Annotated in this window: 46 protein-coding genes, 1 pseudogene and 1 riboswitch (1 of these 48 running past the window's edge); of the genes and pseudogenes, 25 read left to right on the top strand and 22 right to left on the bottom strand. The window is 60.3% G+C overall.

The features are described from left to right. Positions 1-1,888, bottom strand: the start of a protein-coding gene (locus BLS41_RS29655; protein ID WP_171910346.1) for an autotransporter-associated beta strand repeat-containing protein. The gene continues 8,189 nt to the left of window position 1, outside the view; only the first 1,888 of its 10,077 coding nucleotides appear in the window; it begins with the start codon at positions 1,886-1,888; the stop codon falls past the left edge of the window. A 691-nt stretch (positions 1,889-2,579) separates the two neighbouring features. Continuing rightward, positions 2,580-2,663: riboswitch (ZMP/ZTP riboswitch) on the top strand. A 21-nt stretch (positions 2,664-2,684) separates the two neighbouring features. On the opposite strand from BLS41_RS29655, the gene BLS41_RS29650 reads away from it, so the two are divergent. Further along, on the top strand, positions 2,685-3,317 hold the full coding sequence (locus BLS41_RS29650) for a LysE family translocator (RefSeq protein ID WP_074771291.1): 633 nt from the start codon (positions 2,685-2,687) through the stop codon (positions 3,315-3,317). Positions 3,318-3,455: 138 nt separating this feature from the next. Here the strand turns inward: BLS41_RS29650 and BLS41_RS29645 are convergent, their stop codons facing one another. Both BLS41_RS29645 and BLS41_RS29640 read right to left on the bottom strand, forming a co-directional pair. Then, entirely contained in the window at positions 3,456-5,057 is a 1,602-nt protein-coding gene (locus BLS41_RS29645; RefSeq protein ID WP_074771290.1) for an FAD-dependent monooxygenase, read from the bottom strand. A 257-nt stretch (positions 5,058-5,314) separates the two neighbouring features. After that, positions 5,315-6,040: a GntR family transcriptional regulator gene (locus tag BLS41_RS29640; RefSeq protein ID WP_216350632.1), complete on the bottom strand. Its 726-nt coding sequence runs from the start codon at positions 6,038-6,040 to the stop codon at positions 5,315-5,317. 410 nt (positions 6,041-6,450) lie between these two features. On the opposite strand from BLS41_RS29640, the gene BLS41_RS29635 reads away from it, so the two are divergent. The 6 genes from BLS41_RS29635 (at position 6,451) to BLS41_RS29610 (ending at position 13,562) form a co-directional block, all read left to right on the top strand. Next, positions 6,451-7,803 (top strand): GntT/GntP/DsdX family permease, encoded by a 1,353-nt coding sequence (locus tag BLS41_RS29635; RefSeq protein WP_074771289.1) that lies wholly within the window; start codon positions 6,451-6,453, stop codon positions 7,801-7,803. Positions 7,804-7,859: 56 nt separating this feature from the next. Beyond that, positions 7,860-9,227: an NAD(P)H-dependent oxidoreductase gene (locus BLS41_RS29630; RefSeq protein ID WP_074771288.1), complete on the top strand. Its 1,368-nt coding sequence runs from the start codon at positions 7,860-7,862 to the stop codon at positions 9,225-9,227. A 10-nt stretch (positions 9,228-9,237) separates the two neighbouring features. Next, positions 9,238-10,509, top strand: a complete 1,272-nt coding sequence (gene otnK / locus BLS41_RS29625) for a 3-oxo-tetronate kinase (RefSeq protein WP_074771287.1) — start codon at positions 9,238-9,240, stop codon at positions 10,507-10,509. A 12-nt stretch (positions 10,510-10,521) separates the two neighbouring features. Beyond that, positions 10,522-11,169, top strand: coding sequence for a 3-oxo-tetronate 4-phosphate decarboxylase (gene otnC / locus BLS41_RS29620; protein ID WP_074771286.1), 648 nt, complete (start codon positions 10,522-10,524; stop codon positions 11,167-11,169). A gap of 130 nt (positions 11,170-11,299) precedes the next feature. After that, complete coding sequence (locus BLS41_RS29615; protein ID WP_143026420.1) at positions 11,300-12,229, top strand: amidohydrolase family protein; 930 nt, start codon at positions 11,300-11,302, stop codon at positions 12,227-12,229. Between the two features lie 43 nt (positions 12,230-12,272). Further along, positions 12,273-13,562: an MFS transporter gene (locus BLS41_RS29610; protein ID WP_074771284.1), complete on the top strand. Its 1,290-nt coding sequence runs from the start codon at positions 12,273-12,275 to the stop codon at positions 13,560-13,562. Positions 13,563-13,607: 45 nt separating this feature from the next. On the opposite strand, the gene BLS41_RS29605 is transcribed toward BLS41_RS29610, so the two are convergent. Both BLS41_RS29605 and BLS41_RS29600 read right to left on the bottom strand, forming a co-directional pair. Further along, positions 13,608-14,537: a LysR family transcriptional regulator gene (locus tag BLS41_RS29605; protein ID WP_074771283.1), complete on the bottom strand. Its 930-nt coding sequence runs from the start codon at positions 14,535-14,537 to the stop codon at positions 13,608-13,610. 330 nt (positions 14,538-14,867) lie between these two features. Further along, positions 14,868-15,872, bottom strand: a complete 1,005-nt coding sequence (locus tag BLS41_RS29600; protein WP_074771282.1) for an aldo/keto reductase — start codon at positions 15,870-15,872, stop codon at positions 14,868-14,870. Between the two features lie 298 nt (positions 15,873-16,170). On the opposite strand from BLS41_RS29600, the gene BLS41_RS29595 reads away from it, so the two are divergent. From BLS41_RS29595 to BLS41_RS29545, 11 genes are all read left to right on the top strand, one after another. Then, positions 16,171-16,554, top strand: coding sequence for a Rid family hydrolase (locus BLS41_RS29595; protein WP_074771281.1), 384 nt, complete (start codon positions 16,171-16,173; stop codon positions 16,552-16,554). 84 nt (positions 16,555-16,638) lie between these two features. Beyond that, positions 16,639-17,436 carry an alpha/beta fold hydrolase gene (locus BLS41_RS29590; protein ID WP_074771280.1) on the top strand — a complete coding sequence of 266 codons (798 nt, stop codon included), beginning with the start codon at positions 16,639-16,641 and terminating at the stop codon, positions 17,434-17,436. A 34-nt stretch (positions 17,437-17,470) separates the two neighbouring features. Then, positions 17,471-18,466 carry a helix-turn-helix domain-containing protein gene (locus BLS41_RS29585; protein ID WP_074771279.1) on the top strand — a complete coding sequence of 332 codons (996 nt, stop codon included), beginning with the start codon at positions 17,471-17,473 and terminating at the stop codon, positions 18,464-18,466. A 15-nt stretch (positions 18,467-18,481) separates the two neighbouring features. After that, positions 18,482-19,030 carry a flavin reductase family protein gene (locus BLS41_RS29580; protein WP_171910345.1) on the top strand — a complete coding sequence of 183 codons (549 nt, stop codon included), beginning with the start codon at positions 18,482-18,484 and terminating at the stop codon, positions 19,028-19,030. Positions 19,031-19,112: 82 nt separating this feature from the next. Beyond that, positions 19,113-20,135 carry an ABC transporter substrate-binding protein gene (locus BLS41_RS29575; RefSeq protein ID WP_216350631.1) on the top strand — a complete coding sequence of 341 codons (1,023 nt, stop codon included), beginning with the start codon at positions 19,113-19,115 and terminating at the stop codon, positions 20,133-20,135. Positions 20,136-20,241: 106 nt separating this feature from the next. Then, positions 20,242-21,072, top strand: coding sequence for an ABC transporter permease (locus BLS41_RS29570; RefSeq protein WP_216350630.1), 831 nt, complete (start codon positions 20,242-20,244; stop codon positions 21,070-21,072). 22 nt (positions 21,073-21,094) lie between these two features. Then, on the top strand, positions 21,095-21,901 hold the full coding sequence (locus BLS41_RS29565; RefSeq protein WP_074771277.1) for an ABC transporter ATP-binding protein: 807 nt from the start codon (positions 21,095-21,097) through the stop codon (positions 21,899-21,901). Between the two features lie 34 nt (positions 21,902-21,935). Continuing rightward, positions 21,936-23,051 (top strand): LLM class flavin-dependent oxidoreductase, encoded by a 1,116-nt coding sequence (locus BLS41_RS29560; RefSeq protein ID WP_074771276.1) that lies wholly within the window; start codon positions 21,936-21,938, stop codon positions 23,049-23,051. Beyond that, on the top strand, positions 23,048-23,455 hold the full coding sequence (locus BLS41_RS29555) for a RidA family protein (RefSeq protein WP_074771275.1): 408 nt from the start codon (positions 23,048-23,050) through the stop codon (positions 23,453-23,455). The genes BLS41_RS29560 and BLS41_RS29555 overlap by 4 nt, the downstream gene beginning before the upstream one ends. 71 nt (positions 23,456-23,526) lie before the next feature. Next, positions 23,527-24,114 (top strand): nitroreductase family protein, encoded by a 588-nt coding sequence (locus BLS41_RS29550; protein WP_074771274.1) that lies wholly within the window; start codon positions 23,527-23,529, stop codon positions 24,112-24,114. A gap of 381 nt (positions 24,115-24,495) precedes the next feature. Next, complete coding sequence (locus BLS41_RS29545) at positions 24,496-26,526, top strand: FUSC family protein (RefSeq protein ID WP_074771273.1); 2,031 nt, start codon at positions 24,496-24,498, stop codon at positions 26,524-26,526. A 392-nt stretch (positions 26,527-26,918) separates the two neighbouring features. Here BLS41_RS29545 and BLS41_RS29540 read toward each other — a convergent pair whose 3' ends face one another. Together BLS41_RS29540 and BLS41_RS40165 are read right to left on the bottom strand one after the other, a co-directional pair. Further along, complete coding sequence (locus BLS41_RS29540; protein ID WP_074771272.1) at positions 26,919-27,887, bottom strand: DUF5655 domain-containing protein; 969 nt, start codon at positions 27,885-27,887, stop codon at positions 26,919-26,921. Positions 27,888-28,702: 815 nt separating this feature from the next. Further along, the gene (locus BLS41_RS40165; RefSeq protein ID WP_074771271.1) at positions 28,703-29,041 is read right to left on the bottom strand and encodes a TonB family protein; all 339 of its coding nucleotides are present in this window, start codon (positions 29,039-29,041) and stop codon (positions 28,703-28,705) included. A gap of 1,344 nt (positions 29,042-30,385) precedes the next feature. On the opposite strand from BLS41_RS40165, the pseudogene BLS41_RS40160 reads away from it, so the two are divergent. The 6 genes and pseudogenes from BLS41_RS40160 to BLS41_RS29510 all read left to right on the top strand — a co-directional run. After that, positions 30,386-31,980 (top strand): annotated as a pseudogene (locus BLS41_RS40160) (type VI secretion system Vgr family protein); the annotation flags it as partial. A gap of 33 nt (positions 31,981-32,013) precedes the next feature. Then, positions 32,014-33,117, top strand: a complete 1,104-nt coding sequence (locus BLS41_RS40155; protein WP_366487153.1) for a DUF2345 domain-containing protein — start codon at positions 32,014-32,016, stop codon at positions 33,115-33,117. A 38-nt stretch (positions 33,118-33,155) separates the two neighbouring features. Next, complete coding sequence (locus BLS41_RS29525; protein WP_074771270.1) at positions 33,156-35,207, top strand: phospholipase D-like domain-containing protein; 2,052 nt, start codon at positions 33,156-33,158, stop codon at positions 35,205-35,207. A 122-nt stretch (positions 35,208-35,329) separates the two neighbouring features. Beyond that, positions 35,330-36,868 carry an SEL1-like repeat protein gene (locus tag BLS41_RS29520; RefSeq protein WP_074773053.1) on the top strand — a complete coding sequence of 513 codons (1,539 nt, stop codon included), beginning with the start codon at positions 35,330-35,332 and terminating at the stop codon, positions 36,866-36,868. A gap of 293 nt (positions 36,869-37,161) precedes the next feature. Then, positions 37,162-37,425, top strand: a complete 264-nt coding sequence (locus BLS41_RS29515; protein ID WP_074771269.1) for a PAAR domain-containing protein — start codon at positions 37,162-37,164, stop codon at positions 37,423-37,425. A 464-nt stretch (positions 37,426-37,889) separates the two neighbouring features. Further along, positions 37,890-38,624, top strand: coding sequence for a uracil-DNA glycosylase family protein (locus tag BLS41_RS29510; protein ID WP_074771268.1), 735 nt, complete (start codon positions 37,890-37,892; stop codon positions 38,622-38,624). Between the two features lie 788 nt (positions 38,625-39,412). Here BLS41_RS29510 and BLS41_RS29505 read toward each other — a convergent pair. After that, positions 39,413-39,718 carry a putative quinol monooxygenase gene (locus tag BLS41_RS29505; RefSeq protein WP_074771267.1) on the bottom strand — a complete coding sequence of 102 codons (306 nt, stop codon included), beginning with the start codon at positions 39,716-39,718 and terminating at the stop codon, positions 39,413-39,415. A gap of 148 nt (positions 39,719-39,866) precedes the next feature. Beyond that, on the bottom strand, positions 39,867-40,943 hold the full coding sequence (locus BLS41_RS29500) for a linear amide C-N hydrolase (protein ID WP_074771266.1): 1,077 nt from the start codon (positions 40,941-40,943) through the stop codon (positions 39,867-39,869). 504 nt (positions 40,944-41,447) lie between these two features. Here BLS41_RS29500 and BLS41_RS29495 point away from each other — a divergent pair. Further along, entirely contained in the window at positions 41,448-42,791 is a 1,344-nt protein-coding gene (locus BLS41_RS29495; RefSeq protein ID WP_074771265.1) for a hypothetical protein, read from the top strand. Between the two features lie 133 nt (positions 42,792-42,924). Here BLS41_RS29495 and BLS41_RS29490 read toward each other — a convergent pair whose 3' ends face one another. From BLS41_RS29490 to BLS41_RS29430, 13 genes are all read right to left on the bottom strand, one after another. Continuing rightward, positions 42,925-44,100, bottom strand: coding sequence for a fumarylacetoacetate hydrolase family protein (locus tag BLS41_RS29490; protein WP_074771264.1), 1,176 nt, complete (start codon positions 44,098-44,100; stop codon positions 42,925-42,927). A 64-nt stretch (positions 44,101-44,164) separates the two neighbouring features. Then, complete coding sequence (locus BLS41_RS29485; RefSeq protein ID WP_083380148.1) at positions 44,165-45,148, bottom strand: substrate-binding domain-containing protein; 984 nt, start codon at positions 45,146-45,148, stop codon at positions 44,165-44,167. Positions 45,149-45,184: 36 nt separating this feature from the next. After that, positions 45,185-46,186 carry an ABC transporter permease gene (locus tag BLS41_RS29480; RefSeq protein ID WP_074771263.1) on the bottom strand — a complete coding sequence of 334 codons (1,002 nt, stop codon included), beginning with the start codon at positions 46,184-46,186 and terminating at the stop codon, positions 45,185-45,187. Continuing rightward, entirely contained in the window at positions 46,179-48,089 is a 1,911-nt protein-coding gene (locus tag BLS41_RS29475; RefSeq protein WP_074771262.1) for a sugar ABC transporter ATP-binding protein, read from the bottom strand. Before BLS41_RS29475 ends, BLS41_RS29480 begins: the two co-directional genes overlap by 8 nt. A 20-nt stretch (positions 48,090-48,109) precedes the next feature. Next, positions 48,110-48,985 carry an amidohydrolase family protein gene (locus BLS41_RS29470; protein WP_074771261.1) on the bottom strand — a complete coding sequence of 292 codons (876 nt, stop codon included), beginning with the start codon at positions 48,983-48,985 and terminating at the stop codon, positions 48,110-48,112. Positions 48,986-49,045: 60 nt separating this feature from the next. Beyond that, positions 49,046-49,492: a MaoC family dehydratase gene (locus BLS41_RS29465; protein WP_074771260.1), complete on the bottom strand. Its 447-nt coding sequence runs from the start codon at positions 49,490-49,492 to the stop codon at positions 49,046-49,048. A 28-nt stretch (positions 49,493-49,520) separates the two neighbouring features. Beyond that, the gene (locus BLS41_RS29460) at positions 49,521-50,894 is read right to left on the bottom strand and encodes an MFS transporter (protein WP_074771259.1); all 1,374 of its coding nucleotides are present in this window, start codon (positions 50,892-50,894) and stop codon (positions 49,521-49,523) included. 105 nt (positions 50,895-50,999) lie between these two features. After that, a complete protein-coding gene (locus tag BLS41_RS29455) occupies positions 51,000-52,139 on the bottom strand; it encodes a hypothetical protein (RefSeq protein WP_074771258.1) in 1,140 nt (379 codons plus the stop codon). Continuing rightward, positions 52,140-53,351, bottom strand: coding sequence for a CaiB/BaiF CoA transferase family protein (locus tag BLS41_RS29450; RefSeq protein WP_074771257.1), 1,212 nt, complete (start codon positions 53,349-53,351; stop codon positions 52,140-52,142). It abuts the gene before it with no gap. A gap of 246 nt (positions 53,352-53,597) precedes the next feature. Continuing rightward, on the bottom strand, positions 53,598-54,632 hold the full coding sequence (locus BLS41_RS29445) for a LacI family DNA-binding transcriptional regulator (RefSeq protein ID WP_074771256.1): 1,035 nt from the start codon (positions 54,630-54,632) through the stop codon (positions 53,598-53,600). Positions 54,633-54,658: 26 nt separating this feature from the next. Further along, positions 54,659-55,723, bottom strand: a complete 1,065-nt coding sequence (locus BLS41_RS29440) for a Gfo/Idh/MocA family protein (RefSeq protein ID WP_074771255.1) — start codon at positions 55,721-55,723, stop codon at positions 54,659-54,661. Next, positions 55,716-56,207 (bottom strand): D-ribose pyranase, encoded by a 492-nt coding sequence (gene rbsD / locus BLS41_RS29435; protein ID WP_074771254.1) that lies wholly within the window; start codon positions 56,205-56,207, stop codon positions 55,716-55,718. The genes BLS41_RS29440 and rbsD overlap by 8 nt, the downstream gene beginning before the upstream one ends. Next, the coding region (locus BLS41_RS29430) for a sugar ABC transporter ATP-binding protein (RefSeq protein WP_074771253.1) at positions 56,204-57,671 on the bottom strand (1,468 nt) is incomplete at its 5' end. The genes BLS41_RS29430 and rbsD, both read right to left, overlap by 4 nt.

The raw sequence follows: 57,671 nt of genomic DNA, 5'->3' as shown, positions 1-57,671 counted from the left end.
CCGCCAGGTTCACCGCGCCGCTGCCCGCCAACGCACCATTGCCGGACAGCGCGAGCGTACCCGCGTTGATCGTGGTGCCGCCCGAGTAGGTGTTCACGCCGCTCAGCGTTTGGGTGCCGCTGCCCTGCTTGACGATGCGCCCCGTTCCGCCGATGACGCCGCTCAACGCCAGATTGTTCGCATCGCCGAACGTTAGGGTGTTTGCACCTAACGCGACATTGCCGCTGCCGGAGAGTTCGGCAAGCGTCTGGCTGGCCGACGCCGCGCTGATGTCGAGCACCGTTCCCGCTGCATTCAATAGCACCGCGCTGCTGGGCGACAGCGTGCCTGCTCCGCCGAGCGCGAGCGTGCCGGCGTTGATTGTCGCCGGACCGGTGAAGCTGTTCACGCCGGTCAGGGTGACCGTGGCTGCGCCGTTTTTTGTCAGCGCGCCCGCGCCGCTGATCGGACCGCCGAGCGTCAACGCATTGCTGCCGCCCAGCGTCAGCACATTACCAGCGCCGAGCGCGATCTGATTTGCCAGTGTCAGCCCTGCAGCGCTCGTATCGAGCGTGCCCGAACCCGTCACGGTGAGCGCGCCCGTGCCGAGAGCGCTGCTGTTGCCGGCGACGAGCCCTCCGCCGTTCAGCGTCGTCCCGCCTGAATAGGTATTGGCACCGCCGAGCGTCAAAGTGCCGGCACCGGATTTCGTCAAGCCGCCCGTTCCGCTTGCCACGCCCGATAGCGTCGTCGCATTGGCGCCCTGCACGGTCAGCCCGCCGGTTCCGAACGCGAGTGTGTTGCCGAGGTTGAGCCCCGCCACCGCCGCCTGCACCGCCCCGCCGTTCGACGTGATCAGACCGGTGCCGAAACCGGCCGCGTTGTCGATGATTGACACCGAGCCGCTGCCGAGTGTCGCATCGCTCGCGGTGGACGCGCCGCTCAATGTCCACGTGCCGCTGTCGACCGCGAGATGCTGGAAGTTGATGTAGTTCGGGTTGCTTAGCGATCCCGTTGCGGGGCCTCCGCTTGCCTGTTGCAGGTGCAGCGTATTGTTGCCGCCCGCGCCGCCGTCGACGACGCCGGCCGCTGCGAATCCCACCGACAATCCCACGATGCCGAGCAGATTGCCGCTCGCGCCAACGCCCGCCGATACCGACGAGCCCGTGCGGGCCGTGAACGAGTTGGTGCTCCCCGCGCCCAGCGACACGCTGCCGATAATCGTGCCTGCATTGACGAATGAATTGCCCGCACCCGGAGTGCCGGACGCCTGGAACGCAACTCGCCCGTTGATCACACCCGTGCTGCTGTTGGTGAAGGCAATCTGGCCGCCGCCATACGCGACGATCGCCGCCATATCGCCCGGTGCGACCGTCAGGCCAAGCAGCGTCGCCACCCCCATCGTGCCGCTATTCGTGATCGTAGTGACGCCACCCGTGCCGTTCTGCACCGCGAGTGCGAGGCCGGTCAGATTGGCGAGATTGACTCCCAGCAAGCCGGTCGTCCCTTTGATCGTGCCGCTGTTGGTCACGTTGATCGTGTTCGCCGACGAATTGCCAATCGACGCGCCGCTCGACAGCAGGCTCGCCACGCCCAGCAACGATGGATCGATGACGCCCGCATTATTCAGCGTCACGTTGCTGCCGGTGAGCGTCAGCGCAGTTCCGCCGACTCCAAGCAGTACGCCGAGAGTCCCGGTCGAGCCGATGTTGACCGTCTGATTGCTGATCGAACTCGATAAGCTCGGCGCAAGCGGATTGGCCGCGCCAGTGCAGGTGACGATCGCGCCGGCCGTGGTACAGGTTGCGTCCGCTTCGCCTGTGCCAACTATGCTGAATACCAGAAACGCGCTGGCAGCAAACGCGGTTTTTTGCAGACTGAATCTATTAAAATCAACGACGCCTTTCACGATCACCCCCAAAGCCAATTCGCACATTAATAGGGTTAGTCACCGCCCATTTCAGAATGGCGAGCAATATCCGCCGAATCGAAAATCGACAGGCAAAAAATTGCATTAACCTAAATTTTTGGTTGCGTGCGCTACCTACGCGCAATGCCCTCAGGGCTGACGCCTGATCATGTGACGCACATATCAGAACCCTCGATTGATCGTCTCTCGTTAATGCATTATTAGATTCGGAATGTCTTTCATCAGCTTATACAAAACGCCCCCGTTCGCAAGTGCCGTTAATTAATATCTCGAAAGAAAATTGTATTGCATAAGATAGTCGGAAAATATGTCCGCGACTCAGTTAATCAGTATTATTGACGCAATTCCAGAGCAATTGAATTAGGCTTGACGACCCCAGACAAGTGGAAACGGATAGAAGACTAACTACACAGTGACTCACTTCAGCGTTTCATATGGGAATGCACTCCGCTTCCAAACGTTCTTGAGCGATCTGCCGTGCATCGGCGGTTTCGGGGTAGAGAGCGTACGTTCCGAAGAGGGCTCCGCCTGTCTCGGGTGCAGTGCGATATCTGCCCGGATTCTCCGTGGACCGCGAACGACGCTTAAACGGTCAGGGCGCAGGACGGAAGCCGAAACACTGCAGTCACCCGTCCCTTCTTTTCTGTGTATTTTGTCTATGCAATAATCTTCGCACTCATGTGACTGGCGCATACAGATAGAGTCCTATCGGGGAGCGTGAGGTTATTCGCCGCCGCGCGCCTGGGCATTACCTACTATCTCTGGAGAAGGGGTTATGCCTGATTTCGCAAATCTGCTCATGTTCGGCCTCGTAGCGTTGGGAATGGTTTTAACGCCGGGACCGAACATGATCTATCTGATTTCCCGCTCAATTTGCCAAGGTAGACGCGCAGGCCTTATTTCGTTAAGCGGCGTTGCTCTGGGTTTTGTGTTTTACATGCTCTGCGCAGCATTCGGGATTACGGCTTTCGTATTTGCGATACCTTACGCTTATGACACGCTTCGTTTCGGCGGGGCTTTGTACCTTCTATTTCTTGCGTGGCAAGCGGTTAAGCCCGGTGGGCGGTCCGCGTTCACAGTGCGCAATCTGCCGGTAGATACCCCGAGCAAGCTGTTCAGTATGGGATTCATCACTAACCTGGCGAATCCGAAAATCGCCGTTATGTATCTATCCCTGCTTCCTCAGTTCATTACGCCGGGGCATGGCAGTGTGCTCACCCAATCACTGGCGCTCGGCACCGTTCAGATTTCAATCAGCCTTGCCGTGAACGCTCTTATCGCCGTGACGGCCGGATCGATATCTACCTTCCTGTCCGGACGCCCGGTGTGGCTATTGGTACAGCGTTGGCTGATGGGAACCGTTCTGACAGGTCTGGCCGTACGCATGGCATATGAATCCAGAAAATAGCCATGCTTTATCCGTCCGGTGATTGTTGGCGATCTATGAGGTGATGCTGAACGGCTGCTACAGGCCGATCTGAGTCCGACAGCGACCGGCCAAGATCGCCCGTCGAGTCTCTCCGGACCGCCCGTTCGCCGCCGTCCCCTATCCGATCGATTTATAGCCCAGGCGTCTTAGCCAGTTTCCCATGTCATCAATCGAGCAACGGCCGCTGCGCCATCCGATATGACCATCTGGCCTCACGATCCATACAGCGCCATTGGCCGGATGGTATGCGGTCGCGAATTCACCCGCTGCATCCGTCAGTGTCGTCATCAGTTCTGAGTGCGGCATGTCGCAGCCCTGTGCCGTGACGAGAACCGCCGCCCCAACGTCGCCTGACCACGTAGCGAACGCTCGACAGAGTTCACGGAAGGCGTCAAATTGCTGGTCCATCGCGTCGACGTAGCCAACAAGCGTATACCGGCCACGGCCGACAAACTCGTGCAGCCGCCTTGCATGTCCGACGAAACGTTGCGACAAGCCACCGGCATCCGGAAGCCGGTCGCCCGATGCGGGTGACACAGGGTCTGCGTCGGACCAATCATCGGTGACGATCGGGCTTCCGCGATATGTGATGAGCAGTTGCGTTTCGCGCATTGCCGGATTGCCGGCCTGCTGCGCGAGCACGGCATTGAGTGCCGCGCTCGTTGATTTGACGACATCGACGCCGACCGGATGTCGTTCCGCCGAATAGCTATCGAGCAAGTCAGCGCCGGCGAGACCCTTCGCCACATGGGCGAGCTTCCATGAAAGATTGTGCACATCCTGGAGGCCCGTGTTCATGCCCTGACCGCCTACGGGAGGATGAATGTGTGCGGCGTCGCCTGCAATCAATACCCGGCCGCGCCCATAAGCCGATGCGATGCGGTGGCTCACCCGATAGACCGACGACCATCGCATTGAAGACAGTTGCACGCCGTCTGGCAGTGACGGCAACAGCAGACCGCACATCGTGTCGAAGTCGGGTGCGCCAATGGCCGCGAGCGATGACGCCCGGTCTTCGGGCACGATCATCGAGAGCCGGTAGCGTCGCGTCGAGCCGCGAATGGGCACTGCGACCGCACTCGTCTTCGCGTGCTCGGAACCGGTCCTTTCGAACCGGTACATGGGCCCGCGCGGTAGTGTCCAATCCACGTCCACGTCGGCGAGCGCGAAGGTCTGCGGGTACTGCTCGCCTTCGAACGACAAACCGAGTGCGGAGCGCACCTTGCTGTGAGCCCCATCGCAGCCCACCAGCCACTTGCAGCGCACCACGTGTTCTTCGCCTTGTGCGTCGGCCAGATACACCTTGACGCAATCCGTATCGACCTCGAACCGGTCCAGCATCAAACCGTAGTTCACCTGACCGCCGTGTTCGGCGAATGCGGACTCGAGTAAGCGCTCCGTCTCGTACTGCGGGAGCGAGAGCGATCCGTAAGGCAGGCCGTGCTCCGGCAAACGCATGCTGCGCCCCGGCACCATCGTGCCATCGACCCACGTCTCGACGCCGGTCAGCCATACTCCTGCCTCGATCGCGCGATCCACGATACCGAGATCGTCGAAAATCTCGAGCGTTCGTGGCGTAATGCCCAGTGCTTTGCAGAAAAACCCTCTGGAGGGCATCTTGTCGATCACGCTTACGACGACACCCGCGCGCTGCAATTCGGCGCCGAGCAGCAGCCCGACCGGTCCTGCACCGATGACCAGCACATCCACGTCTTCCATGCGTTCCTCCTGACGGGTCCGCCGCACAGCTTTTGAAGATGCAGAAAAGCCTAGCCCGGCACTGTGCGTGTTCGTACAAAAGAACACGAAATGTCAGCCGCTGAGTTGTACGCGAAGCTTCAGACGTGGAGGCCGGCTGCTCACTTGCATTGAGTCACGCCTCGGCGAAGCGAGGCATGCCCTTGTCGGGCGGAGATGTTTCCTTTGGAAATGCTTCAGTCGGCTGCTGGCCACGAGTCGTGCTGAACCCGCACTCTTCAAGCCTCAGTCAGCCTGTCGGCCTTGGGTGCCCGTTCGCCGCCCTCACCCGGGGTCAACTGCTCCCATGTGCTGTGGACGTGGCGTTGCAGGAACTCGCCCAGTTCCTTTCCGCGTCGTGCAGATAGCAGCCTGATTATCACTTCGTGTTCGTCGATGGCCGTGTGCCACGTTTCCGACGTGACGCTGCCTTGAAACCGGTAGCGGTACAACTGCCGGTTAAGACGCTCGTGCATCTGATGCAACGTCTCGTTCTTCGCCGCCGCAATGATGCTCTTGTGAATCGCCTGATTCAGATTGAAGTAGCTGATCCGGTCGCGCCGCTCGTAAGCGGCATGCATCTCATGATGCAACGCGCGGATTTCGGCCAGTTCGCCGTCCGTCGCAAGACGGCAGGCCTGCTCGCCGCCGAACGATTCGATCATGCCGAGTACGTCCAGCTTTTCGCTGATCTGCTGCGCGCCGAGATCCGCGACCACCGCGCCGCGCTTGGGCAGCACCACGACAAGGCCGTCGCCGGCCAACTCTTTCAGCGCTTCACGCAGCGGCGTGCGCGACACCTGCAACCTGTCTGCGAGCGTGCGCTCCCGTAGACGCTCGCCCGGCTTGAGTTCGTCGGTTGCGATGAGCGTGCGCAAACGCTGGGCAATCTGCTGCGACAGCAGCTCGTCGACCGGATCGATTGCGTTGGGGAGGTCGTGGTCGTCTTCCTGGTCCGGCGTCATGTTTCTACCTGATGCAGTGTCTCGTGAGCACATCGTAAGCGGCCCGTGAGCACGAGTGGTTCAAGCCGTCATTTTAGCAGCGCATCCCTTCGACATCCCCTCGCAAGAGAAAAACGGCACGCCCATGGCGGAGACAATTTTTTTGGAATACCAATTCGGCGAAGATTAGGTTGCCCAGCGCACCATGCTCAACTCAGACCATCGAAATTCCCATAGAATCGCTACAATTTGCATTAACTAGCAAATATATAAAGCTATTTTAGGCACTTTTAAAGAAATTTGCCGATTCACACAGCATGATAACGGCACGCAATCTCTAGGGTAATTACCACCTTATTTGGTATACCAAAATTGCGTTACTCTTGGCACTGTCATCGTTACCGTGGGCTTTTCGCCCTATCGAGCTTTCCATGCAGTCGCTGCTTCATCCTCTCATTGCACCCGCCTTTGCGCTGGTGTTGCTGGTCGTACTGATCACCCGCGTGAAGCTTCCCCCCTTTCTCGCACTGATCCTGACATCGGCGTTTCTCGGCGTCTCGGCGGGACTCGCACCCACGGCGGTCATCAAAAGCTTTGAAAAAGGTTTTGGCTCGATCCTGAGTTCGGTCGGACTGGTGGTCGGGCTCGGCACGATGCTCGGAGGTCTGCTGCTCGAATCCGGCGGGGCCAACCGCATCGCCGATACGTTTATCGGGCTGGGCTCGAAGCGGTGGATTCCGGCTGCGATCTGTGCGGCGTCGCTGCTGATCGGGCTGCCCCATCTGTTCGATGTCAGCTTCGTGATGCTGGTGCCGCTCGTCTATGCGATCGCGAACCGCACCCAAAGCCCGCTGCTCGCGGTGGGTATTCCGATGGCGGCGGGTCTCTATGTCTCACACGGCCTGTTGCCGCCTCATCCTTCACCGACGCTCGCGCTCGCCGCGCTGCACGCCGACGCCGGCCGCACGATTTTCTATGGCCTGCTCATCGCGGTGCCGATGGCCATCCTGTCCGGCCCGCTCTTCACGGCATTCGCGCTGCGCTTTCTCCCCGTTACGCCCGGCGAAGCCATGTTCAAACCGGCACCGGCCGATGCCGCCCATGCCGCGCGTCCGGTGCCCCCGTTCGGTCTCGTGCTGATCACGGTGCTGCTTCCGCCGGTGCTGATGATGATCCGCACATTCGGCCGTGACTACCTGCCCACTGGCGGCTTCTCGCGCGAACTGCTGGAGACGATTGGCGACCCCATCGTGTCGTTACTGATCGCGGTGCTGTTTGCGATCTGGTCGCTGGGTATTCGCAGCGGACTCAACCTTGGCCAGATCCAGACACTGCTCGGCAAGAGCGTCGCGCCCGGAGCCGGCGTGATCCTGATTCTCGGTGCAGGCGGCGGCCTCAAGGAAATGCTGATAGCGACGCATCTGAGCGACGCCATCGCCCACGCGGCAACCCAGTGGTCGCTGTCGCCACTGGTGCTCGGCTGGTGCGTCGCCGCCGTGATCCGCATCGCGATCGGCTCGGCGACCGTTGCAACCGCGACAGCCGCCGGCATCGTCGCGCCGATTGCCGCCGCGACGCCTGGCGTGAATCTCGAATTGCTGGTGCTGGCGGTCAGTTCCGGCGGCCTGATGCTGTCACATCTGAACGATTCGGGCTTCTGGCTGTTCAAGGAATATTTCCGCCTGAGCGTCAGCGACACGCTCAAGACGTGGACGCTGCTGGTCTCGTTCCAGTCGCTCGTCGCGCTCGCCATGATCATGCTGCTCAACGCGGTGGTCGGCTGATCGCCGCCTCTGCGTGCTGCCCGTTCACTGCTTTACATACAGGACAAGGTCTTACGATGAACTACCAACACCTCTTTACCGAACTCGCCACCCGGACGATCCGCATGGCCCTCGTCGGCCCGAAAGGCGGATTCGGCCGTTCGCTGCTCGTGCAGTGCCGCGCGTTGCCGTCGCTCGAGATTGCCGCGCTGTGCGATCTCGACATCGAAGGCACGCTGGCGACGCTCGCGTCGCTCGGTTTCGCCGCCGATGCCGCGATGGTCTGCCGCCACGCCGATGACGTGCGTGCCGCGCGCGACGCCAAACGCATCGCACTGGTCGGGGACTACCAGCTGCTCGATGAAGTGGAACTCGACATCGTCGTCGAGGCGACCGGCCAGCCGGAGGTCAGCGTGCGCATCGCGCAGGCGGCGCTAAGGCGCGGCGTGCATGTCGCAATGGCCACGAAAGAAACCGACTCGGTGGTCGGCCCCTATCTGAACCGTCTCGCCCTCGACCACAACGTGGTGTACACGACCCCGGACGGCGACCAGCCGAGCAACCTGATCGGCCTCGTCACATGGGCGCGGGTACTCGGTTTCGACGTGGTCGCGGCGGGCAAGTCGAGCGAATACGACTTCATTTACGACACGCAGGCACAGACCGTCGATTATCTGGATCAGCGTCACGCCGCGTCGCTCGCGTCGTGCTGGGCGCTCGGCGACGACGTGGCCGCCACGCTGGCTGCGCGTCGGGACGCGTTCTCGATGCTGCCGCAAAGCGCGACACCCGACTATTGCGAACTCAATGTCGTCGCCAATTCCACGGGCCTGCTGCCCGCTGCCGATGCGCTCAACTATCCGCTTGCGCGCATTTCCGAACTCGCCGACATCTTCGTGCCGAAAGAAGACGGCGGCATTCTGGATCGCACGGGCGTCGTCGACGTATTCAACTGTCTGCGCCGCCCCGACGACGTGAGCTTTGGCGGCGGCGTGTTCGTGATCGTTCGCTGCAAGGACGACGAAACGTGGCAACTGCTCAAGCAAAAAGGCCATATCGTCAGCAAGAGCGGCAAATACGCGTGCATCTACCTGCCGTATCACCTGATGGGTCTCGAAACGCCGACCAGCCTTTTTTCGGCCGTGCTGACGCGGCAGCCGACCGGCAGCAGCACGCAGTTGCCGCACGCGCGCATGGTCGCGCGCGTCACCCGCGATTTCAAGGCCGGCGAGACGCTCAGCATGGGCGGACATCATCATGTGATCGACGGGACGGTTGCGTTGCTGATCGACCAGGTCAATGCAGGTAACGCCGCGCCGTTTTACCTGGCTGCTAACAAGAAACTGAAGGCGGACGTCGCCCAGGGCAGCCTCGTGCCGCTCGACGCGCTCGAACTCGACGGATCTGCGCTCTACGACGCGTGGCAACGGAATCCGGCGCTGTAAGGAGCATCACATGAACCGCTCCTCCGCCCTGCTCGGCTGTATTGCCGACGATTTCACCGGCGCCACCGATCTCGCCAGCATGCTGGTGCGCGGCGGCATGCGCACGGTGCAGACGAACGGCGTGCCCACATCCGGCGATGCCGTCGAGGCGGACGCGCTGGTCGTCGCACTCAAGTCGCGCACGATCCCGGCCGCCGACGCCATTGCGCAATCGCTTGCGGCCCTCGAATGGCTCAAGGCGCAAGGCTGCCGACAGTTCTTCTTCAAGTACTGCTCGACCTTCGATTCGACCGTCGACGGCAACATCGGCCCCGTCACGGAAGCGCTGATGAAAGCGCTCGGCACGGATTTCACGATCGCCTGCCCGGCGTTCCCGGAAAACGGCCGCACCGTGTATCGCGGCTATCTGTTCGTGGGCGATGCGTTGCTCAATGAATCCGGCATGGAAAAGCATCCGCTCACGCCGATGACCGATCCGAATCTGGTGCGCGTGCTCGCGAGCCAGAGCACCGTGAAAACAGGTCTCCTGCGCTATGACGCCCTCGCCAAAGGGGCCGATGCAGCGCGCGCGGCAATTCAGGCTTTACGCACCGATGGCGTGCGCATCGCGATTGCCGATGCGATCTCCAACGACGATCTGCGCACACTCGGCCGGGCGTTCGCCGATGCACCGTTGCTGACGGGCGGCTCCGGTCTGGCGCTCGGTCTGCCGGAAAACTTCCGCGCAGCGGGCCTGCTCGACGACGGCAGCGAAGCGTCGCAGCTTCCCGACGTCGGCGGCCGGGACGTCGTTCTCGCGGGCAGCAGTTCGCGCGCGAGCAATGCGCAGGTCGCGCACTGGTGCGCGAAGCGCCCTGCCATGCGGATCGATCCGCTCGCGCTCGCCGCTGGTGAAGCCGTGGTGGATCAGGCGCTCGAATTCTTCGCGCAACACGACGAAACCGTGCTGCTTTATGCGACCGCCACGCCTGACGTGCTGCATCAGGTGCAGCAGCAACTCGGTGTCGAACGCGCCAGCCAGCTGGTCGAATCCGCACTCGCCGACATCGCGCGACGACTCGCGGCGAGCGGCGTGCGCCGCTTCGTCGTCGCGGGTGGCGAAACCTCGGGCGCCGTGGTGCAGGCGCTCGCCGTGTCGCGCTTGCGTATCGGTGCGCCGATCGATCCGGGCGTGCCCTGGACCGTCGGCGAAAGCCAGTACGGCAACGTGGCGCTCGCGCTGAAGTCCGGCAATTTTGGCGGCGAGGACTTCTTCACGCGCGCGCTGACGCTTCAACACTGACGGAAACCAACGATGAGCACCGAAAGCACGCTTCGCGAAGAGATCGCGCGCACCGGCAAGAGCCTCTTCGACCGAGGCTATACGGTGGGCACGGCGGGCAATATCAGCACGCGTCTCGACGACGGCTGGCTGATCACCTCAACCGATGCCTGTCTGGGCCAACTCGATCCCGCCCGCATTGCGAAGGTGAGCCTCGCGGGCGACTGGGTGTCGGGCGACAAGCCGTCGAAGACGCTGGCGCTGCATCGCGCGGTCTACGATCATCAGCCGGAGATGCGCGCTGTCGTGCATACGCATTCGACTCACCTCGTCGCGCTGACACTCGCCGGGGTCTGGCAGCCCGACGACGTATTGCCGCCGATCACGCCTTACTTCGTGATGAAAGTGGGCCATGTGCCGCTGATTGCGTACCGGCGTCCTGGCGACCCCGCCGTGGCCCACCAGGTGCGCGAACTCGCGGCCAGCGTGCGCGGCGTTCTGCTCGAACGGCTCGGACCGGTGATGTGGCATCGCAGTCTGCGCGAAGCGTCGGCTGCACTCGAAGAACTCGAGGAAACCGCAAAGCTCTATCTGATGCTGCGCCACCAGCGGATCGCGATCGAACCGCTCGACGAGTCGCAGATCGGCGAATTGCGGCAAACATTCGGCGCGCGCTGGTAGGCCTGATCGACGGATTCCGGCAACCCGTCGCACAGTGGACACCGACCGGACAGCGCGCATTTTTCAACGACACGGCAGTGCGTGTGTATCGACCGGCCGGTCGGCCGGCAACGCCATGACAGGAGCAAGCATGACCCCATCGACTCACAACGAACTCGGCTTCGATCTGCCGATTTTCGACGCGCATCATCATTTCTGGGATCTGTCGAACGGGCACTTCCCCTGGCTCACCGACGACTACGACGAGCACTTCTTTCTCGGCGATTACCGCCGCATGTGCCAGAACTTCCTGCCCGCGCAGTATCGCGCAGCCACGGCTGGCTTCGACGTGATCGGCACTGTGCACGTCGAAGCCGAACGCTCGCGCGACGAGCAGGTTCAGGAAACCGAATTCCTCACGCAACTGAATGCCGCAACCGGCTTGCCGAGCGCAATCGTCGGGCACGTGTTCTTCGTGCAACCCGATTGCGAGGCGGTACTCGAAGGTCACGCGAAAAGTCCGCTTGCGCGCGGCGTGCGCTCGAAACCGGAAATCTCGGCTGGCCCGGGCGCGTCCGTGCGCGGCCAGCCCGGCACGATGCAGGACGATGCGTGGCTGCGAGGTCTCGCGCTCCTCGAACGGTTCGGGTTTTCGTGGGACTTGCGGGTGCCCTACTGGCACCTCGAAGAAGCCGCCGAAGTGGCGCGCGCATTCCCCGGCACGCCGATCGTGACTAACCACCTCGGACTGCCGCTCGATCGTTCGGACGAAGGCGTCGCGATCTGGCGCCACGGCATGGAGGCTCTCGCCGCCTGCCCTAATGTGTACCTCAAGGTATCGGAACTGGGCCTGCCGAACGGTTCGTGGGACAGCGCGAGCAACCGTCGCGTGATTCGCGAGGCGGTCGACCTGTTCGGTTATGAGCGCTCGATGTTCGCAAGCAATCTGCCGGTCGGCAATCTGTCGGCGAGTTTCACCGAGATCGTCGCCGACGTGCTCGGTGCGTTGCCAGACGCAACCGAAAGCGACCTGCGAAAACTTTTCGCCACCACCGCGCAGCGTTTTTATCGCGTGACCTGAGCTGTACGAGGCACAGACGACACAAAACAAAAGGGAGACAGCCATGATAAAGATTGACGAGAACCTTCTCTTCCGCAAGATTTCGGTGCGGATCCTGCCGGTGCTGATGCTGGGCTTTTTCTTCTCGTATCTGGACCGCGTCAATGTCGGCTTTGCGAAGCTTCAGATGGCGGGCGACTTGCAATTCAGCGATGCCGTCTATGGCTTTGGCGCCGGCATCTTCTTTCTCGGTTACTTTCTGCTCGAAGTGCCGAGCAACGTGATCCTGCACAAAGTCGGCGCGCGCCGCTGGATCTCACGAATCATGATCACCTGGGGTCTGATTTCGTGCGCGACGATCTTCATCCGCACGCCGATGCAGTTCTACATCATGCGGTTTCTGCTCGGGCTGGCGGAAGCGGGCTTCATTCCCGGCGCGATCTATTACATGTCGCAATGGTATCCGGCGGCGCGCCGCGGACGGGCATGGGGCGTCTTCTATATCGCGCTCGCGTCGTCAGGCGTGATCGGCGGCGTGCTGTCGGGGTCGATACTCAAGTTCATGTCGGGCGTGGGAGGCCTGCGCGGCTGGCAATGGCTGATCCTGTGCGAAGGTGTGCCGACAATACTGCTTGGGATCTATATTTTCTTCCGCATGAGCGAGGATATTCGCCGGGTGGACTGGCTCGATGACAACGAAAAGGATCATCTGAGCAGCCTGATGATGAAGGAAGACAGCCACAAGATCGCGCATGGCTTCACCGCGCTGCTCACCAATGCGCGGGTGTGGGCACTGGTCGTCATCTATTTCACTTACAACATGGGACTCTATGCCATCAGCTTCTGGATGCCGACCTTGATCCAGAGGATGGGCACCACCGATCCGTTCACCATCGGCGTGCTCAATGCGATACCCGGATTGTGCGCGATCGTCTGCATGCTCGCATTCGGCTATAGCGCCGACCGCCGCAACGAACGGAAGTGGCACCTGGTCGCCGCATTTTCGATGGCGGCGATTGGCTTTGCACTGTGCGTAGCATGGCAGAACGAACCCGTGCTTGGCATCGTCGCGCTGTGTCTCGCGAATATGGGCGTGCTGTCGATCCCGGCGCTGTTCTGGAGCCTGCCGACCGCCTTCCTGGCCGGTGTGATCGCTGCCGCGGGCATCGCGATGATCAATTCGATCGGCAACCTGGCTGGCTTCGTGGCGCCGTACATGATCGGCTATCTGAAAGAGCTGACCGGCCGCACGGATATCGCCCTGCTGGTCGTGGCCGGTGGTCTCGTGGTTGGCGCGTTGCTGGTCACGATCGTACTGCGCGGGCGCCGCAGACACGTTGGCGCGGTGACCTGATCGACAATTTCGTGCGGCGATGCGGCCAGCCACCTTCGTCGCGCGTCACGCGCGGCGTCGTCTGGGCGCGCTCTGCGCCTGGTTGAGCGCGCGAAACTCCGCGCGCATGATCTTCAGCATCTCCCGCGCTGCAAACGACAACGCGCGATCGCGATGTATGCACAAGCCCGTGCGCGATTCCGCGAGTTCCTTCGATTCCACCGGAATCGGCCGCAATACGCCCTCTTTCAATTCCCGCTGCACTGTCAGGGTCGGCATGAACGCGATCATCGTGCCGGTCATCGCCATTGCCTTCGTGAGTTCGAGCGAATTGGTCGTAATGGCCGGCTCGAAATCCGAGCGGTAGCGTTGAAACGCGCGTTCGATCAACTGCCGCAACCCGAAACTCGATTCCGCGAGCGCCATCGGTTCGTTGAGCAACTGGCTGATCTTCAGTTGGGTCGCGTTCGCAAACGGATGATCCGGCGCCACGAGACAGGTCACCGGCTCGATGTATTCGTCGATCGTCTGAATTTCGTCCCGGGTCGGCGCATTGAACGTGAGGCCGATGTCCGCCTCGTGTTCGAGCAGCGCCGCCATGATCTGATCGGTCGACGATGAACGGATGCGCAAGCGGATACCCGGGTACAGCTTGTGAAATTCGCGCACGAGCCTCGGCAGCCAGTCCGATACGAGACCTTCGATCACGTGAATGCGCACTTCGCCGCGCCGCAGTCCGCGCATATCGTCGAGCGATTGCCGCGCGCTCGCGAGATCGAGCATGACGCGTCGCGTCTGCCGCCAGTAGGTCTCGCCCGCGTTCGTCAGCGCGACGCCCGCCTTCGAGCGAAAAAACAGCACGGCGTCGAGATCGCTCTCGAGTTGGGCGATCTGCCGGCTGACCGCCGACGGCGCGACGTGCAACAGATCCGCCGCCCGGCGGATCGAGCCCAACCGCGCGACTTCATGGAAATACCGCAAGGAAAGTAGTTTCACGATGCCAGTTACACCTCTTGGAAACAGCGCGGAGTTTGGACAAAGCCCCTCCAAGCCGGATCCATGACGACATGTTGGGTGGACATAAAAGCGCCGTCCAGTGCGCCAAAAACCTTTTGTGGCAAGCGCTTGCGGAGCGCATAGCTTCTTTTGTACGCCACCGCACGAACGCAGCGGGCGCACTGACGTGTTGCGATTCCGGCAACGATAACTATCACTTTCGGCGCTTGTCGCGACAAATTTGCATCCCTAATCTGGGTCCATCGCAGCGTCGCCAGCAGTTGGCCGGATCACCTGATCCGGCCATTGCATCGCGAATCGAGGCGCGCATTAAAACGCGCAACGTCCTTCAACAGGATGATGGGGATCGAGATGATGCAACGAAGAAGACTTGCCCGGCAGCACCAGTTGATCGATGAATGCTTCGTCTTCGGCAGTGAAGGCGCGCGGCGCGGGCTTCATGTAGTCGTCCCATTGCGCCTCCGTGCGCGGACCGCAAATCACGGAACTCACGCGGCGGTTGGCCTGCACCCATTGCAACGCGAGCGCGCTCGCCGTCGTGCCGGTACGGCGTGCATGGTCGGCGAGTTGCTGCGCGACGAGCAGCGATTCGTCGCGCCACTCGGCCTGCAACATGCGCGGATCGGCACGGCCTGCGCGCGTGTCGGCAGCGGGTGCTTCACCACGCGCATATTTTCCGGTCAGGATGCCGCGCGCGAGCGGACTGTACGTGACCACGCCGACGCCATACGCGGCAGCCGCCGGCAGATGCTCGAGTTCCGCCTCGCGATTGACGATGTTGTACAGCGGCTGCGTCGCCGCCGGCCGGTCGATCCCGGCTTCGTCGGCGAGACGCACGGTTTCACCGAGACGCCACGCCTTGAAGTTCGACACGCCGAAGTAACGCACTTTGCCCTGCCGGATCAGATCGGCAAATGCGCGGACCATCTCGCCGAGCGGCGCGCTGAAGTCGGCGCGATGCACGTAGAGCAGATCGATGTAGTCGGTGTTCAGGCGCGCGAGACTGCCTTCTACCGCCTGCATGATCCATTTGCGCGACATGCCCTGCTCGTTGGGCCGCGCCCCCATCGGATTGCCGACCTTGGTCGCGACGACCCACGCATCGCGCTGGCCCGCGATCGCCGAGCCGACCGTGCGCTCCGATTCACCCGCGTGATACATGTCCGCCGTGTCGATGAAGTTGACACCGTGATCGAACGCCTTCGCGACGATGCGATGCGAGGTCTGCACATCGGTCTGTCCGCCAAACATCATCGCGCCGAGACAGATGTCCGACACCTGCAGTCCTGTGTTGCCGAGATACGTGTACGACATGTTCAATCCTCTGGTTCGGTAGTGAGTGTGTTCACTTTAAGCAGCCAAAAGATCCGGACTCAAGAAGAAATCGCAACACGACACAAGGCTCCAACAGATTGGCGCCGTGAGTCCAAACCCAGGTAATTTGTGCATGGCAATCTAGTCATGTCGATTGCGATGGCACGTATCAACGGTGACGGGCAATACGAATTGTCCAAACCGGCAAGTGGATTCGAGCGTCGTATGTTCTTTTCGCAGCCGTAATTTTTTGACGCTTCTCTTCACGTTTTCTTTAACGCTTCAGACGAACTCAACCATGAACGAACACATTCATCCCGAAGGCTGGACCACCGCTGCCACGCATCTCTCATGGGGTGTCAAAGCCGGCCAAACCGTTTATGTCGCCGGCATGCTGTCGACCGATCCGGTCACCAACGAGATCGTCGGACACGGCGACATCACCGCGCAAACGCGCCAGGTGATCGAGAACATCAAGGGCGTGCTCGAAGCGGCGGGAGCAAAGCTCGAAGACGTCGCGATGAATCACATTTTCATTCGCGACATGACGTACTACGCGGAAATGAACAAGGTCTATATGGAGTACTTCAAGGCACCCCGTCCGGCGCGCTTCTGCGTGAAGCTGGAAATGGTGAAACCGGAGTTTCTCGTCGAGATCGCCGCGGTTGCGCATATCGGATAAACGGCTGGCGCATCAGCCGTACTTCGTCGTACCCACCCGGGCGAACGCAGCCCGGACCGTATTCAACTTAACCACCGTCATCGTATGCCCACCGCACGAATCAATGGAATTGAGCTGTACTACGAAGTCCACGGATCCGGTCCGCTGCTTTACCTGATCTCCGGTCTCGGCGGCAGCGCGCGATTCTGGGAACCCAACCTCGCGGATCTGGCGCGCGATCACACCGTGGTACTGCACGATCAGCGCGGCACCGACCGGTCGGAGCGTCCTGAGATGGCCTACTCGGTCGAGTTGCTGGCCGACGACGTGATTGCGCTGATGGATCACCTCGGCCATCGGTCCGCGCGGTTCGTCGGTCATTCGACGGGTGGCGCGATCTGTCAGGTGCTCGCGAGCACCACGCCCGAGCGCGTGCAGGCGATGGTGCTGTACGCGTCGTGGCCCGCAACCGATGAGCATTTCACCTGGTGCTTCAAACTGCGCCGCGCGGTGCTCGACGGCGCGGGCACCGACGCGTACTGCCACGGCAACATCCTCTTCATGTATCCCGCGTGGTACGTGCAGGAAAACGCGCAGGCGCTGGAAGTCGAGGCACGTAATGCCGCCGTGCTCGCACAGCCTTATGCAGTCGTCACCGGGCGCATCGACGCGATTCTTGCGTTCGACTGGCTCGAACGTCTCGCCGACGTCGCAACGCCGACGCTGGTCGTCTGCGCGGCGGACGACATTCTCACGCCGCCGTATCAATCCCGACGGCTCGCCGATGCGATTGCCGGCAGCCGTCTCGAAGTGCTCGAAACCGGTGGACATAGTTGCTCGCGCGTCGTGCCGCAACAGTTCAACACGCTCATCACCGGCTTTCTCACTGCGTCGGCAGCGTAGCCGCTCGCTCACGACTCTCGCGCAAGGACTCATCGTGCTCGACATCTCCTACTTCGACGCATCGCAACTGCCCGCCTCTGCACGCACCGGCGCCTGGCAGCGCTTCGTCGAAGATCTGAACTGGGACATCGCGCCGAGCGACGAAGGCGGCGACGTGGTTGCCAGCGTGCGCCGCTGGCGCGCGCCGGGCGGCTTCGAGATAGTCAATCTGCAAGCCCGCGCACAGACCATCACGACCGACGACCGGCGTCGCCCGAACGAATACTGGCTCGCGCTGCTGATCGAAGGATCGGTGCGGGTGCGTAGCGCGCACGAGTCGATCCTGCTGGGTCCCGGCGACATGGTCTTCGGGCCGCTCGGCCGCCGTGTGAGCTTCGACGCGCCGGAGCACATGACGATCCAGATCGTGCACCTGCCGCGCTCCGGACGCGTGCCACGCTCGCTGGCGGCGTCTGCGCTGAAGCCGGTGCAACTGGTGCGCGCAAATACCGGCGCCGCGCGCATGCTCGCCGCGCTGCTCGATACATTTGCGCAAGCGTTCGGCTCGATGAGCGAGGCCGAGCAGCGCGCCATCGAGATCTCGATATCCGAGTTCTTCATCGCGGCACTCGCGGCGGTCCCCGACCAGAGCGATATCTCCGCAAGCCGCGCGGTGCTGCTTGGCCGCGCACACGAAGCGATCGACCAGCAGTTGCGCGACGCGGGCATTTCACCCGCTAACGTCGCGCCGGTTCTGTCGATCTCGCCGCGCTATCTGCAGAAGATCCTCAGCGAAGGCGGCGAGGCCTTCAACCTGTATGTGCGGCGACGTCGGCTGGAAAACGCGTACGAAGAGTTGATGAATCCCGTGTACTTCCGCGAAAGCATTTCCGACGTCTGCTTTCGCTGGGGTTTCAACGATTCGGCTTACTTCAGCCGCGTATTCAAAAGCCACTTCGGTATTTCGCCTTCGCAGCACCGGGAAAACTGGAAACGTCACGACGCGACCTGCACCCGCAGCGACAGTGCCGCATCGCATGACACGCATTGAATCAAGGAAGCCATGATGGAAACTCTCACTGAAGCGCTCGTCAATGTGTTGCGCGAGCCGCCAACCGGAACCTTCGCCGATGCAGCCGACCTGCGCCCCGCGCTGGCCGATGCATGGGCCAACGTCGCGGCGCCGGTCGCCGTCATCACGCTGCGCGACGCCGCCGGTCGCTCGCACGCGACGACCGTCACCGCGTTCACGTCGATCTCGTTCACACCGCCCGTCCTGATGTTCGCTCTCGCGCACACCTCCAGCTTTCTCGCGCGTATCTGCGAGGACAGCCGGGTTGCGTTGAGTGTGCTGGCACACGAGCAGGCGCATGTCGCCGCCGCCTGCGCCGCGAAGGCCGAAGACCGCCTGCGCGATATCACGACGCTCGACCAGGGCTGGGGGCCGGTCGTGAGCGACGCCGCCGCGTGGTTCGGCTGCACGGTCAACCGCATCGTGGAAGCTGGCGATCATCAACTGGTGTTCGCGAACATCGAAGCGGCGTCGAGTCCGACGCCTGCTCACGGTCTGCTGTACTGGCAACGACGCTTCGGCTTTTCGACGCCCGCCGCCTGATCCTGAGGCGGCCGCGCATCGCGAAGATGGACGGCCGCCACGTTCCCTGCAATTTCTTCTTCGATACCTCGAGGTCTTTGACGTGAAAACCCACGCTATGTTTTCCAGCCTGATCAAGTCGGCCGCGGCCGTCGCACTGCTTGCAGCGGGGATGCTGCACGCGTCCGCCGCCGAGCCGCTCACCACCGTTCGCTTCGCACTCGACTGGACGCCGAATACGGACCACACCGGCCTGTTCGTCGCAATCGATAAAGGCTATTTCAAGGACGCCGGCATCGACGTGAAGGTGCTGCCGTACAACCAGACCTCGCCCGACGCGCTGGTGAGCGCGGGCGTCGCCGATTTCGGCACGACGTTCCAGGACGCGGTGACGTTCTCAATCGCGGCAGGCGCGAAGGTGAAGTCGGTGTTCGCCGTCGACCAGCACTGGGCATCGTCGATCGGCGTACTGGCGAGCCGCACGGACATCACCAGCCCGAAACAGTTAGACGGCGCGAAGTTCGGCGGCGTCGGCACGCCGGGCGAGCGCGCGATCGTCTCGCAGGTCATCAAGAACGCCGGCGGCAAAGGCGACTTCAAGCTGATCACGCTGCGCTCGTCGTATATCGACGCGCTCAAGCAGGGCACGGTGGATTTCGCGCTGCCGTACATGGCGTGGGAAGGACTCGAAGCGAAGCGCGCCGGCAAGCCCGTCAAGTACTTCAAGTACACCGACTACGGTTTTCCCGACGCGTATGCGGTGATCGTCGTGTCGAATCCGGCGTGGCTGAAGACACACGATGCCGTCGCACATAAATTCGTCGCCGCGTTGCAGAAGGGTTATGAGTTCGCTGCCGCCCACCCGGAAGAAGCGGCGCAAAGCCTGATCAAGGAAAACCCGTCGGCGTTCCAGGACAAAGACTTCGTGGTCGAAAGCCAGAAGCTGCTGAGCCCCGATTATCGCGATGCGCAAGGCAAGGTCGGCACGCAGACGCTCGCGCAATGGTCGGGGCTGTCGGGCTTCCTGTTCAAGAAAGGCCTGCTGGCCGGTCCGGACGGCAAGCCGCTCGCCAGCGAACCGAACTGGGCAAATTACTTCACGAACGACTATCTGGTCAAAAACTAGCCGTGTCGTTCAGTCTTAACGTGCGAGAGGTATCCCCATGCGCGAGCTTGCATCATCCACACCGCCTCAACTGTCCCAGCCTGGCGCCGAGCCAGGTCATCACGCCGTGAGCCGCCCGGCCACGGCAGCCGGCGTCACCGTCGGCAAGGCACGCGGCGAACCCGCGCTGCGCGATCTGCTGGTGCGCATTACGCCGCCGGTCGTCGTCGTGCTGGTGCTGCTGCTGATCTGGGAAGGGGCGGTCCGCGTCACCGGGGTCGCGCCCGAGATTCTGCCGGCGCCGTCGCGTGTGATCGAACAGGGCTGGCTCGCGCGCGGCGACCTGTGGGACAACACGCTGCCGACGCTCTATGTCACGTTGATCGGCTTCTCGGTATCGCTCGTGATCGGCTGGGGGCTTGCTGTCGCGATCGACTTCTCCGAATGGTTGCGGCGCGGCCTGATGCCGCTGCTGGTCGCGTCGCAAACCATTCCGGTGATCGCCATCGCGCCACTCGTCATCATCTGGTTCGGCTTCGGCCTGTTGCCCAAGGTGCTGGTGATCGCGCTGGTGACGTTCTTTCCGGTCACGGTCGGACTCGTCGAAGGCTTCGATTCGGCCGACCGAGAATCGGCCAATCTCGTGAAGAGCATGGGCGGCAACCGCTGGAAACTGTTCTGTTACGTGCGGCTGCCGTCGGCGCTGCCGGCCTTCTTCACCGCGCTGCGCATCAGCATCACCTATGCGGTCACGGGCGCGATATTCGCCGAATACGTGGGTGCCGAGTTCGGCCTCGGCATCTATATGGGCATGCAGAAAAACGCGTTCCGCACGGATCTCGTGCTCGCTGCGGTGATCGTCACCGCGATCCTCAGCGTCGCGCTGTTCTGCCTGACCTATGCGGTCGAGTACGCGGTCGTGCCCTGGCATATCAAGGCACGCCGTCGCGGCAAATGACAACCGGACCCGGGAGCCCATCATGAGTGTCAACAAAATCGAATTGCTCGGCGTGCGCAAATCGTTCGCGCTCGGCAAGAACGCCGTGCGCGATGTGGTAAGCGACGTCTCGTTCAAGGCCAGGCCCGGCGAGTTCGTGTCGGTGATCGGACCGTCGGGCTGCGGCAAGAGCACCGTGTTCAACATCATGGCCGGACTCGAACCGCCGAGCAGCGGTCATGTGCTGGTCGACGGCCGCGACCGCACCGGCGACTGCACACCGTTTGCGTATATGCCGCAAAAGGATCTGCTGTTCCCGTGGCGCACGATTCTCCAGAACACCACGCTCGGGCTCGAACTGGCCGGCGTGAAACGCAAGGACGCGCAGAAGAAGGCACGTGAACTGTTCCCCGCCTTCGGTCTCGCCGGTTTCGAAAACAATCTGCCGTTCGAATTGTCCGGCGGCATGCGCCAGCGCGCGGCGTTCCTGCGCACTGTCGTACTGGGCCGCGACATCCTGCTGCTGGACGAACCGTTCGGCGCGCTCGACTCGCTCACGCGCATCGAGATGCAGAACTGGCTGCAGGAGGTGTGGTCGCAGCATGCATGGACCGCCGTGATGATCACGCACGACATCCACGAGGCGATCTTTCTGTCGGATCGGGTCGTCGTGCTCGGCGCGCGGCCGACCAGCGTGAAACTCGATCTGCGTATCGACCTGCCGCGACCCCGCACGCTCGCGATGTCCGGGTCGCGCGAGTTCGGCCTGTTCGAAGAGCAGTTGCTGGAGACGCTCCACGAAGAATCCCGCAAGGCGCTCGCAGTGCCCGCCGCGCTCGACGCCGCTTGAATTGAATGCATCACCTTTGACTTCAGGAATGACCATGAGCACAGAACGTAATAGCGTCGAACTCGGCGTATTTCTTCCGGTCGGCAACGGCGGCTGGATCACGTCGACCACCAGCCCGCAATTGCCCGCCACCTACGAATACAACAAGGCGGTCGCGCAGCTCGCCGAGGAACTCGGACTCGACTTTGCGCTGAGCATGGCGAAGTGGCGCGGCTACGGCGGCCCGAGCCAGCACTGGGACATCACGCTCGAATCGCTGTCGACGATGTCCGCGCTCGCCGAGGCGACATCGCGCATCCAGGTGTGGGGCACCGTGCACACGATGGTGTTCCACCCGGCCATCGTCGCGAAGATGGCGGCGGTGATCGATCAGGTGTCGAAGGGTCGCTTCGGGCTGAATATCGTTGCCGGTTCCAACCCGTACGATCAGGGGCAAATGGGATTGTGGCGCGACCTCGATCACGCGGGCCGCTATGCCTTTGCCGAGGAATGGTTGACGGTGCTCAAACGCCTGTGGACCGAGGACCGCGTGAATCACAAGGGCGAGTACTTCACGCTCGAAGACTGCATGTCGAACCCGAAGCCCTCGACCATGCCGCCGATCATCTGCGCAGGCGGCTCCGACACCGGCTTTCGCTTCACGATCCGCAATTGCACCGCGAGCTTCCTGCTCGGTAGCGACAAGGACGACTTCATCAAAACCGGCCGGCGCGCGAAGGAACTGGCCGCCGAAGTCGGCAAGCACGACTTCAAGACGTATGGCCTCTTCACCATCGTGCCGGGCGACACGGACGCGATGGCGCAGGAACGTGTCGACTATTTCAATTCCGGCGTGGACACCGAGGCGCTCGACAATCAGACGCGCGAATATTCCGGCGACAAAAGCCTTGCACAGAACACCATGGCCAAGCGCTTTATCGCGCAGGGCAATGCGGCGAAATCGCTGACGCCGGCCGCGATCGTCGGATCGCCCGCGACGATCGGGCAGAAGCTTGCGACCATCGTCAAGGGTGCGGATCTTGATGGCATTACTGTCATCGTGCCGGATTTCATCGACGATCTGCGTACCATCGGCACCTCGGTCGTCGATGCGCTCGCCGAGAACGGTCTGCGCACCAATGCACTGACACTGCGCGGAGCCCACGCATGAGCACACGTTACGTCAATCCGCCGGGACTCAAAACGCAAAGCTACTACACGCATGGCATCGTGAAGGACGGGTCGCCCGTGTTCCTGACCGGCCAGGTCGCGTGGGACGCACAGGGTGAACTGGTCGGCCGGCACGATATTGCCGCGCAGATGGCGCAGATCTGGAACAACATCGGCATAGCGGTGCGCGAACTCGGCGCGTCGCTCGACGATATCGTGAAGATCGTCACGTACTCGACATCGCGCGAGTGGTTGCCGGCCATTCACGCGGAACGCAGCAAGCATTTTTCTGCGGGGCGTTTTCCGGCCAGTACATTCGTGCTCGTTGCAGGTCTCGTCGACCCCGACATGCTGGTCGAGATCGACGTAACCGTCATGGTGCCTTCGCGCGCTCTTTCCACCTGACATCTTTTCCGCAGACGGTCGCGCTTCGCCCACGCAGGGCGAGCGCGGCCGTGCTTATCCGAGATCCATTGATGACTCTCCGCAATACACCGACCGACATCGACATTCACCCGCTGCTCGCAGGACGCTGGAGCCCGCGCGCGTATTCGGACCAGGCTGTCGCGCATTCACAGGTGCTGTCACTGCTTGAAGCGGCGCGCTGGGCGCCGTCCGCCTATAACGCGCAGCCATGGCGTTTCGTCGTGTTCGAAAAGGCTGTCGACCTCGACGCATTCAATCGTGCATTTGCGACGCTGATTCCGTTCAATCAGTCATGGAACACCAACGCGCAAGTGTTGTTCGCCGTGTTGACCGACACGCAGACTGCCAAAGGTACCCTCAACGCGACAGCCGGCTATGACGCAGGCGCAGCCGCGATGGCGCTGCTTCTCGAAGCGCACGCGCGCGGGCTCGCCGCGCACGCAATGAGCGGTATCGACGCGGCCGCATTTCGCGATGCATTTGCGATCCCGGCGCGATACGAGGTGTTGACGATGATTTCTGTCGCCCATCACGGCGATCCTCAGTCGCTGCCGACTCCGTTGAACGAGCGTGAGATGGCACCCCGAGTGCGGCTGTCCGTGAATGAGTTCGCGCATTTTGGTGCGTGGCGCGAGTAGATCTGTCAGATTGCCGTCGGCAGACAGCGTTGACGCTATTGGTTCAACGCGTACGCAGAAGGCACATCGAAGTGCGGCTCTCTGAGCGACCGAGGGTGCCGTTGAGGCCGCGTGACCACCGCTGTTGCCGACCGTCCACTTCCCTGCCCCCGACCGTATAGGCGCTCTTCGCGCGACGCCCGTATGGTCGGGCGTCTGTTGTGAGCGTATCGTCGAGCATCTCAATGCACGACCAGAGGTACGCTTTAAGGCCAGGATAATATTGGTCGATGAAGTTCTGAAAACGCGCAATACTGACGCCCGGGCAGCATCACGCGGCGATCCGGATTTCCGTGGATCCTGCCCTTCAGCGATCAACATTTCCAGAACAAAGAAAATACTATGACGATCATCGCCAGGTTCGTATCCATGGTCAGCCGCCGCACGGTTCGAGCGGAGGGACATGTCTTCGCGATCACGCCCGAACGGATCGGAATTGCGGAAGGCATACACGCCGCGCTTGCCATGGCGCCGATGCTCTGTGCTGCGGCGATGCTCGGTCGTGCTGACATCGCATTCAGCGCGGTGGCGGCTTTCTGGAACTGTCTGTGCGATCCGCAAGGGTCGAAGTCGCAGCGCCTGAAGGCGATGGCCATCTTTACGGCCATGGGCGTGGTCGTCATGCCCCTCGCGTCCTATGCTGCGCTTTGGGGCTACGCAGTCAGCCTCGTTACGCTGTTTGTTCTCGTCTTGCTCTGTGGACTGACGCGCTCCTACAAACCCTCGCTCGGACCCATGCCAGCGCAGGCGGGATTGATTGCGTCGCTTGCGGTGGTGATCGGGATTGCGTCGCCCGCACCGCTTGCTGTTGCACTTGTTCACGGCGGCTATTTTCTGCTCGGGTCGATGTGGACGATGCTGTTTTGCATCTTCCTGTGGCCGATCTCGCATCCGCAGTCTGCGGGCTTTGCACTTGCAACGATTTTCGACCGACTCGCCGACATGGCTGGCTTGCTGGAGTCGCTGGATTCGCGACCGGGAAACGACGCACAGGGCTGGATCGAGTTCGATACTGTGCATCGCCGCGGCGTCCGTATGGCCATCGAGCGCGCCAGGGCTCTGGCGGCGCACGACGTCCGTACCGCCCCCGATCTCGGTCCTGGCGTCGATGCCGCAGGACGGATTTTTTCCGCGCTGATTGCAATCGGCCATGTTCGACGCAACGAGGCATGTGTCATCGACGATAAATCGCGGCAACAACTCGTTGGCTTGCGACAGTTGCTGCATAGCGTGGTTGCGCAAGCGCAGCGGGAACAACCCATTCCACCGCAACTGATCGCACAGGCACACGTTTTATTGCAGCAGACCGCTGAACGCAAAGACCAGACCGCGCGAGCGCTTGCTTATGCGGCCACGGCCATCACTCATGTCGCCGGCCATAAACCTCGGGTTCCAATCGAATCCACGACGGCCGCGCCTGCGCCTTCGGCTCCATTCGCAATCGACAGGCTGGTCTGGACGCACGCGCTGAGAGTTGCTGTTGCCACGGTGCTCGCGTTCGTGATCGGCACATCGCTCAGTGTGACGTTTGCGTACTGGGGGGCAATAGCAGCAATTGTCGTCACGCAGCCCCTTTCTGCCAATACATGGCTGCGGGTGCTGGAGCGTGCGTGCGGCAGCTTCATCGGCGGAACGATTGCGGCAGTTCTCTTGACGACACTGTCCAGTCCGGTTAGCACTTCATTGGCTATCTTGCTGCTTGCCGCGGTGACCGTCTCCTTGAGACTCGTCAACTACGGACTATTTGTGGTCTTCATCACGCCGATGTTCATGCTGCTGTCGGACTTTATCCATCCCGCGCACGGCCTGATTGTCGCGCGTCTGGCCAATGAATTTGTCGGCGCCTGTGTCGGCGTGGCAGCAAGCTTCCTTCTCCTGCCGACGAAGGAAAGTCATGCACTCAATGCAACGATCTCCGCTGCGATTTCGGCAAACATGGCATTCGCTTCCGCCGCACTCAGAATGCCGGCCGGATCCATGGACGCACTCGATAAACTTCAGCGCGAGGCAGGTCTCGCCAGTTCACGGCTCGAAGTCGCGAGAGAACGTATGCTTCTCGAAGGGTATCGGAGATCGGCGCGGCTTGAACATTTGCAGAACCTGAGCATCGCGATGCGATTGGTGTGCGGCGCCGCTGCGGTCACGGAGATGCTGCGAAGCGAGGAGCCGGACGCAGACGACAAAGAAAGAGCCGCGCAGTACGACAGACTGGCTGTAAAGCTCGTGCATGCGCTTACGTCCAGGGAGTTGCAACAACTGACACACCGTGCTGACATGCCGACAGACGATCTCGAGCAGGCGATCCACCATCTGGTGACGATATTTGACTGTTATGTGGGAGTTGGGCAGGAGCGCGAGGCGGGTACTGTCTGAGGGTTGCCTCCGGTGCATAGGCTCCCCGATGTGACGCTGCCGTACGTATCCGCGGAATTTTTGGGTACGAGGGATTGGTCGGCCATATCCGGCGACTTAGATGCAGGTTCAGCCGGTCTGGAAGACGGTCGTCGCATCTGAGGTTCGGCGATCGGAGCGGTGGTTTCTACCGTTTCGATAACGGTCAGACTACGAGTAGACGAATCAGGCACTTCACATTCTGCCTCGATGTCGAGCACGTCAATGAGAAGACGACCAGTGTTGACGTGGTCGACGAGTCATCGCCATTCGCGCTGATGGTGGTAACCGTGCCGCGTTTGACTACTTGGCCGTAACAACGGTCAGCCCATATTCGATCGGAATTGACCAATCATCACGCGTGACGGCGTTGCTCAGGCCTCGGTATAGCTGCGTTCGAGCAATGCCTTCGCACGATCGAAATCGGCTTGACTGCGCAACGTCAATTCGACGTCCCCGGTGCCCCAATGACCGATCTGGCTGATGTCCCGAGAAAAGCCCTCCTCCAACCCGACCGTGATAGGGGCGAGCCGTAGGGTCATCAGTATCTTGTTCGGATACGGAATCGCACATGCAAAATTCTTCAGACGCCGAAACGCGGTATAGAGCTTTAACCGCTTTTCCTGCACGTCGTCCCCCATGCTCAGCAGAAAACTGGCGATATTTGCGTGAAGATCACGTATTTCTTGAGAAGCAAGCGCGAGTTGCTCGTCAACCGTCTTGTCCTTTCCTGCCGGTTTCGCGACGTCAGGCATGGCGCCTGCTCCCACCGCAGAGACCGATTCAGCCGGAGCGAGTGCGCCGGTCGACGCTGATGTGTTCACTGCACTTTCAGGGGTGCTTTGCGCGTTGACCAGTTCCAGTAGCAGTAAGTCATCTCCGAACAGTTTGTACCGAATCAGTTCGACGTTTCGCGGGATCTGTTGAACGGCATGCTGGTCGTAGCGCGTGAAATCGGCGGCGACACACAGAAGGCGTGTGCCAGCCCATTCGATCTTGTCGGCCTCATCTTTTCCGAGCTTGTCCATTACCAACCAGCGGAATTCCGCTTGATGGTCGAGCAACCAGTCCAAATAGTACAACCCTTGGTTGATAACGTTTTCGTTACTATGCCGCTTGTACTCGACAATGACCGGACATCCGTTCTCGTCCAGGCCCAGAGAATCAATGCGGCCCCGATGGGTCTTGCCGGTTGTGTATTCGGTGGCGAGGAAGTGCACGCCGAGTAACGTTTGCATGTTCACTTCCATCAAGCTTTGCAGGTGCTTCTCCAGCTTCGCGACTTGGCTCGGTAGTTCACTCGCTGTTCCATTCGAGAGACGAAATAGCTGAATATCACTCATAAGGCATCCTGTTTTTATTCGAGAAAGTATGCCTGCCATTATGGCGAATTCGCGCGAATCGATCCACGGAGCAAATCAGGTAGGTGGCGCGAGGGCCAGCCAGGGCAGCTCCTTCATCCGACGCTCACAATTGTTAGCGGTTAAGCAGTGAACAAAGCACGGCGGTCTGCCGTCCTTGTGCGCTCGCCAGACAAAGTCGTTCTGAGCGTTGTGCGACCGTCTCAGTCCATATGCAAAGCGGATGTCTGTCGGTACTCGAAGAAGGACCGCTCGGGGTCGGGAAAACTCATTCACCATTGCGGGAACCCAACATTAGCCCGTACCGTTTTTGAATGACAGCATTGCGACACGCAGTCGCGGTACGTTGCACAATCTGCGCCTGCCCGCCAAGGCCGAATCACTACCCGCCAGCACCGATGACACGACCGCCTCCAGCAACCGTTGAAAGGCGTTTAGCGAAACGGCAGCGGCCAGTCGACCAACGCGAACGAATGCCGGTTCATGGCCGAAATCGGAAGATCGCGCTAAACGATGCCGGATGAATCGTGCAGCGTCGCGAACTTCCGCATGCGACCCTGAGCGGTCGTTCATCAAGTACTCACCGATGACCGCTGTCCGACGCAAAGCGGTCACACTGCGATCGAGTCACTGCACCCGATCTAAACATCAAGGAGCGCGACTCGAGTGCGATCGGTTGCCCTGAAGGCCATGTTCCTTGCATGTTGCGTCGTCGCCAGGCTTATAGCCCTGCGAGCGCGGAAGAATTGCTGCAATGCGTTGTCGCCGATAGGCGTCGTATTAAGTCGAAAATGAATCTAGTCGGTCAAATTAAAGTGGAAGGTTTGCGTCAGTGAAAACGGCGCGCGAGTACCGTTTCGGTAGAGAGGTTCGCATGTTGAAGCTCGCATAGCGGCTAGTGCAGCAGCATCTAGGCGTTGATAGCCGCTACTTCTTTCAAGCGCTACGCCAGTAATTTTCCCGTCGCTATCTGTCATTGCTCGTACATCTACCGTTCCCGTTTCCCTGTTGCGTCGCGAGAGTGCCGGGTACTCAGGCGGCGAGAATTTGCACTCGATGCTTGTTTCAGAGTGTCGGGGCTGTGCGCAGCCAACAAGTGTAAGAAGCGATACCACGGTAGTAAGCACACTGCGCATATATTCTCCAATCTCCAATGGGACGCAGATGCTAGCACGACGCTTCGCGTTGTGAAGTCGATCCTCTAGCCTACAGGCGCACCGCAATCCATCGCGCTTTCAGTGTAGGGGCGTAGTGTTTTGAGAGCGGACACTCGACAGCGAGATTCAGGCGACCACTTCTGGCCGATTGGGTGAAGTCGCCAACGGCCGCTTTTTGGCACTCCAGTTCGCGAAATGGGGGTTCGGCTGACTGACCGGTTTAGAGAAAGTTATCTGACTGCAGTGGGTCGAAAGGGTGAGTTCGCTGAAGAGGGAAGCTGACATCGAGCCGCGTGATATCACCGCCGTCTGCAGTCCACCACTCGCCGTATGCGCCTTATCTGGTCGGATGTCAGCTAATCCCGAACTACAGCCTTGCGTTGGGTCGGATATCCTTGTCTTTTAGACGCGATCCGCATCACCAGCTTCTTGTCGTGAAGTTACGTTTTTTCGAATTTGTGCAGCGTGTGTGGGTTCGTTTAGTGTTACGCCGTCAAACCTCGCTTGGTAGCAGTTGCCATTACTGCAGCATTGCCAAGGCTCGCAGCAGCTTCGTGAGAACACCGCACGGCCAGGCCGCCCGAAGTGACAACAACCTGCACGCGCAGGCCGCGAGATCCTGCGGCCGCTATGGGCAGTATCAATCGCGATCGCGCGTGGGATGCACTGGTTCAACTATCTCGCGATACCAGTCCATCCGAACCAGAGACCATCGTTCGGGAACAGTTAAGTAGCGGCATCTCAAGCTCAGAAAATCATGGAAAACGGCACAGAACCAAGGCGACGTTGTTTCAGTGGAAGCGAATATTCGACACGATTTTTGGCGTACCAAATCCCAGAACAATTTAATCCGAAACTTTACGAAATTTTTCGCGATTTGTTTATTTTAAATGATTTACCTGATAACCCGCGTACGCAAGTTTGCGCGGAAACTCTCAATCGTAGTCATCTTGCAAGTCGACGGGTTCGTCAATATTTATTCCGGATAAACGACTGTCGCAAGACAGGACAAACTTGAGCGCGCCATCCCGAGGCGAGCGGAATAAATCCATCCAGCATAAAACCGCTAAGTCATGTCACCAATCTGCCTTGAAATTATACAAAGCCTGATATGATCAGATGAAACTCCCCCCTCTAGCATCTGATTGGTTTCAGGGAGAGTCCTTACGCACTTTAATGCGCTAACGATACGGCCCGCACGTGTTAGCGGCATCGAATCTCCTGTCGGAATGCAGGCTTTATCGGTCAATTGATTGACTTCCGGATCGCAAAATCCTCCGCCGCTTTCGACAATAAACACGAAAAAAATGCACCGGGGGGGATATGGATGAGCAGGATATTGTTAGAGCCATTCAAGGTGACCTGATCCAGCAGGACCGTCTGCTGAAACTGGACACGCCGCTCGGAAGCAATGTGCTGTTACCGCAACGGGCGGTGGGCTGGTCGCGAATTGGGCGGCATTTCGAATTCACGCTCGACGTTCAGTCAACAAACGGCAATATCAAGCTTAAGAAACTGATCGGCCAGCCGGTAACCCTTTGGCTTCAACCGGCGGATAAATCCTATCGTCCCTTTCACGGCTATGTATTCGGCGTGCGGCGACTTGGATCAGAAGGCGGCTTAACCAGTTATTCGATCCGTTTTGCTTCGTGGATGAATTTCCTCAAATTCCGCCGCGACCAGCGTATCTGGCAGGACAAGTCCGCCGATGCCATCCTGACCGATGTATTCAATGCCCACCCCCAGGCGAAAGCTCACTTCCAGTTCAAACTCTCGACGCCGTTACCGCCGAGGTCCTACTGCACGCAATATGAAGGCGACTGGAATTTTGCTCATCGGCTGATCGAAGAGGAAGGACTGTTCGGCTTCTGGACACAGGGCGAGGACGGCAAGTCGCATACGCTGACGATTACGGACCGGCTTGACACATTTGAACCGCTTGCGCCGCAGACGGTGCAGTTTTCCCGCTACGGTACGAACAGCGAATTGGACGCACTGGTTCACTGGTCCAGCGAGCGCACCCTGCCAGCGCGGTGCTGACAACCCGCACAGCCGACTACAAAAGCCCGTCGTCGCTCGCCAATCCGAAAGGCACCAGCATTCCCACGGTGTCGCACGAATTGCCGGACGAACTGGAAGTCTACGAATACACGGGATCCTATAGCTACCTGAAACAGGAACGCGGCGAACACCTGTCGAAGATTCGTATGGAGCAATGGGAATCGGAGGCGAAGCGGTTTTACGGTGTCGGTGGTGTGCGCGGCATCGACGCCGGTCGCTGGTTCGAACTCACCGGGCATCCCGAGCACGACCCCGACGCTGCCGACAGGCGGCAGTTCGCGATCATCGAAACGGTGTGGCTGATTGAGAACAACATTCCGTTATCGAGCCATCATGCGAACTTCCCGCATAGCCTGCAAAACCGTTTAGCCCAGGCGCGTGAAAGCACTCAGGACAACCCGGCTTCCAGCGTGACGCACGCAGATGGATCGAGCGGTTTTTTCCGCGTCGAGATCGAGGTCCAGCGCAAGTCCGTGCCGTTTCGCAGTCCGTTTGAACATCAGAAGCCCGTCATGCAGTTGCAGACGGTGACCGTGGTCGGACCTGGAGGACAGGAGGTCTATACAGACGAACTGGGCCGCGTGAAAGTGCAGTTTCACTGGGACCGCATCGGCCAACGCGATGACCAGAGTTCGTGCTGGATGCGTGTCGCGCAGCCGTGGGCAACTGGCGGCTTCGGCGGTATCCAACTGCCGAGAATTGGCGACGAGGCGGTTGTATCGTTTCTCGACGGTGATCCAGACAGGCCGCTCATTACGGCGCGCGTGGGCAACGGAGCGAACCGGCCGCAATGGGACCTACCCGATCAGCACATGCTGTCGGGGTTCGTCAGCAAGGAAATCGGCGGCAGCCAGAACAACGTCTGGCTCAAGGACGACACCACCGGTCAGGTGCAGACGCAAATACGCAGCGATCACCTCGAATCGGGGCTGCACGCGGGCTATATCACGCGGGTCAGTGAGCCGTCCGGTCGCGGCGAGAAGCGCGGCGAAGGCGTGGAGCTGCGCACCGACGGGAATGCGGCCGTGCGTGGTGCGCGCGGGCTGCTACTGACGACTCATCCGCGCTCAGGGGCAACCGGTGACGCGTTTAGCGTCGATGAGGTGAATCTTCAACTGGCGAATGCCCAGGATACGGCAGCGAGCCTCGCGCAGTCGGCTCAGACAGCGGGCGCACAGGATGGCGAACAGAAGGCAGTCGCCAGTACCTTGAAAGCGCAGGCGAAGGCCATTCAGGGCGGTGGAGCATTGAAGCAGTTCGAGCAACCGCACCTCGTGATCGCAAGTCCCGCAGGGGTCGCAACCAGCACGCCGGAGCAGATTCATCTGAGCAGCGGCAAGACCACCTCCGTCACGACCGGCGAGCACGTATCGATCAGCACGGGCGGTGGCTTCTTTGCCAGCGCGCGCCGTGCGTTTCGCCTGTTCGTCACCGAGGCAGGCATGCGACTCGTCGCTGCAGCAGGCGACATCGATGTGAAGGCGCTGAAGGACAGTATCAATCTGCTGGCGAAGCTGAACGTGACGGTGACCGCGACCAGGATCACGCTCAGCGCGCAGCAGGAGGTCGAGATCAACGGCGGTGGCAGCTATACCCGGTGGATCTCCGGGCAGATCAGGCACGGCACGTCGGGTGGCTTTGAGGTTCATTCGGCAAACAGGACGTTCACCGGGCCGGACAGCGTGAGCACTTCGACGATTCCTGCATTGCCGCCCGAGAAAGATCAACTGCACTTCGCATTGCAGGCACTCCAGGGCGAAGGGACTCAGATTGCCAGCGAGCCATACGAGCTATACAAGGGCAGCGCAAAGATCGGCGAAGGTGTCACGGACGAGTTCGGACGGATTGTCGTGAAGGATCACCGGGCTGGCACACCCGCCTACACGGCACGACTGAGCAACGGCGCGGAATATGACCTGAACGTGAAAGACGCGCTTGCAACCGATCCTGATCACGTCGACCAGCTCACGAACATGGGCGAACGGCATAGCTGAGCGCGACGCTCACCCTATTTATCAAAGAGGACCTAGACGTGGCCCAGTTCCCACTCAAGACTCACAAGCCTGCAAAGGTCGCTATCGACGAGCAGACACGGCAGGCGAAGAGTGCGCTTCAGTTCCTCGTTGAGCACAGGGACATTAAAGAAAAGCATGGAGACGGCACGTGCCCGATCACCCGGGGCAACACCCTGAACTTCATGATCTGCGGCGAAGATGGATTCAAACAGATCGCCAAAGACCTACGGGAAGCGAAGCAGTCGGCGGACATCGTCTGCTGGGGTTTCGATCCGGGCATGGAGCTTGAGCGGAACAGCGACACCTGGCCGCGCGGCATCCGTTACGGCGAGCTGCTCGACGAAATCACGAAGCGCAAGGAGAATCCGGTCACGGTGCGCCTGCTGATCTGGTACGACGACGATGGGTCCAAGGTCCAGAACAACATGCCAGGATTGACCGACGTCCCAGTCTCCCGCCTGGGGCACCCGATCCAGCGGTACGCTTTGCAGCAGGACCCACCGTATAAGGATTCGACGCGCAATCAATATTGCATCGACTGGTGGAACGTCAACTTGCCGGGCGGCAAGAGTGGACGCGGCACGAATCCGCGGTTGCAGGTTGTCCTACGTGGTGTCTCGCAAGCCGATGCGACCGCCTTGCGGGCAGTTGCACCTGCTGAAGAGGACCAGCCCGTCAGCGCCACGCTCAGCGTAACCGACGAGAAAAGCCAGCTGGAAAAATTTGCAACGCACCACCAGAAGCCAGTCCTGATCGACTACGCCTACGACAGCGGCAGCAAGGCGGTCGGCTACGTCATGGGACTGAATTCGGTAACGGACTACTGGGACCGGACCGCCCATGCGATAGATGATCCGAAACGTGAGGTCCTGTCGGATAAACAGATCAGCGACGAGTTGGCCCGTGAACTGTCAACGCAGCAAGCGCCTAGCAAGGACAGCCTGGCCAGCAGGGCTTACGAGGGTGTGCGAAACAGCTTTTCGAAACCTGAAGCTCAGCACGGGGAGGGCCACGAACACTATGTGCATGGTCGCCCCTATCAGGACTACGCATGCCGTGTGGTTGGGCCGGCGCTTGCGCAACTGCACTTCAACTTCGAGAACGGATGGGCGGCGGCACTCGGTCACCCGGTTCCGTTCCAGACACCACCAGAGCCACCGGTAAAGATTCCGAAGGTGGCGGGAAATCCGGCGCATCTTGTCCAGATCCTGCGAACGCAGCCCCATGAGCGTGAGAAGTCCATCAAGGAAGTCTATTTCCAGGCGACCAGTAGCGCCCGCAACTATATCTATATTGAGAACCAGTATTTCTTTTACCCGGAGTTTGCGCGGAATCTGATCAAGACGCGACAGAAGCATTGCAGCGACTGGATGAAAACGTCACAACAACCGGTCACCGAGATGCCGAAGTTGCACCTGTTTATCGTGATTCCACATCCCGAGCGCGGAGAGATGGTGCCGCGTACCTACGACGCGCTGACCTTACTTGGAGCCGGTTCGTCGATGGCTGAACAGAGCGATCTGGCGGACAAGGGTAATCTCAATTCTGTCTATGGAAAAAGTACCAGAGGACATGGTGAGGTACTTGACCGCCCCAGCACGGAGGATCTCGAACGAACGCTAGGTCTTGAGGTGAGTGTCGCCCGCCTGCGCACCAGTGGCGCTGATGCAGACCACAACATGGCCTATCGAGAAATCTATATCCACTCGAAGCTGATGATCATCGATGACGTGTTTATTACCGTAGGCAGCGCCAACCTGAATCAGCGCAGTATGTCAGTCGACAGCGAGATCAATATTGCTGCGACGGGTCAACTTTATGCTGCCGATCTGCGTCAGCGCGTGTTTGCGCTGCACTACGGTGGTGATATCCAATACAGCGGTAATGCAAAAGATCTACCCGATGCATTTGATAGTTGGAACCGCCGAATGAACAAGAATCAGGATGCCCAGCAGGCAGGTACGCAGCCGATGACTGGCTTCCTGCTGCCGTTTGAAGATCACCGTTCGACCACTACCCTGTACGGCTCAATCTCCGTACCATCCTCAACCCAATCTGTCCCCGCCTGACCGGACCTCGCATGAAAGCATTTCTCAATGCGCTGCGTATTGCCACCGCTGCCTTGCTGATGCTGGTAACTTCGGCTCACGCAGGCGCCCTGACCTCTCTGGGTAACAAGCTGACCACTGCCATGTCTGACCTGCCACGTTACGAGAAACTCCCGCTCTTCGATCCGCATCGCAAGGACTTCAACTGCGTCTATGAGGCACAACAGGTTCCGCCCCTCGATCCGCAGGCCGAGATGTGGTTTCAGCAGGCACTGGCGCTGGATGATCCGAGCGTCCCTATCGACAGGATCGACTACGCGAAGATGTATCAGCTTTATCTGCAGGCCGCCGAGCGAAACCACTGGAAAGCGATGCTCAATCTCGCATCATTGATTCTGAGCAAACGCCCCGGAGTGCCGGAACAGGATCCTGAAGCCGCGATCCAGTGGGTCGAGAAAGCAATGAAGCTGAATATTCCCGATGCCTACGACCGGATGGGTGTGTATCACCTCAACAGGATGGTCAAGGGCGGTGACGCCACCAGCGCCTATGCTTTCTTCCAGCGAGCGGCAGATATGGGTAGTCCCGCTGCAATGACTTTTCTAGGTTACAAACTGGCAGCAACCTACGACAATCCCAGTGAAGGTTTTTGGGGCAATCTGCCAGTCGGTACCAAGATGCTTGAATGTGCTTTTGCTCAGGGGTATGGAGACGCAGCCGAAAAGCTGGGCCTCATTTACGCCCGCGCAAATACGGGTGAGGCAAAACTCCGCGCGCTGAACATTTTGCACGAGGGCGTAAAGCTGGGAAGTGCACAGTGTGCTAGCAGTCTGGTCCCGGAGTTTAACGGCATGGACCTCGACAACGGGACCAATCTGGTTGGTCATATCGACAAGGCACGTGCCCAACGATATCGCAAGATTGCCGATGTCCTGAAACTCTACGACGGACGCCTGAAACTGCCCAACCTCGACAAGGTGCTCCCACTGCCTCCTGCGCCGTTGCCCAAGTGGGACGGCAACACACAAACGTTGATTAATGCTGCAAAGGCCGTCACACCTACGCCCAAAGCCCAGCAGAGCGCAGCGCTTCAAGGACGTGAATTCGTCTCGCACGGGTACGCGGTGCCGCCGTTGGAACAAAGCACGATGGCGATTATGGGTAACCAGATTGTGCCGCGTGATGGCTATTGGCTTGCTCTCTACGGTCCGCTATCTGCTGACAAAACCCAGCTGACTCCCGCCCGGCGGAACACACCTGAACGCTACCAGGCCGGTGAGCGCTTCGAGGCGCCGTCATTCGAATGGCTCACCGCCGACCATGTGCAATGGCACTACCTTGGTGAAGCCTATGCCTTGCCCCCGCAGCGGTACGATTTCCTGAAGCAGATGATCGATGCCGGGTTTCTGCGCGAGGTCGCTCAGCAGACTTCGCCTGTCCGGTGCAACGGCCAGCAGCGTTGCCCGCAGACCGGAATATGGGAAGGTCGTATAGCCGACGATCATCCGATGGCCACCCTGTATAACCGGTGGGATCGCCAGGCGTTCGTCGAGAAGGATCACGCGTTTCCGCAGCCCACGGCGCAGTTCATCGACGTCGCCGCCCACGACTTGCAATGGACATATCTGGGCAGCCCGAACGCGGAAACCGGCATGCCCGGCATAGGCGAGATCGTCTTGTAGACAGCCTGATCACACGCACCGTTTAAAGCGCCGATGATCGTCAAACTGGTCATTCTTCTCCTCCCGTTTATCGGTGTGATCGCTGCAAGCTGGCTCCTGCGCAAACGCATACCGCACGTGGTGAGCGTACTCGTGATTGTTGTCGTAGCGACAGGCGGTACGTGGTTAGCGTATTTCGTTATCGCACTGTCTTCTGTCCAATGTTTAGGGTCGTGCGGTTGATCGAATGACCGCCAGTGGGTTTCAGAAACGGCATTGCATCATGAGCCGGGTATTTTTCATGGAGTAAACCGATGGCTCGTCAGGTCATTGTCGTAGGCGATACGCTTGCCCCGCACGGGGGCGCTGTCACAACCGGTTCAAACGTCGACATCGTGGACGGCAAGCCGGTTGCCCGCAAGGGTGACACGGTTGAATGCAAGGAGCACGGAACGCAGACCATAGCGGAAGGGGACGGGAACAGCATGCTTGGCGGAGCCCCGACTGCCCTGCACGGGCATCATGCGACGTGCGGGTGCACACTCATAAGCCGTCATCCGACGCTTACCGTGCCTTGACCTCGTGCTCGGCTTGCCATTGAGGGATCTGGGTTGCCAGCGGCGGCAGTTGCGTACGTACGTAACCGACTGACCCGGAGTAACCGCGCTCTCGAGTTGTAGAAGCGAATTGCGCACGACTACGAACTGCCGTTCAAGCTCGTCACACAGCCATGACCGCGTCCGGAGTACAACCGCCGCTCGCCCCGTCAACTTGGGCGGCAGGTATCGAACTTAGCTGACGCTCGCCGTTTATCCGCTGCGGGGCTGCAATGCACCGCTTTGCTGTCATTCGTGATTCGATGCAGGCCAACGTCGGCTTCTGAGAACGGCGAACGAGTCTTGGCGACCCTGAAGAGACCGTCGCGGCAAGCTAAAGCGGACACTCGCGCATGCGATCATCCAGTCCATTCATGCCAAAATCGCCATCCAACTAGCTCATGGATGGGCGGCCTCCTCCTTCGAGGCATAGATTTGGTGACACCATGCTCAAACACAACGTTCAAGCCGTATTGGATTCTTACTATGCCGAAGCGCTCACCGCAGTTGAGCCAGGCTTCGTTCCGTATTTTCGCGAACTGTCGGCGCCGTTTCTACTTAGCGTGTCTCAAACTTACCTCGACGCGCCCGTCCGCGTGATGTTCATCGGCAAAGAAACCAACGGTTGGTTTGACAAGCTGGAAAAATTTTACGAGCGCCGGGACCGCATTGATGTCGCGAAAGCTCGTTATGAGGAGCAACACCTCCGTGGCACTGGTAATAGCGAGTTCCTGCGGCAGTGGAAACGGTTTGCCGATGTGTTCACTGGCGGCGATCGGACAGCTGTTTGCTGGAACAATCTGATGAAGATGGACTGGCAACGGCCAAAGCGCGGCTACTCACGGACGTCGATCGCGCATTCGGCACATTTGTTCAATTTTTCGGTCGCGACCGTCAAATTTGAAATTGAACTACTGAAACCAGACCTGATCATCTTCGGTTGCGGTCACGGTTATGATCGTGCCTTGAAAGCTGTGCTTCCGGATCGTCAGCGTGTAAAGGTTGAGCCAAAGGCTCTTTGGCACTTCCGGTCGAATGGCATCGAGTGCTTTCGGACATTTCATCCAGATGCGTGGGATCACCACGCTCCACGGCAAATCAAACATTACTATCAGGAGATCATCGACATCGCTTCAGCGTTGTTTGCCGAGCGTCTGCCAGGGCGGAAAGCATCGACATAAGCCGCGTTCGTTTCGTCCTAACCCAATGCGAAATCGAACTCCTCAGGCATCAGCGTTGGGCGTACCGGCAATGCGTTGACGAGTCGCAAGTCAGAAGCCGACGTATGTGCAGCTTATATCTGGTCACGCGCGTGCCAGTCGATCGAACAACTTCTTGTGCTGAAAGTAGATCGCGACAAGCCGTGCTCTATGACCGTCTTCGGCATACCCTTTCGTTGCAGTTGCGAGTTTGCGGACCGCACGCCACTGTGCTTGTCGCCTTTGAACTAGCTTCGTCCGTGCACGCTGTTTCATGAGTCATGCCAGATAGTTTGCAATGACTTCGACGGTGCGCTCGGGGCGCCATGCTCATGCGGCCCGGCGGATCAATTGGGGGAGAGTTCGTCTCGGTGTCGATCTTTTTCGGCGCATTAACCATCACGTCTATCAAAAGACTGTTAGCGACCCGATTGTCGACGATCCCGCTCCATGTGTCGAGCGTCGGTTAGTGGCCGCACACGGTCCCATGCTGACTGGTTCGTCATTCCGCCCCCCATCAACTTACGCACGGCTCAGATGACCCAAATCTAACGGCCACTGACAGCAAAAAACCAGACGTTCAAATCTTGTCGGACACTCGCAAAGTTGAACTGATCCCGGAACGCGCTCGAACGTGATGAACTGTCGGTACAGCGGCAGAATGCGATGCGATCCAGGCAACGGCGCCGACGATCAGGGCGTCGGCAAAGTTAGGGTTATCGGGCCAAGTCCGTCAGGATCGCCGCCATTTGGTCACACGCAACGGCGTTTCATTCCGGTGCAGCCGAATAAGGGTGGGCCGCGATACGCATCGGCGGCTCAGCCAGAAGTTCCAGAATCTCGTCCCGGAGTTCGTCAGCTAGCGGGCTATTCTCATAGTGATCCTTTGCCTCTTCAGATGTGAATACCTCGATGTTCCAAAGCACATCAGGGTCGTCATCCTCACGCAGAATGATAAAACGATTGGATGCACCTGACTTCGCCATGCCGGCGGTAGCAAGTTCGAACAGCTTATCCCCGCTTCCGGGCTTGGCGCGCATTCTGATGATGTAGGCTGGCTGGTTCTGCAGGCGCATTGTCGCTCTCACTCTTTGCAACGTTCTGAAGGGTGTCGATGTTATGTCATCTTGGGGCTTCGAGGCTGGGGCCAAACGGCTTCCGCGAAATGATCGGCTGACCGCGCCGACGACCCTCCGCGGCGCAGCACGGACATCCCGCCATACATCAACCAGGCTTACCACCAAGACCAAGGAAAGGAAACGGAGGCGCAGGTTGAAAATATCTGGAGACTTCACCGTTGAAAGTGTTTCTCTGATCCTTACCGAGGTCGAGACGTTTGACCGGCGCGCCGGGAGCGAAGTCGACCTTCTTGAGGTCCACCCAGAATGTGTTGGGCGTCAGCGCCGATTCGAAGAAGTAGAGCATGCGCTTATGATCAACAACGGTACGCCAACGGGTAGACGAAATGTTAGGCTCGTCCGGCGTGGTAATGCCGTACGGCACGGACACGTTGCGGATTACGCTGAAAACACTGGCAAGTGCAACAACGGGGTCTTCGCTCTTCGGAATTGCGCTGATATAGAACGACGCACGCGCGAAGCGGTCGGCCGATCGATTCGTGCCGGGCAACCATACGGTGCCGCCAATCTGTTTCCAGTACGCGTTGAGTGCGAGTTGCTCGTCGAAGGTCGGCGAGTTAGTCATAACCTGATACTGCCGCCCGTGGTGAATGACCTGCCTGCCCCCCACGTACTCGACAATTGCGCTGTCGCCCGTCGCATCCGACATCGACAGATGCAGCGTGGCGAGGCGTTCTTCACCGGGGACGTTGTCCGTGACGATGGTGAACGGCTCCTTCTCCAGCGCGGCTACCGCTTCCGAAACGGTCGCGAAGTTGTCGAGCACGTACTGCGCCCACGCCGCGATGGTGAGTCCGGGTCGGGAGTCCTTGTTGAACGCCGGGTATTGCGATTCGACGAGCCACAGCAGTTCGGCTGCAAGACCCTTTTCATTCACGCCGTCGGTGGTAGAGACGTCGTAGCCGGTGGCGACGACGCTTCCATATTTTGCGGTCCATTTCAGGGAGTTCGGACCGGCCTCTCCGTTGCGAGCGATACCACGGGGGAGGATGTAAAGGTTGGTGGAAATGTCGAGCTTCCAGTCCATCGATCGGGCGGTGATGACGTCGTTGTCGGCACCAAGATAGACAACCCTCGTGCAGGCAAGCGATGCAACCGGAGTAACAACCTGCGTCGCTGCGGCGACAAGAACGGTAAGAACAGAACAAAAAGAGTGGCGCACACAAACTCCTAACTCTGGTCAGGGATTCGGGGTCTCGCAAACGCTGCGCGCGCACATCGCGCGGCCCGTGGGCATTGGCTGGCAGGCGGGCACATCAGCAATCCATTTTACGGGTTTTACGGCGACGCTAGGGGGCTGGAAGGGTCTCGCAGACATTCGAAGCAACGACCTCGACCGTCCTTTCATTGGGGCCTTGTCTGGCGAGCAAGGGTCACCTCCCGCGCCGGCTCGACTCGCGGCGATCACCTTGATTGCCACCTGAATTTCTCCTATTCCGTTTAGCACTCTCGAACGACCGCTTACATTGTTTTATCGAGCTGCAGCCCCTGGCTGATCAGAGGCCTCTCCGCCCATCCGTCTTCACCTGAACTTCAGCAGAGTCCGCCGTCCGAACGTCACTCAGAAGCCGTTCACGACCATCAATCCTTCAGACCGTTGCCTCCCTACCCCCTCGCTTATAATCCCCGCATTGATAGTGAATTCACCAGCGGAGAACCCCAATTTATGAGCCAGCCACGCGGGCGATATCCGGGATCTCGGGACAAGGGCCTGCACCAATCGCGGCCGGCCCCAAAACAGACATCCCATCGACAGAACAAGCCGTACGCAAAATCGCCACCCGCACGAGATGCGGGCCAGACCGCATCCATTTTCAAAACACGTTCATTCAAATGGCTGGTTGATGCAGTAGGCGCCGAGAACATCGCATTAGGACTCGATTCCAACCTCTCGCGCGTGGCGGAATTGATCAACGGCGAGAGATTCACACCTGAGACGGCCTTCCACATTGAAACGACGCTCGGACTGCCCGAAGGGTTTTTCGATCAGCCCAACCCGGCCCTCCCGTCCGCGACAATCACTCGTCTGAAGGCGCCGCTTGACTTTATCCACGCCAACATCGAACCCGAATTGACGGACGAGCAGAGACCGTCAACGCTGACGAACACCCATACGTCCAATGACCGTTTGCACCGGGAATCAGAAATGCCAAAGAAAATTGACAGCGGCTCGCCAAAGTCCGTCGTGAGGAACAGTCCTGCACAGGCAAAGTCAGCCGCTGCGCCTTCCGCGAAAGCAGCATCAGCGAAAGCCAAAGCACCCATCAAACGCGGGGCCCAACAATCCCTGCCGTTGAACGACGAGGCGGCCGTGCAGAACATCCGTCGCGCCAACCTGCACGTACTTACATCGCGTAAGGGATCGAAGGTGCGCCTGGCTGCGGTAGTGGATATCAGCGCCTCCAATCTCGACAACCGTCTGTACGGCCAGAAGCGTATGGACGACGCCGAAGCGCACCGTTTCACAGAACGCCTCGGACTGCCGTCAGCCTGGCTGGATATCCCGCGCGAGGTAACGGACATTCCCGAATCGGTGTCGGCATTGCTCGATCCGCAATCGGGTCGACCGGCACCCGATCAGCAGCCGCGATCAGTCGCGACCACGCCGGAAACAGCAGTGGCAAGAAAGTCCGCGAGTAAGAAAGTGAAAGCCGCGAGCAGTCGACATGTTCAACCGTCCGCGGTAGAGCAAAGCACCAGCGCCGTTGTGACGAAGGACGCAGTAGAGGCACTGGATACAGCATCGACGTCTGCGCCCACTCCTGCGGTCAAGCAAGCTGCCGACAACGATGCCTCGCTGCCCGTTTCTCACCTGCAGCCTGCGCCGGTTCCCTTTACCGCGGCCGTCGCGGAGCCCAGTCGCTCTGCTACTGTCACGAGCCTCTACGATCTCGTCGGCATCGAGCCTATCGCAGAGGCGCTGATCAAGACCCTCGCAGGCAAAGCACGAACCGGCCGGCTGGACGAAATGAAGGCGTTGGAACTGTTACGTCAGATCGTGTCGCTTTGATCTGACTGGCCAGCCCGTGAGGCACGGGTGACTCAGATCCGCGATCCGGCAAATCCGCATGCTCAGCGACATACGCGAGGCTCGCGCACAGCCGGATCGCAAGCCACTCCGCTCATCCTCTGCAACGAGACGGTTATACGTGCTTCCCGCGCGCCGCAAGATTCCTGAACAACGCGCGCGTGCCGAACACCCAGGGCGGCACTTCCGTGCACAACCCGACGCGATTGACCAACGCGCCTAACGTACCGGTCGAGATGGTCACCGTATCGCCGAGTTCGTGAGTGAACCCGGCACCCGCGCCATGCCGGTCTTTAACCGGGGAGAACATCGTGCCGAGAAACAGCATGAACCCATCCGGGTACTGATGATGCGCGCCGTACGTCTGGCTGACGAGATCGAGTGGGTCGCGGCTGATCGCCTTCATATGGCTGACACCTTGCAGTTCGAAGCCGTCTGTCCCTTCGATATGCAGACTCACCGACGCCGAGCGCACCGTGTCGATTGTGAAGCTCTCGTCGAACAGTCGAACGAACGGGCCGATCGCGCATGACGCATTGTTATCCTTGCATTTACCGAGCAGCAGCGCAGAGCGGCCCTCGATGTCGCGCAGATTCACGTCGTTGCCGAGCGTTGCGCCCACCGTTTCGCCACGCGCATTCACCGCGAGAACCACTTCGGGCTCCGGATTATTCCAGCTGGACGCGGGCAGCAAACCCACTTCGTCGCCCGATGCAACGGGGGACATGGGCTGCGCCTTGGTAAACACTTCGGCATCGGGGCCAATGCCGACCTCCAGATATTGCGACCAGAGACCGCGTTCAGTCAGTTCGGCTTTCAGACGCATTGCAGCGTCGGAGCCGGGCACGATCTGCGAAAGGTCCGAGCCGATGGTCTGCTGGATCGTCGCGCGTACTTCGTTTGCACGGCTCGCATCGCCGCCTGCCTGCTCCTCGATCACCCGTTCGATCAGGCTGACCGCAAAGGTGACACCGCACGCCTTGATGGCCTGAACATCGCACGGTGCGAGTAGTTTCACCTGAGGCGTCTGCGGCGAAAACTGCTGCGCCATGATTTCCACTACATCGCCAACGTCCTCGCCCTCACCTGCACGCGCGACATGCAACAGATCGGCGCGATCAAAAAGATCCGCCGTAGTAGGTGCAATGCCCGTGATATCGATCATCTTCCCGTTGCGCACCACGACGACGCACGGCCCCTCGAACGAAGTCGTTTTACGCCACACACGCCCGACCAGCAGCGCGCTCTCCAGGTCTGCAGGAAGATAAGACCGCGCAGTTGCGATATCCATTACTCGACTCTCCAAAACAGGTGTCGGAGCGCTGCGAACGCGCCCGAATCTGAAAATCAGACGATCAGTTTCCGTTTCTGGGCATGACGGTCTTGTTGATCACGCTCATCTGACTGTCGACATTCGCGGGTGTGACGAGAAGAACCGGGATCGACAGGTTCTTCTGACTCAGCGACGAGTCGTATAACGCATTCGCCGCCTCCTGTCCCATCAGGAACGGCTGCTGCATGCCGGAGGCCAGCAGTTGGCCTTTCTTCAGCATGTCGATAAATTCGGGAATGCCGTCGAATGCGACGAGCGCAACATCCTTGTCGCGATGACCAATACGGATCGCGCGCGCAGCCCCGAGTGTGGGGGTGTCGGTCTCGACGAAAACCGCATGCATATCCGGATGGGCGGTCATCATGTCCTGCACAAAGCTGAACGTCTCGTCAGGCGTGTACTTCTGCATCTGATTCAGCGCCATCTCGTGAATGCCCGCCTCGCTCATCGCGCGGCGAAAGCCAGCGGTGCGCAGCTTGCCGTTTTCCCGTCCGAGCGAAATGGTGACGATGCCATAGCCGCCCTTTTGCCAGCCACGTTGCACCATCACGCGCGCGAGTTCCTTGCCGACTGCGTAGGCGCCCTTCTCGTCTTCGGAGCCTACGTAGGTCCGGTAGTCGCCCGAGGTCGTGCCGATGCCGGCGATGCTGACCGGAATGCCATGCTGCTTTGCGAGCGCCAGCACGCTCGGCGCGGTGCTCGAGTCGGTCGGCGACAGCACGATGCCCGCCACGCCCTGCGCAATCGCGTCCTGAGCGTTCTTCAGTTGCGTCGCGGCGTCGTTGTGCGAGTCCATGTAATTGACGGTGCCACCGTGCGCCTTCACGCCCGCCGCAACGCCATCGCCGACGACATGCCAGAACGGCAGATCGAGCGCCGGCGCGATATAGACGTATTGCTTACCCGCCGCCTGGGCGCTCGCGTTTTGCGCGGGAATACAGGCGATCATTGCGCCAAAGGCAATTCCTTGCAGCAGATGCCTGACGGTTTTCAGTTTCGTGTTCATGCGCTCCTCCAGATCTTTTTGTTCACGTGGTGATGCTTAACGTTTGGTACCGCTCGTCAGCCGCTCGATCAGTACTGCAACGAGAATGATGGTTCCGATCGCCGTCCCTTGCCAGTACGGGCCGACGCCCAGGAGGTTCAGACCGTTACGGATCAGAACCATGATGAAAACGCCGAACAGACTCCCCAGCATCGAGCCGCGTCCGCCAAACAGACTCGCACCGCCGATCACCACGGCGGCAATCGCGTCGAGTTCGAGGCCATTTCCCGCGAGCGGATCGATCGACATGAGCCGCGAACTGAGAAACACCGACGCGAGCCCTGCCGATGCACCGGACACCGCGTAAGCGAGGTTGGCGTAGCGAGTGGTCCGCAGACCGGCGGCCACGGCCGCGTCGCGATTCGATCCGATCGCGTAGATCGTGCGGCCGCCTTTAGTGCGCTGGAGATACCACCACGCAATCGCAAACAGCGTCAGCAGGAACAGAAAATTGACCGGTATGCCGAAGACTTCCGCGACGCTCAATTCGGAGAGCGCATCGGGCAAGCCTGAGATCGAGTTGCCATTGCTGATCAGATAGGCGACCGACCGGCAGATCGACATCGTGCCAAGCGTCACGATGAAGGGCGCAATCCGGCCGAAGTTCACCAGAAAACCATTGAGCAAACCCAGGCACGCGCCTGCGCCAATCGCGACCGGCACGCCGAGATATAACGGAAGTCCGGCGCGGGTGGCTAGAATCCCGAAGATGATCCCGGCTACGCCTGTCACCGCGCCCACCGAAAGATCGATGCCGGCAACGAGGATCACAAAGGTTTGCCCGATTGCGACGATCCCCACCACGACCGACTGATCGAGCAGGTTATAGATGTTGCCCGAGGTCAGAAAGCGCGGGCTGGCGACCGACATGACGATGAAAATGACCAGCGCCACGCCGATAATCCGCACGTCGGACGGCAGACGTAGCGGCGCTCGCGTCGATGAGACCTTCGCGGAACCCTGGTCGAGTGCCGCAGTGGCTGTCTTTGCGTCACGCATGTCGACGTCCCTTGCTCAATTTCAGATGATGGATATCCGCGGCCTGCATCGCCGACATCAGGTGTTGTTCCAGCATGGCTTCCGAATGCGTGCTGTCGACCGGAAACGTCATGCCGAGCCAGCCGAACGAATGGCCGGATTCGTTGGCCAGTTCGAACAGGATCGACCGGCGCGCTTCGTCGTTTCTGAACTCCGCGCTGCGCAAGCCGGTCAGCGCACAGGGAATGGCCGTCTCCCCGATGTGCGGAAACGCGTTCCGTGATATCCCGACGGGAAGATCGCTGCGCTCCGAGAGATCGAAGCAGAACACGCGGCCCGCCACCACGTCGATCCAGTAGGTCGTGCAGCCCAGTTGACCAGGCAGATCGGCAATCACCTTGCGCAACGCGCCGGAAGATGAACGCGGCGCGGCGAACATCGTGAGTGTCTGAGGATCGAATACATCGCTGCCGGCACTGGCGATCGAACGTCCATCGCTGAGAACGAGTACTTCGTCCGACATGCCGAGCAATTCCTCGAAGTCCGACGACACGATGACGATGCCCATGCCTGCTTCGGCGCACTGCCTGATCACCGAATAGATATGGCTGCGCGTGCCGATGTCGATGCCTCGGGTCGGCTCGTCCAGCAGTAGAATCTTCGGCTGGGTCAGAAGCCATCGGGCCAGCAACATCTTCTGCTGTTGTCCGCCGCTCAAACTGGTCACGGCGGTCCTGACCACATGCGCGGGCATGTCGAAATCCTGGATAAACCGCTTCACTGCGCTGGCCGCAGCCGATCGCCACGTTCTCCCACCCGCCTGGCCCAGCATCGGCAGCGTGAGATTCTCCTGTAACGAGAGGTCGGGCACGAGGCCCTGGCTGCGTCGATCTTCGGTCAGCAACGCCATGCCCTTTGCTACAGCATCCCTCGGGTGACGCGGTACGAACTTCGTACCATCGACACGGATTTCCCCGCCCCTGATCTTTCTCAATCCAAATAGTGTTTCCAAAGTCTCGGTTCGGCCCGCGCCGACCAGTCCACCGAGCCCGAGAATCTTGCCCCGCTCCAACGTGAACGAAACATCTTTCACACCGGCTTCCGCCGAGAGGTTCTGCGCTTCGAGCAACGCTGTTCCGTGATCACGCGTAGTGATCGCGGTGCCCTCCGCGCGAACACGCGGCTTCGCATACAAAGACGAAACGCGCCGTCCGACCATCCGCTCAACCAGATCGTTCGGGTTGGTCTGATGCACCGGCAGATCGCTCTCCACGGTCGACCCTTCACGCATGATGGTGAAGCAATCCGATATCTCGAACAGTTCTTCGAGACGGTGCGAGACGAACATCAACGCGCTGCCGTCATCGCGCAGCTTTCGCATGATGCGGAAAAGATGCTGTACTTCTCCGGGCGACAGCGACGCGGTCGGTTCATCGAAGATAAAGATTTTCGAGCGCTGCAGCGTCGCGCGAGCGATCTCCACCATCTGGCGATTGGCCATCGACAACGAACCCGCACGCTCGTCGAGCGCCAGATGCGTGACCTCCAGCGCCGCTAATGCTTTGGCGGCGTCCGCGCGCAACGACCGCCAGTTGATGCGCGCCGGCGATGCAAAGCGCGGCAACACCAGGTTTTCGAGCACGCTCAGATCGGGCGCAATACTGGTTTCCTGCAGCACGATGGACACGCCGCTTTCCATTGCATGCCGGGGCGAGGTGAATTCGGTCGCCTTGCCTTCGTAGACGAACTCGCCGTTCGTCTTCTGATAATGTCCGCTGATGATTTTCGACAGAGTCGACTTGCCCGCCCCGTTCACGCCAACCAGCGAGTGAATTTCACGAGCCCGCAGGCGTAGGCGCGCATTCGTCAGCGCCCTGACGGGCCCGAAGCGTTTTTCGACCTTCTCTGCAATCAGAATGTCCATGGGTGCATCGCCGGTCGGAATCAAATGCGGTACCAGGTTTCCGCCGAGCGCTGGAACAACGCTTTCTTTTCGTCGGCGCTGAAGTCGGCCACGATCGTGCGATAGGCGTTCACCAGCGTGGCGTAGTCGGCGTACAGGCCGTCGAGCGGCCAGTTCGTGCCGAACATGCAGCGCTCGACACCGAAGAACTCGATACATTTTTCGATCCACGGCGTAATCGATCCAATCGACCAGTTGTGGTCCACCATGAGTAGCCCGGAGAGCTTGCAAGCAATGTTCGGCGCCTGTGAGATCGCCTTCATTCCTTTGCACCACGCGTGGAAGTACTCCACGCTGCGCTGTTTCGGGAAGCCGCAATGTCCGAGGATGATCCGCACATCCGGGAATTGCTTGGCAAGCTTGAGTACTTTGTCGGTGTGCGCAATGTCCGCGTCCATGTCGAATACGAGATCGCGTTTGCGCAAGCCTTCGAAACCGCGCAGAAAGGCGGTGTCGTTCAGAATGTCCGGCCCATAAAACGTCAGCATCCGGACGCCGCGAAAATTCGCGTACTCGAGGTGGCGATCCAGTTGCTGTTCATTGTTCGCATCCATCAGTTCGCCGCGCGCGATGATCGCATTGGGGAACCCGTCCTTGTCGGCCACGCTTTGCAGCCACGCGGTTTCGCGAACCGGGTCGCCCTCGCCGTCGGCGGTTTCGATATGGACTGACTTGATCAGATTGACCGGTGCACCGGCGGCCTTGAGATCGGACACCACGTAATTGCGCTTGATCGCCGAATAGTCGCCCGAAGGATGGCCTTCGAACGGTTTGTCGGTCAGCCATGCGTAGTGAAGCTGGCTGAGATCCCAAAGATGGTGGTGAGCGTCGACAAAAGCGAAGTCGTCTGAAGCCATCACTGCCTCTACAAGTTGGATTGGAAAATCACACGGGTCCGGCGGTCGCCTCGCCGACGCTCAGGCGGCCAGCATCAGCTGGTTTTTGCCTTCCTGAACGATCTCGCCGTGCTGGTTGCGAACCTTGATGTCGAGCGTCACGATGCCCCGCGTGCCCGACTTCGTGAGACGTTTGCCCGCGATGGTGATCTCGGCGTCGATCCGGTCGCCCACATACACCGGGCCGACAAAACGCCACGAGTCCCAGTTCAGCGCGGCAATCACGTCGAACTGGATCAACGACCGGTTCTTCAGACCGTCCACCAGTCCGAGCACCAGCAGACCGTGCGCGAGCCGCCCGCGAAAACCGAGATCCGTGGCGAATTTCTCGTCGGTGTGATGCGGCATGAAATCGCCCGTCAGTCCCGCGAAGCCCAGAATCTGTGCCTCTGACACTGTTATACCCGGTGTGATGAACGCGTCGCCCTCGTTCAGGTCCCCGAACTTGTTCAAGCTTGTCGTATGCATGGTTTTTCCAGAATGATCGGCCTGATAACTAGTCCGCGAGATTCCGGCCTCGCGTTTCCGGCCCGATAATGAGACCCACGGAAGTAATCACCGCCATGGCGATGGCGTAGATCGCCACCGGAATATAGGAACCGCCGCCCGCTTGCAGTAACGCCGTACAGATAAACGGCGCAATGCCCCCGGCGAATACCGCCGACACTTCCCGCACCGTAGAAATCGCCGTGAAGCGGGTACGTGCGCCGAATAGTTCGTTGAAGTAGGCGCCTTGAACCGACAGCATCGCGTAGTTCGAGAAGCCGATTGCAATCGCAATGGTCGCGATGATCAGCAGGCTGTTGCCCGAGTTCAACAACCAGAAATACGGAAACGTGCCGATACCGAACAGCAACGAGCCAAACAGATAAATCGGCTTACGTCCAACGCGATCCGACAGCCAGCCGAAAAAGGGAATCGTCACGATGCCGAGACTCGCGCCGATCAGCACGCCTGCCAAACCTATGTTGCGCGACACGGCGAGTTGTTTCGTGATGTACGCGAGCGTCCAGATCTGGAAGAAGTAGCCTGACATGTTCTCCGCGAATCGCGCTGCGAAAGCAATCCAGAAACGCGGGCCGGCTTCGCGGAACATCTCCTTCAACGGTTCCTTCGTGACGTTCTTCTCTTTCTTGAGTTGCTCGAACACCGGCGATTCGTTGACCTGTCTGCGGATATAGGCACCGGCGGCAATGGCGAATACGCTCAGCAGAAACGGAATGCGCCATCCGTAGCCGAGAAAGTCGGCCTCACTCATCAGGTTGTTGACGATGAAGAACACGCCTGCCGAGAGCAAGGTGCCCAGACATACACCAAGCGTGGGGAGACTCGCGTAGAAGCCGCGCTTGCTCGCGGGCGCGCACTCGGCGGCCAGCGTGACCGCACCGCCGTACTCTGCACCAGCGGCGAGCCCCTGAAGAATGCGCAATACGATCAGCCCGATCGGCGCAGCCATGCCGATGGACGCATAAGTCGGCATGAAGCCGATAGCCATCGTCGCAGTTCCCATCAGCACCAGCGTGATGACCAGCACTTTCTTGCGACCGTAAAGATCGCCGGCGCGGCCGAATACGACGCCCCCTATGGGCCGCGCGAGAAACCCGACCGCGTAGGTGCCGAAAGCCGCCAGTGTGCCCGCCGAAGACGACAGCGAGGGGAAAAAAAGCTTGTTGAAAATCAGCGCAGCAGCGGTCGCATAGATGTAAAAGTCGTACCATTCGAGCGCCGTGCCGATCACCGCCGACACGGTCGCATTGCGCAAACTGCGCGCATCGACCTTCGGTACGACCTGCGAATGAGCTTTTCCCGCAACGGGCGGCTCGACATCGAGCCGTGCATTGCCGGGCAGCGAAGTATTCCCCTGCGTCATAGTCTCCTCCTGACCCAAAGGTCGGACGTGCGCGGCTCTTGATGGCCGGCGTGTTATCGGGTGCTCGATTTCATCACTTCGCAACGCGAAGTGGGAATGGTTGTTTCACCTGACCGACTGCTGTTTAAAACCCGCATTCAACGCCGCAATGAGTTGACGATGCGACGTACCGTCCACCAGTGCCGCACGGATCGCAGACGACGCACGCGTCTGGAACGCGATATAGCCCGAATAGCGTGGCCGCACATACGCCTGTTCGATGGTCGCCAGCGTATCGCGGTAGAAGTTACCGGAGGCATCGTTCACGCCCGCGTGCGTCCATGCCGCGCGATGACTCGGCTGACCGTGATGCGCAGGAATGAAGTCGACCTGCGTGCTTTCCGACATCAGGAACCGCAGATGATCGAGCAATTCGCGCGATGGCTTCGAGCGCCGGCTCAGCGCAATGCCCGTGCCGCCGAGCGTCGAACCGTGACGGCCTGCGGGCCTCGCAACGGGCACGTCGACGAACTTCACCGGCGCGCGCTCGTCAGTGCGCGTCGCGTAATTGACGTAGCCATAAATCAGCGGACAGAAATGCACTTCGTCGTTACGGCTCATGAATTCGAGCATCTGGATCGGATTGAGCGCGTGAGTCGCCGGATTCATGCGGCCGACCAGCGTCGCCATGACGTCGAGCACCTCGAGCGCGGTCGCTTCATCGACGAAATGCGCGGCGCTGCGCTCCACTTCAGGCGGGCTGCCGAAAGCCGTCATCATCGAACAGAAACTCAGCATGGCGTGCGGACCGGCGATAGACAAACATACGCCGCCGTCGCTCGACAGATCCACCACATCGGTCCAACTTGCCGGCAATGCTCCGTCGATCAGATTGGCTCGTGCCGCGGCCACCTGAGTGGCGGCATCGAGCGGCAACGCCCACTGCCTGCCTTGCCACGCGTATGACTCATAACTCGCCCCGACTGATTGCGCGGCCCAGCTCTGCAACTCCTGCGCAGAAAACAGTTCCTCCAGCGGCCAGAGGCACCCGGCCTCGACCGCTTCGCCGACATGCGGATGATCCAGCACGACCAGATCATATTGTTCGCACAACTCGCCGATAGGGTGCGATTCGAAACCCTCCAGCGATTGCGTTTGCCACTGCAGGTTGAGATCCGCCGCCTCGGGCAATGCGGAAGCGGCATCGAGCGCGGCAAAGCCTCGCGGATGGTCCCATGTCAGACCGCGGATGCTGGACCGAGCCATTCAGGCCGCCGTCTCGTTGATGACCCGATCGCGCAGCAGCGCGTCGATCGCCGTCTCGTCGTAGCCCAGTTCCTGCAACACCGAGCGCGTATGTTCGCCCACCTGAGGCGCACCGATGCGCACAGAAGCCGGGGTTTTCGAGAACTTGTACGGAAAGCCCGGCGCCTTCACGCGCCCTTCGCTCGAATGATCGTATTCGACGAAGGTGCCGTTGTGCTGGATCTGCGGGTCGTTGAGCAACTGCTCGTAGCCGTACACGGGGCCGGCCCAGATACCGTTGGCGTCGAAGGCCGCGAGCCACTCGGCGGTGGTGCGGGTGGCCAGCCGTTCACGCGTGCGCGCATAGATCTCGTCGCGATGCGTCCACGGATCGGTCGTATCGTTCATGCCAACAAAACTCGGCTCGCCGATCACTTCACCAAAGGTCTTCAACGAAGGCATCGCGACGATCACGAAGCCATCGACAGTGGCAAACGCACCGTACGGCGCGCGGATGTAGACGTGGGCATGCGGCTCGGCCGAGCGCTTCTGCGGCAGCCCGCCTTGCATGTACACGGACAGTTCCTGCATCTGCAGGGTCGTGATCGCGTCCAACATATTGACGGTCACGAGTTGGCCCTCGCCGGTTCGCTCGCGATGCAACAGCGCCGCGATCACCGCTTCGAATGCCGTCGACGCGGCGACCGCATCGACCAGATACTGACCGGCCGGAGACGGCGCATCACCTGCACGGCCGGTCGACAGCATCGCCCCGGACATGCCCTGCAGCAGCAGGTCCTGCCCCGGACGGTGCGCATAAGGGCCGTCTTCGCCATAACCCGACATCGACACGTAGACGAGCGACGGGTTCAGTTTCGACAGCGATTCGTAGTCCACGCCCAGTCGCTTCGCCACGCCGGGACGATAGTTCTGCACGAATACATCCGCCGACTTCACGAGATCGAACAATACGGCGCGCCCCGCGTCGTTCTTCAGATCGACGGCCAGCGAGCGCTTGTTGCGGTTCAGCGAAAGAAACGACGCGTTGATCCTGTTGCCCGTCGCGCCGCCCGCCGGCGTATGACGTTGCCACTCGCCGTCGAGCGGCTCGACCTTGATGACGTCTGCGCCGAGGTCTCCAAGACGTTGGGTAGCGAACGGACCGGCCATGGCAATCGTACAGTCGACCACCTTGTAACCGGAGAGGATTGATTTGGCAGCTTGTTGAGGCATGAGAGACAGGACCCTGAGTGATTGTTTGCGATAACATGTTAGCGCAAACAATCACTCAGGGTCAAAGGCTGGTTGCCAGGGGTTTTTACGGAGTTTGGTTAAACAGATCAGTCCGCCGGGATCGCGGAAATGCACGGAAAACAGGCATATATCGCGTGGAATGGCACGCGCCGGGTGGCGTAGCCGCACAGAGAGGGATGCAAGTGCCCGGTTTCTGACCGGGCTCCCGTTTCATCAGACCGTTCGTCAGGCGCTACCGCGTCGCACGAGTTGATGCGTCAACACGATCTTGGTGGCGGCATCTTCGACTTCGTTGATGCGTGCGAGCAGCATCTGCGCAGCCGTCGCGCCCATTTCGTCGGGCTTGGTTCTGACCGTGGTCAGAGACGGCGTGATCATGGCCGCGAGTTCGTAATCGCCGAACCCGCAGATGGCAAGCTGCTCAGGCACCTTGATGCCGCGCCGGTTGCATTCGAGGATCGCGGCCAGCGCCATCGTGTCGGCGGAGAAAAAGATCGCGTCGGTCATGGGCGCGTCGCGCAACACTTCATCGAGACCGCGCACGCCGTCGCTGGCGTTCATCGGCAATTGCAACTCAACGCGCAGAACAGCGGGCAGTTTCGCTTCTTTCACGGCTTTGCACAGACCGAGATAACGGCTCTCCGCACGCGAGTCCTGCGCGCTCGCGCCGCCGACGAAAGCGATCTGTTTTGCGCCCCGTCCGCACAACAGTTTGCCCACGTCGTAACCGGCCGTGAAGTTCGAGAAACCGACGGCCATGTCGATGGGCTCGCCATCCGTGTCCCAGGTTTCGATCACTGCCACGCCGCTTTCCTGCAGCAGCGAACGGACCTTCGCGCTATGTTGAAGACCCGTGAGTATCACGCCCATCGGGCGGCGTTCGAGCAGGCTTTGAACAATCGCCTCTTCGCGTTCCTGCGAGTACTCGGTATTGCCGATGATCACCGAAATCTTATGCGGTTCGAGCGTATCGATCACACTCTTCACCTCGGCCGCGAACGCGGTGCTCGACAGCGTCGGAATAATGACGGCCACCACCCGGCTCGAAGCAGAGGCGAGACTGCGCGCCGCCTCGTTCGGGATATAGCGCAGCGCCTGAATCGCCTCTTCGACGCGGCGCCGCGTCTTGTCGGTCACCAGCGACGAATTGGAAACGACACGCGAAACAGTTTGCGCCGACACACCGGCGTACTCGGCCACGTCGAGCATCGTGACCGTGCCAGTGGAGCGGCTTTCTTTCTGGGGATTTTTTGTTTTCATAACGAGAGCTTGTTACGTGCTGCCCGTTAGTCTAACAAGACGGGACGCCTCGACTCAGCGGACTTCAACATGGCCTCGACGACCTGCACCGAGCGCATGCCGACCAGACCCGAACCGCAATTCTCGACCGGCTTGCCAAGACACAGATCGACGAATGCGTTGACCGGCTCCGCGCAGGTGTAAGCGCCCGATCCGGCTGCGATGTCCATCTCTTCATCGTCGCCATCGACGCGGCGCAGCCATAAACGCTCACGCTCCACGTCGAGCAGCAGGCAACCCTCCGTGCCAAACAGGCGGATATCCACCTGGAACGGCGAGCCGGGCGGCAACGAGGCCGAGCCGGAGATCGAACCGGTCGCGCCCGACGCGAACTGCACCGCGAGCGCGTTGTACAGGTCGGTGCCGATATCGGACAGCCCGAGCGTCGCGAACACCTCGCGCGGCGCGAGGCCGGTCACGTAGAACATCCCGCCCAGCAGATGCACCAGTTGACCCCAGCCGTATCCGCCGCTGCCCTTCGTCGTCCATGTGGCCGATTCGGGACGGAACATTTCGTTTTCGGTGCCCTGAAGCTGTCCGCCGGACATCAGGTCTTCGATCGGTGTGGCCATTTGCGCGACCACGTGCCGGATCGTGCCGATGCGTCCGTCGCTCACCAGTTGATGCGCCCGTCGGAAATACGGCTGAAAATTCCAGCCATACGGCACGAGAATCTGCCTGTCGGCCTGCTTCGCCACGTCGATCAGTTCGTTCGCCTCCTGTGCCGACGTCGCCATCGGCTTCTCGACCATCACATGACAACCCCGGCGCAACGCCGCCTTCGCATGTTCCGCATGCATCCGGTGCGGCGACGCGACAATCACCGCGTCCAGTTCCGGCAAATCGAGCAACGCACGGTAGTCTTCGAAAGCATGCTCGAAGCCGAACGCTTCTTTCACTTGCCGAAGCTCTGCCTCGCCGGGCCGCACCACCGCCGCCAGTTCGACATCCGGCCGCCCCTTGAGCACCGGCAGATGATTCGCGACAGCCCACGAACCCGCGCCGATCAGCCCCACGCGAAGCTTCCTGCCAAGCGGTGCCGGATTATTCATGGCCGGCTCCCGGCGTGAACGGCGCACGGTCGATCAACGCACGGAACTTGTCCGGCACCGAGATCGCGGGGTCCTTGAAGTAGGCCTTGTAATCGACGCCCGCGACCAGTGCGATATTGCCCCACGGATCGAGTGCGCCCGAACGCACGATCACCTTCGCGCGCTGTGCGAGAGAACCCACGGTCTCTTCGTAAGTGACGGACGCGAAATCGCGCTCGTCGAACCACTTTCTGAGCGACGCGAACAGCGGCTTGTTGTGCTCCGCGACCTCGGCGGCGAACATCACCTTCTCGACGATGAGTTCGGGCGCGATCAACGCGTAAAGCTGTTCGAGTGTCGGCAGATTGGGACCGATCGCGAGATCGATGCGCCACGCGTCGCGCGGAATCGGGAAGCCGGCGTCGACGATCATCATGATCTGGCCGTGCCCCATCGACGCAATCGCTTCGGAAAGCTGCTGGTTGAGAATGCCGCTTCGTTTCATGTTCTGGCTCCTTCAGGGGTGAATGCAATCGCGCGATCCAGCTCGGCGTGAGACACAGGGTCCACGTATTCCTGAGCCACGCGCCCGTTTCGGAACAGCACGATCCTGTCGGCGAGGTTCGCCAGTTCGAGCGAGTCCGACGACGTGAAAATCACCGCCGACCCCGCATCGGCGATCTGCCGCAGAATGCGATAAATCTCCGCCTTTGCACCGATATCGACACCGCGAGTCGGATCGTCGAGCATCAGGATCTTCGGTCTCATCACGAGCCAGCGAGCCAGCAGCGTCTTCTGCTGATTGCCGCCCGACAGCGACGTGATGGGGTTCAGCAACGACGACGCGCGAACCGCGAGGCGCTTGATGTTCTCCAGAGCCGAGGCTTTGCAGACGGCCAGGCTGGTCGAGCGCATCGCCCGGTTGGTCGCCTCGGCATTGCCGAGCACGCTGGTGAGCGGCAGGATGCCGTCGAGCAGACGGTCGGCCGGCAGATAGCCGACACCGTGCCGGATCGCTCTGCGCGCCGACAAGCGCCCCAGGCGCCGGCCATTGATATCGATCGCGCCGCTCTTAGGCTGCTGCAAACCAAAAATATGCTGGAGCAGATCGGACGGACCAGCATCCGGCAAGCCGGCCAGCGCGACAATTTCCCCTTTACGCACCGTCAGCGACGCGCCTTGCAGCCGTTTGCCGACGATGTCGGTCACTGCCAGCAGCGACTCGGCCTGCGCTGCCTGCGCAGTCTTCGCGGGGCGAACCGGAAAGAGTTCGGCCGGATTGCGTCCGAGCATCGCTTCCACCACGGTCTCGTGGCTGAAGTTGGCCGCTGCACCGCTCGCCACCAGCCGGCCATCGCGTATCACCGAAATGCGGTCGGCAATCGAGAAGATCTCGGCGAGTTTGTGCGACACGTAGATCACCGCCACGCCCGTCGCCTTGAGATGCTGGACGGTCTGCAGCAGGCGGGCCGCTTCGACCGCGTTCAGCGCGGAAGTGGGTTCGTCGAAAATGATGATGCGGGCTTTCCACGTCAGCACTTTCGCGATCGCGACGAGTTGCTTGTCCGACGTCGAGAGTTGCCCGACCCTCGCCTCCGGCGAAATCGTCGCCACCCGCAACTCGCCCAGCGCCCGGCTGGCCCGTTCAGCCATCTCTTTCTTCGAGGGCTTCGCGAGGCCGCTGTCTTCGATGCCGAGCGCGATGTTTTCAGCCACCGTCAGATTGTCGAACAGGTCGAGTTCCTGGTGGACCACGCCGATCCCTGCCCGAAGCGCATCGCGCGGCGTGGTCAGGTTGAGCGGCGCGTCTGCTTCGCCCAGCATGCCGCCCTCGCTCGGCCGATGCACGCCGGCAATCAGCTTGATCAGAGTCGACTTGCCCGCGCCGTTCTCGCCCAGCAAAGCGTGGACTTCGCCCGCTGCAAAATCGATGCTGACATCGCGCAGCGCCCAGAAGCTGCCGAACGAT

Origin of the sequence: Paraburkholderia fungorum (genome assembly GCF_900099835.1) — a bacterium.
Classification (GTDB): Bacteria; Pseudomonadota; Gammaproteobacteria; order Burkholderiales; family Burkholderiaceae; genus Paraburkholderia; species Paraburkholderia fungorum_A.
This window is presented reverse-complemented; position numbering and strand designations above follow the sequence as displayed.

Excerpts from the sequence above, each read along its gene's own strand:
- BLS41_RS29470 (WP_074771261.1), bottom strand. The coding sequence starts at position 48,985 with ATGGCTTCAGACGACTTCGCTTTTGTCGACGCTCACCACCATCTTTGG.
- BLS41_RS29550 (WP_074771274.1), top strand. The coding sequence starts at position 23,527 with ATGACTCTCCGCAATACACCGACCGACATCGACATTCACCCGCTGCTC.
- BLS41_RS29465 (WP_074771260.1), bottom strand. The coding sequence starts at position 49,492 with ATGCATACGACAAGCTTGAACAAGTTCGGGGACCTGAACGAGGGCGAC.
- BLS41_RS29645 (WP_074771290.1), bottom strand. The coding sequence starts at position 5,057 with ATGGAAGACGTGGATGTGCTGGTCATCGGTGCAGGACCGGTCGGGCTG.
- otnC (WP_074771286.1), top strand. The coding sequence starts at position 10,522 with ATGAGCACCGAAAGCACGCTTCGCGAAGAGATCGCGCGCACCGGCAAG.
- BLS41_RS29485 (WP_083380148.1), bottom strand. The coding sequence starts at position 45,148 with ATGAACACGAAACTGAAAACCGTCAGGCATCTGCTGCAAGGAATTGCC.
- BLS41_RS29635 (WP_074771289.1), top strand. The coding sequence starts at position 6,451 with ATGCAGTCGCTGCTTCATCCTCTCATTGCACCCGCCTTTGCGCTGGTG.
- BLS41_RS29650 (WP_074771291.1), top strand. The coding sequence starts at position 2,685 with ATGCCTGATTTCGCAAATCTGCTCATGTTCGGCCTCGTAGCGTTGGGA.
- BLS41_RS29490 (WP_074771264.1), bottom strand. The coding sequence starts at position 44,100 with ATGGATATCGCAACTGCGCGGTCTTATCTTCCTGCAGACCTGGAGAGC.
- BLS41_RS29545 (WP_074771273.1), top strand. The coding sequence starts at position 24,496 with ATGACGATCATCGCCAGGTTCGTATCCATGGTCAGCCGCCGCACGGTT.
- BLS41_RS29455 (WP_074771258.1), bottom strand. The coding sequence starts at position 52,139 with ATGGCTCGGTCCAGCATCCGCGGTCTGACATGGGACCATCCGCGAGGC.
- BLS41_RS29590 (WP_074771280.1), top strand. The coding sequence starts at position 16,639 with ATGCCCACCGCACGAATCAATGGAATTGAGCTGTACTACGAAGTCCAC.
- otnK (WP_074771287.1), top strand. The coding sequence starts at position 9,238 with ATGAACCGCTCCTCCGCCCTGCTCGGCTGTATTGCCGACGATTTCACC.
- BLS41_RS29460 (WP_074771259.1), bottom strand. The coding sequence starts at position 50,894 with ATGACGCAGGGGAATACTTCGCTGCCCGGCAATGCACGGCTCGATGTC.
- BLS41_RS29595 (WP_074771281.1), top strand. The coding sequence starts at position 16,171 with ATGAACGAACACATTCATCCCGAAGGCTGGACCACCGCTGCCACGCAT.
- BLS41_RS29560 (WP_074771276.1), top strand. The coding sequence starts at position 21,936 with ATGAGCACAGAACGTAATAGCGTCGAACTCGGCGTATTTCTTCCGGTC.
- BLS41_RS29495 (WP_074771265.1), top strand. The coding sequence starts at position 41,448 with ATGAGCCAGCCACGCGGGCGATATCCGGGATCTCGGGACAAGGGCCTG.
- BLS41_RS40165 (WP_074771271.1), bottom strand. The coding sequence starts at position 29,041 with ATGCGCAGTGTGCTTACTACCGTGGTATCGCTTCTTACACTTGTTGGC.
- BLS41_RS29630 (WP_074771288.1), top strand. The coding sequence starts at position 7,860 with ATGAACTACCAACACCTCTTTACCGAACTCGCCACCCGGACGATCCGC.
- BLS41_RS29520 (WP_074773053.1), top strand. The coding sequence starts at position 35,330 with ATGTCTGACCTGCCACGTTACGAGAAACTCCCGCTCTTCGATCCGCAT.
- BLS41_RS29440 (WP_074771255.1), bottom strand. The coding sequence starts at position 55,723 with ATGAATAATCCGGCACCGCTTGGCAGGAAGCTTCGCGTGGGGCTGATC.
- BLS41_RS29480 (WP_074771263.1), bottom strand. The coding sequence starts at position 46,186 with ATGCGTGACGCAAAGACAGCCACTGCGGCACTCGACCAGGGTTCCGCG.
- BLS41_RS29640 (WP_216350632.1), bottom strand. The coding sequence starts at position 6,040 with ATGACGCCGGACCAGGAAGACGACCACGACCTCCCCAACGCAATCGAT.
- BLS41_RS29615 (WP_143026420.1), top strand. The coding sequence starts at position 11,300 with ATGACCCCATCGACTCACAACGAACTCGGCTTCGATCTGCCGATTTTC.
- BLS41_RS29540 (WP_074771272.1), bottom strand. The coding sequence starts at position 27,887 with ATGAGTGATATTCAGCTATTTCGTCTCTCGAATGGAACAGCGAGTGAA.
- BLS41_RS29510 (WP_074771268.1), top strand. The coding sequence starts at position 37,890 with ATGCTCAAACACAACGTTCAAGCCGTATTGGATTCTTACTATGCCGAA.
- BLS41_RS29450 (WP_074771257.1), bottom strand. The coding sequence starts at position 53,351 with ATGCCTCAACAAGCTGCCAAATCAATCCTCTCCGGTTACAAGGTGGTC.
- BLS41_RS29515 (WP_074771269.1), top strand. The coding sequence starts at position 37,162 with ATGGCTCGTCAGGTCATTGTCGTAGGCGATACGCTTGCCCCGCACGGG.
- BLS41_RS29565 (WP_074771277.1), top strand. The coding sequence starts at position 21,095 with ATGAGTGTCAACAAAATCGAATTGCTCGGCGTGCGCAAATCGTTCGCG.
- rbsD (WP_074771254.1), bottom strand. The coding sequence starts at position 56,207 with ATGAAACGAAGCGGCATTCTCAACCAGCAGCTTTCCGAAGCGATTGCG.
- BLS41_RS29580 (WP_171910345.1), top strand. The coding sequence starts at position 18,482 with ATGGAAACTCTCACTGAAGCGCTCGTCAATGTGTTGCGCGAGCCGCCA.
- BLS41_RS29445 (WP_074771256.1), bottom strand. The coding sequence starts at position 54,632 with ATGAAAACAAAAAATCCCCAGAAAGAAAGCCGCTCCACTGGCACGGTC.
- BLS41_RS29555 (WP_074771275.1), top strand. The coding sequence starts at position 23,048 with ATGAGCACACGTTACGTCAATCCGCCGGGACTCAAAACGCAAAGCTAC.
- BLS41_RS29505 (WP_074771267.1), bottom strand. The coding sequence starts at position 39,718 with ATGCGCCTGCAGAACCAGCCAGCCTACATCATCAGAATGCGCGCCAAG.
- BLS41_RS29610 (WP_074771284.1), top strand. The coding sequence starts at position 12,273 with ATGATAAAGATTGACGAGAACCTTCTCTTCCGCAAGATTTCGGTGCGG.
- BLS41_RS29600 (WP_074771282.1), bottom strand. The coding sequence starts at position 15,872 with ATGTCGTACACGTATCTCGGCAACACAGGACTGCAGGTGTCGGACATC.
- BLS41_RS29475 (WP_074771262.1), bottom strand. The coding sequence starts at position 48,089 with ATGGACATTCTGATTGCAGAGAAGGTCGAAAAACGCTTCGGGCCCGTC.